We start from the raw sequence: 55,262 nt of genomic DNA, 5'->3' as shown, positions 1-55,262 counted from the left end.
ACCGGGCCGACGCGGGCGAAGCTGGCCGACGGCCGCGACCTGCTTTTCTTCTCGTTGCCCGGGCGCTTCCCGGCGCCGGTCGACGACCGCGTGCCGCTGCCGGCCCCGGGCGAGCCCAAGCGCGCCATTCTCGACAGTTTCACCAAGGAGCATTCGGCCGAGTACCAGAGCCAGGCGCCGATCGACCTGGCGCGGCGGCTGCGAACGCGCCTCGGCGACCTGAACGACGTCGTGTCGATCGTGCTGCACACCAGCCACCACACCCACGTCGTCATCGGAACCGGATCGGGGGACCCGCAGAAGTTCGACCCGGAAGCGTCGCGGGAAACCCTCGACCACTCGCTGCCCTACATCTTCGCCGTCGCTCTCCAGGACGGTAGCTGGCACCACGAACGCTCCTATGCCCCCGCGCGGGCACACCGCCCCGACACCGTCGTCCTGTGGCGCAAGATCTCGACCGTCGAGGACCCCGAGTGGACCCGCCGCTACCACTCCAACGATCCGCGCGAGAAGGCGTTCGGGGCGCGCGCCGAGGTCACGCTGAAGAGCGGTGAGGTCGTCGTCGACGAGCTGGCCGTCGCGGACGCCCACCCGCTGGGCGCCAGGCCGTTCCGACGTCGGGAATACGTGAAGAAGTTCACCGACCTCGCCGACGGCATCGTCAAAACCGCTGAGCAGCAACGGTTTTTAGCCGCCGTCGATGCGCTGGCGGCACTCGACGGCGACGCCGTGACTGCGCTCAACGTGGTGGTCGACCCGCTGGTGATGGAGCGGGCGCCCGACGTTCCGGCGGGCGTCTTCGGCTGAGGGCTCGACTGGGCCGGGCGCCCACTCGAGTGGCCGGCTTCTAGGCCGGTCCGCCCATCTGCCACACCAGCGTTGGCTGCCCGGTGGCCGGGTTCGTGGTCATCGTCGGGTTGCACGTCAACGTCTCGCCGTCAGGGCCCATCGTGGTCGCGTGCAACACCGAACAGGTATCACCGGCGTGAGCCCCTCGGGCCTGCGCGACGCCCGTTCCGGCGACGACGGCGACTGGTGCGATGGCAGTGACCGCGGCCAATGCGGCAAAGCGAAGTCTGGTCATTGTCGACATCCCCTCAGCGATGAGTAGGCAGCCCGAACCAAGAAACCCGAAGCCTCACGGTAACGCCACGCCGACCTTCCGGCAAAGGAATCGCAAAGGTACTTCCGCGCCGACCTAGAACACGTTCTAGTCTGTGAAACCATGGGATTCCTCAAGCCCGACCTTCCGCAGATCAACATGGAGGAGTGGAAGAAGGGCAGCCGCAGCGACAAGATCCGGCCCATGGCCCGGCACTGGGCCGAGGTCGGTTTCGGCACACCCGTCGCCCTGCACCTGTTCTACGTCGCCAAGATCCTGCTGTACATCCTCGGCGGATGGCTCTTCGCGTCCGCCACCAACGGCCTCGGCGGGTTCACCCACGTCGGGTCGTGGTGGTCGGAGCCGATCGTTTTCGAGAAGGTCGTGCTCTACACGATGCTGTTCGAGGTGATCGGCCTCGGCTGCGGCTTCGGACCGCTGAACAACCGGTTCTTCCCGCCGATGGGTTCGATCCTCTACTGGATGCGCTTCGGCACCATCCGGCTGCCACCCTGGCCCGACCGCGTCCCGTGGACCAAGGGAACCAAGCGCAAGCCGATCGACGTCGCGCTATACGCGCTGCTGTTGCTGGTGACGTTGCGGGTGCTGTTCTCGGACGGCACCGGCCCGGTGCCCGAACTCGGCACCACCGTCGGGCTGCTTCCGACGTGGCAGATCGTGCTGATCCTGCTGATCCTCGGCGTCCTCGGGCTGCGCGACAAAGTGATCTTCCTGGCCGCGCGCGGCGAGGTCTACGCCACCATGGCGGTGACGTTCCTGTTCGGCGGCCCCGACATGATCGTCGCCTCCAAGGTGGTGTTTCTCGTCATCTGGATGGGGGCGGCGACCTCGAAACTCAACAAGCACTTCCCGTTCGTCATCTCCACGATGATGTCCAACAATCCGCTGGTGCGGCCGCGGTGGCTGAAACGCCGGTTCTTCGAACGGTTTCCGGACGACCTGCGGCCCGGCCGGTTGTCGCGGTGGGTGGCGCACGTGAGCACGGCCATCGAGATGCTCGTGCCACTGGTCCTGTTCTTCTCCCACGGCGGCCGGCCGACCGTCATCGCGGCGATCGTCATGGTGTGCTTTCACCTCGGCATCCTGCTGTCGATCCCCATGGGTGTGCCGCTGGAGTGGAACGTGTTCATGATCTTCGGCGTGCTGTCGCTGTTCGTCGCGCACGCGCGGCTGGGCCTGGCCGACCTGAGGCACCCCGTCGCGGTCGCGATCCTCTTCGTCGTCATCGCGGGAATCGTCGCGCTGGGCAACATGTTTCCGCGCAAGATCTCGTTCCTGCCCGGCATGCGGTACTACGCCGGCAACTGGGACACCACGCTGTGGTGCATCAAGCCCTCGGCGAGCGAGAAGATCTCGCGCGGCATCGTCGCGATCGCCAGCATGCCGCAGGCGCAACTCGAGCGGTTCTACGGCAGCCCGGAGGCCGCGCAGATCCCGATCTACATGGGATATGCGTTCCGCGGCTTCAACACTCACGGCCGCGCGCTGTTCACGCTGGCCCACCGCGCCATGGCGGGCCAGAACGAGGACGACTACGTCATCACCGACGGCGAACGGATCTGCAGCACGGCAATCGGGTGGAACTTCGGTGACGGCCACATGCACAACGAGCAGTTGATCGCCGCGCTGCAGAAGCGCTGCAACTTCGAGCCGGGCGAGGTGCGGGTGGTGTTGCTCGACGCGCAGCCGATCCACAAGCAGACGCAGGCCTACCGCCTGGTGGACGCGGCGACCGGTGAGTTCGAGCGCGGCATCGTCAAGGTGGCCGACATGGTCACGCGGCAACCGTGGGCCGACGACGTCCCGGTCGAGGTGCTGTCGGGTTAGTCCGCTCGCGCAGCTACGCCCTCGTCATGCCTCCCTGCTCGTTCTCAGCGGTGGCAAATGAGGTGGCTCGACAGCGGAATCTACCGGTGAGCCAATGCCTCAGCGATGGGGGTGTCGCCGTTGTTGAAGTCGATGGTGCGGCCGACCGTGGAGTCGTCGGCCAGCGTGGCGGCGACCACGAGTGCGACGTCCTCCCGCGAAACCTCCCCCTTGCCCTCGCCCAGCGCGATGCGGCCCGTCGCCGGCTCCAGGGTCAGGCGGCCGGGGCCCAGCACCGTCCACCGCAAGTCGCTTGTGCGCAGGTGCGCGTCCGCGGCCGCCTTGGCCTCGGCGTAGGGGAAGAACGAATTATCCTCTGGCACGCCATGATCGGGCCCCGCGCCGAAATAGGACACCATCACGAACCGCGTGACCCCGGCGCGCCTGGCCGCGTCGATCACACGGATGGCCGCGTCGCGGTCGACGGCGTAGGTCCGCGCGGGGTCGCCGCCACCGGCCCCGGCGGAGAAGACGACCGCGTCGTGGCCGGCGACCAGGCCCGCCAGGGCATCGGTGTCGAGGTATTCGATGTCGGCGACCACGGGTGTTGCGCCGGTCGCGGCGACGTCGTCGGTGTGGGCGGGGTTGCGGAAGACCGAGCTGACCTCGTCGCCGCGGCCGGTCAGGATGCGGGCCAGGTGCAGCGCGACCTTGCCGTGCCCGCCGATGACGGTGACGCGTGCCATGTCCTCGACGGTAGCCGTCGCGCCGAGCGCCCGGCCGGCCGGGCAGGCGGGTGGGTGCTTCCCGCTAAAGCTTCACGCGCCCCATGATCAGGTCGATGATCGGCTTGCCCGGCGGGTAGGCGTTGGTGAGCGACGCCATGGTGTGCCCGTAGTCGACCAGCAGCGTGATCCCGTTGATGCCGAAGGCGGCGGCGCTGTTCAGGAACGCCATGACGTCGCCCATTTGCTCGGGGGTGTGCACTTTCGACCCGGTCTCGTCGCGGTAGTCCTGGGCGAAGGTCAGCCAGAGGTCGGCATTGGACTGCGCTAGCGGGGTGTCGGTGGGGCCGGGGCAGATCGCGTTGATCCGGATGCCCTTCTTCAGCAGCGGGTAGCCCTGCGTCGCCACGTAGGCGTTGACGACCTTCTTGGAGAAGCCGTAGTGGATGATGCCTTCGGCCTCGTGGGCTTTGACCCACTCCTGCGCCGACGCGAAGTCCGGCGCGGCGAGGAACTCCGTCAGCAGCTCCAGGTCGTTCTCCCAGCCCATGCCGGCGACCGAGGAGATGAAGCAGATCGCCGAGCCCGACGGAAGCTGGTTCTTCTCGATCAGGCGGTCGATCAGATGCCGGTGGCCGAGGAAATTGATCGCCATCAGGTCGGTCGTCCCGTCGGCGATGCCGGCGGCGGAGAAGACCGCGTGGACCGGTCCGCCCAGCTGATCCAGCGCGGCGTCGATCGACGCAGGGTCTCGCAGGTCCACCTGAATCGCCTGGGCGACGTCGTAGTTCACCGGCGCGTAGTCCATCACGATGACTTCGGCGCCGAGTTCGCCGGCCGACTTGGCCGCCGCGGCGCCCATGCCGGTCGCGCCGCCGACGACGAGTGCCCGTTTGCCGTCATAGCGCAGCCGATCGACAATGGTCATGGAAATCCCCTTCTCGCTAACTGCCAACCCGGTTCTAATCGACCAACTGTATGGGTAACAGTTATCGGGTTCAACACCTACCCGCTCCGGACCGCCGCGCCGCGCAGGACGGTGTCGCGGACGTGCACCAAGGCCGCGCGCTTACCGACGTCCCTCAAGATGTTCTCCGGTATCCACTGCAGTCCGATGACGCACCGCGCCAGCATCGCAGTGGACGGGGCGTCGACGGCGACGTCTCCCGACCGGATGCCCTCCGCCAGCAGTGATTTCATCTGCCGGAGCCGGGTGGTGTAGAGCCAGCCAGGGTTGGGTGTGTCGGGCGGCGACTGACGCATCCACGCCAGCTGGATGCGGAACTCGTCGGAGAACCGGTCGAGCGCGTTGACGTTGACCCAGCTCAGGGCGTCCAGCTTCTCGATGCAACCCGCGTCCGAGCGCAGCACGCTCACCCAGCCGGCCTCGACCTTGCGGCCGAAGGACTCCATGATCGAGGCGAGCAGTTCGTCCTTAGAGCCGATCACCCGGTAGACGGTTCCCGTGCCGAGACCCGCGGCGGACGCGATGTCCCGGATGGTGGTGACCTCATAGCCCCTGCGGCCGAATTCCGTCCGTGCCACCGCGCGCACGTGCGCGGCCTTGTCCGCGGGGTCGGCGTCGCCGTCGTCCGACCACGTCGCGATGGCGTCGTTGGCGGCGGCGAAGGCGGCGGACCGATCGAGTGACGAGTCGGTCGGTGACCGGGCCGCCAAGCCTTGCAGGATGATTCGGCACAGCAGCCCGGCGACCTGGGTGGCCGGGGATCGGTGGCGCATGACGTCGAGCCCTACCTGCAGCATGGTCTGGCAGATGCGGTCGGCCAGCGTGGGCAGGTCCAGGTCGGCTTTGATGTAGCCGCTCCACCTGCCGGCGCGCAGCGTTTGGAGCATCGCCTCCTGGATTGCGACGGGACGTCGTTGCGTGAGCTGCACCAACTCCGGGTCCGTGCTCGGCCCTTCGTAGAAGGACATCTGGAGGGCCGCCCGGTGCCGCACCGCGCAGTCGGCGATCGCCGACCCGAGTTCGACGATCTGATCCGATATGGGACGGGGGTCGGGCCCGTCCAATCGCGAAAGGGCGGTGCGCCCGATTCGGTCCAGGTCTTCCTGATAACGATGGATCAGCTCGATCAGGATCGCTTCTTTGGACTCGAAGTGGTGATACAGGCTGCCGGGAAGGATGCCCGCGGCGTCGGCGATCTCTTGCAACGACGTCCGCAGGCCGGACGTCGCGATCAACGAAGCTGCGGTGGTGAGGATTTCGTCGCGGCGGGTGCCGGTTTCGTCGGTGGGAGCGGGCCGGCTGTTCGCCGGAGACGGGCCTTTGGGCATTTCCTAGCGGTCCGTTGATCGTGGGGACTGCGGAATCGCGACTGACTGCACTGAGCCTCCGGCCGAACCAAATCTTTGTTGAAGGTTATCACCACGGGGAGAGGTCGACGGCCGGCGCTCCGGTCGTCATCGGGCTTGCTTGGCAGGGGTCGGCGTGCGCTCGCCGAACACAAACCGGGGCAGCGTCATCGGCAGGTCGAGCGAGCTCAGCAGTCCGGGTTCGGCGGCGACGACATAGGGGATCGCGTTGACGACACGCATGGCGGTGGCCGCCATGGCGGCGCGGCCCGCGCCGTGCCCCTCGACGGCTCCCACCGTCATCTCGCAGTGAATCTCGGGGACCCCGTCGACGTCGACGCGGTACGTGGCGTCGTTGTGCGCGGAGGGCCAGTCCGGCGCGACATCGCGCGACATCCGGATGATGTGCTCCAGGACGATCGCGTCGCGCCCGTCGACCACACCGGCTGCCCTGGTGCGCACCGCGCCGCAGGTGCCCGCCGCGATGGTTCCGAACGCCACCTCGATGTCGCGGTCGGTCGGCCGGCGGTCCAGAGTTCCCCGCACCCCCTCGATCTCCACCCCGAGCCCCGCGGCGATCAGGCGAATCGGTGCGGCCCAGGCCAATTCGATGAAGCCGGGCGTCGCGAGGAGGGGCTCGAAATCAAGCGGCCTGCCGAACCCCATCCCGTCCATCATGACGTCGGCGACGGGGTAGTGGTCGTTGAGTGCGACCTCGCTGACGGTGATCGAACGAATCCCGCTCGACTGGGTGGTCAGCAGCAGGGCGAGTTGGTCCGATGCGAAGCCCGGGAAGATTCCGGACACGTACAGCGATGCCTTCCCGGCGCGGGCCGCCGCCTCGAGTTCGTCGCGCCACTGGGCCGCGAAGTAGGCGGGCGGGTACACCAGGGCGGTCGACGACGTCGAGACGACGTTGAGGCCGGCCCGCAAGAGCCTGACGTATGCGGGCACGGCCCCCGCGTCGCGGTCGGGGCCGCTCGCGGCATAGACGACACAGTCGGGTCGCAGCGCGATCAACGCGTCGGCGTCGTCGGTGGCGCAGAGCCCCAACGGTTCCCCGCCGGCCAACAGGCCCGCGTCCGCCCCGACTTTGTCGCGGGAGTGCACCCACACCCCGACGAGGTCGAGGTCGGGCCGGCGGCTGATGGCGTCGATGGCGGCCGAGCCGACGCCCCCGGTGGACCACACGACGGTGCGAAGCGGCCCGGTGGGCGACGCGGACGACGGCATCGGTGTTGTCATCCCGCCGTTTTGGTGACTGGCCGTTGTGCGGAGTCGACGGCGTCGGCGGCGAGGGTCAGGTAGCGCCATGCCACCTCGGGGGCGACGCCGCCGCACAGCGGGTGCAGCGGCAGTGGCCGTCCGTCGCGGACGTATGCCTCGGCTTCGTCGAGGGTCATGATGCGGTACGGACCATCAAATTCCCGCAATTCGGAGACCGTCGTGGCGCGGGTGATGCTGGCGACCGAGTCGTCCCCGTGGCGGTAGCTTGCCGCCGTGACGGCGTCGTGCAGCAGATGCGGCCCGAGTTCCTGCCACGCGTGATCGACGTCGTCGGTGACGAACACCGTAGTCGGCGCGCCGGCGATCGGGAACTGGACGAAGCCGGGCTCTCGGCCCTGAGCGCGGCAGAGAGTCTCGTACGTCTCCGCGAGGCCGGGCACGTCCGCCTGTGCGATCAGTCCCATGCCGTGTTGGGCCGCTCGTCGGGCGGCCGCCGCACTGCCGCCGGCGATGACCATCGGTGGGCCCTTCCGGCTCCCGCACGACGGTGTCACGCATACCCGTCGCCCGCGATAGTCGAAGGGCTCGCCGACAACGAGGCTCCGTACGGCCGCGAGGTTTTCGTCGGCGAGCCGGCCGCGCGCCGCCCAGTCCACGCCGAAGTGGGCGTACTCCGCTTCGCGATGCCCGACGCCGAAGGCGTAGGACACGCGGCCGTTGCTGACGAGGTCGAGGACATTGATCTGCTCGGCCAACCGCACCGGGTCCCACAGCGGAAGCGGCACCGCCGCAAGGAGAATGGCGAGGTTGGTGGTTCGCGCGGCGATCGCGGACGCGAGGATGGTCGGCGCGGGCAGATGTCCGTCTTCGGTGGCGTGGTGCTCGGAGAGCACCACGAGGACCGCGCCCCGCGGCTCCGCCCAGGCGCACATGTCGATCGCCGCCGCGTACAGGTCTCGCGTCGGGGGACCCCAGCGGGGGCTGCGCATGTCGAACCTGAGCGTCAACATCCAACAACTCCCAGCACGTAGCGCGACGGACCGCCGCGGTCCGTCGGTAGCATAACCTAAGATTTGTTTCGCGGCGAAGGTCGATCGCTGCTGGGGGCTACCGGGCTTCGATGCGGCCGAGCCCGGGCACCGCACCGTTCGCGAGGGCGGACCCCAGCTCGATGAGGTAGCGGTCGGGCCCACCGAGGAACGTGCTCCAGCCGAGTAGGCGCTTGAGGTACAGGTGGGCGTCGTGTTCCCACGTGTAGCCGATGCCGCCGAAAATCTGGATCGCGGTGTCCCCAACGGTGGCAAGCCGGCCGGCGAATGCCTTGGCGCGCAGGGCGGACAGGTGCCGCTCGCCGGGATCCGCGTTGTCGGCCGCCCACAACGCGTGTATCACTCCGCTGCGGGCCAGCTCGACCGTCTCGAACATGTCCACACAGAGGTGCTGGATGGCCTGGAACGAGCCGATGGCATGGCCGAACTGCCTTCGCACCTTGGCGTATTCGACGGCCAGGTGCATGATCTCGCGCGCGGCGCCGAGCGCGTCGGCGGCCGTGGCGATCAGCACGTCGTCGACCACCGCCCCGAAGGCGTCGGGTGCGGCATTGCCCAGCCACTGCGCGGCCGCGTCGTCGAACCTGACCCGGAATCGCTTGCGCGTCGGGTCGACGCCGCGCTCGCGAGTCAGCGAGACGCCGTCCGAGCGCGTCCGCACCGCGAAAAGGCCCACCGACTGCCGGTATTCGGCGAACACCAGCAAGACGTCGGCCGCCGCCGCGTCCGACATCGGAACCGCGCCGTTCAGCGCGACGTCCGCCCCGCGCTGAACGGCCACCGGGCCGGGGCCCGGCTCCAGCGGTCCGACCGCCGCGATGGCGCTGCCGTCGGCGATGCCGGTCAAGATCTCGGTCGCCGCGCCGGCGGCACCGCATCGGGTCAGGGCGCGCGGCGCGGCGACCGCCGTCGACAACCACGGCCCCGGGTGCACGGCGGCGCCGAGTTCCTCCGCGACGACGCCCGCCTCGGTCATCGTCATGCCGGCGCCGCCGAATTCCGGCGGCACCAACAGGCCGGTGGTCCCCAGGTCGGCGAGGCTCCGCCAGGTGGCGTCGGTGGTCCCCGTCTCGTCGTCGAGCAACGGACGCACGTGGCTCGACAGCGGCGCCTTCTCGGCGAGGAAGCGGCGCACGGTGTCGCGCAGCGCCACCTGCTCGTCGCTGAGCTCGAGGTTCATTCGCGGGGCAATCCCAGCACGCGCTGCGCCGTGATGTTCTTCGTGATCTGGGTCGTGCCGCCCGCGATGGTCAGGGATCGTGACGTGAGGCGGTAGTCGACCCAGCGGCCCTGCGGCACCCGCCAGCCCAGGACGTCAAAGGCCAACGCCGCCATGTCCTGTCCGATCTCGCCCCACACGGTCTTGGCGAGACTCGCCGATCCCATGGCGGTCTTCTCTGAGCCCCCGTGCAGCGTCGCCGAGATCGATCGCTGGCACAGGACCTCGAGATACTTGATGCGAACCGCGATCTCGCCGAGGCGCCGCAGGGTGACCGGGTCGTCGAGGCAGCCGGCGGCGGCGAAGTCGGCCACCAGTTCCTCCAGTCGCACCTCCAACTCGGCGTACAGTCGCGCGGCCCCGGCGCGTTCGTGGCTCAGCGTGGTGGTAGCCACCCGCCAGCCGCCGTCGAGCGGGCCGAGGAGCGCGGTAGCGGGCACCCGCACATCGTGGAAGAAGACCTCGGCGAAATCGGTGTCGCCGTTCAGCGTGACGAGCGGGCGCACCTCGATGCCCGGCAGGGTCATGTCCACGATGAGGCAGGAGATGCCCTTGTGCTTCGGAGCTTCCGGATCGGTGCGGACGTAGAGCTGGCACCACTGGGCGCGATGGCCCAGGGAGGTCCAGATCTTCTGCCCGTTGATGACGAAGTCGTCGCCGTCGCGGATTGCGCGAGTGCGCAGCGCGGCGAGATCGGACCCCGCCTCCGGTTCGGACATGCCCTGGCACCAGATGTCGTCGCCGCGCATCATGCGGGGAAGCAGAGTCAGCTTCTGGGCTTCGGAGCCGTATTGCATGATGGCCGGCGCGATGTTGTTCATGCCGATGACGTTGAGCGGCATGGGCGCCCGCGCCCGTGTGGTCTCCTCACTGTGGACGAGTTGCTCGAGGAGTGTCGCGCCGCGGCCGCCGTACTCCCGCGGCCAGGAGACCGCCGCCCATCCGGCGTCGGCGATCGTGCGGTTCCAGGCGCGCAGGAGTTCGAACGTCGCGTCGTCACGGCCGGGGGAACGGCGCGCCGCCACAAGCTCTTCGGTGAGATTGTCCGAGAGCCAGGTGCGCAGGTCGGCGCGGAACTGCTCGACTTCCGCCGGGTATGAGAAATCCACGTTGCTCGACTTCGCGCGATTGACTGCGGCCAAGCCGGACTCTACGGCGGAGCGGAAATCTGGTCAACGCGCTCGCTCGAGCCGGTGAAGACGCCCCAGCCCCCGGCCGCCGCGGGTGACCACCGCGGCCCGGCCGGTGGAATCAATGGTGCAGTGCATGCGAGGGGCTGCGCCGTTCATTGACCGCGGTACGCCGGGACCTTACGGTGGAACAGATATTTGGTCAACGACGCCGTGTGCAAATGAGGTCGAGCGTGGCGAACGACGCCCAGACCCCGTGGTCACCCGGCTTGAGCATGTTCGCGTCGGCGCTCGCCGGCCGGCCGGTCGCGGTGGCGGGACATGCTTCGCCGGGACCTGCGTGGACGGACGGCCACACGATCTACGTCGACGCGTGTGCACCGTCGCGCGCCAGACTGGAAGCGGTAGCCGTTCAGGCCTCGATGATCGGGGCCGGCAGCCTGGATGCCGTCGTCGCGCGGGCAATCCTGCACCGCCCGCGGCTGGCCACCCGCTACCTGGCGGTCGAGGGGCACCGCGCTCTGGTCGGCAATTCCGACCTGCTCCCCGCGACGTTGGCCTCCCTAGGAGACCCCGAGATCGCCTGTCGCAGTGGGTCACCCGCGGATTCCCTCGACGTCGCCCGTAGCAGGGCGGCGGTCGGAGACCCACCGCCGGAATTCGGCGGGATTCGCCCGGCGAAGCTGATCGCGTCCGCGCGGGCCGCGGAACAGGAGCAAAGGGAGAACCAAGGTCACGCCCCGCGACGCCGCGGCGCCCCGGAACTCGACGAACTCGACGCGGCGGCGACCGACGAGTCCGACGATCCGGACCTGTTCACCAGCCCGGTCGGCGGGGGCGGCTTCATCGGCACGTGGTTGAAGAAGATGCTGTCGTCCGCGCGCAAGACGGGTAGCGGCGGTGGGCCGCCCGGCGCGGACACCCCGACACACCGGACCGACTCCGCGACACGCGGTGCGCACGCGGTGTCCTCGCTGGCGGCGGTGTCGAACGACGCCGCCGACGGCTACCGGCGTTCGCCGGGCGAGGACGGCCTGAGGTATCCGGAGTGGGACGCGGCGCGCCGTCGTTACCGGCCCGCGTGGTGCACCGTGCGTGAGGTGGAGCCGCAGATCAGCGCGTCGGCCACCCACGCTATCGAAGCCGCCGTCGGGGTGCGGCGCCCCTTGGCGCGCCTGGGGGTGGGCCCGCACCGGTGCCACCGCCAGTCGCAGGGTGACGACATCGACATCGACGCGGCGGTCGAGGCGCGTGTCGAGGTGCTGGCCCGGTCGGTCCCCGACGAGTCGGTGTACCTCGCCAGCCTGCGACGTCGCCGCGATTTGTCGGTCCTCCTCCTCCTCGATGTCTCCGGGTCGGCGGCGGAGCCCGGGACCGCGGGCCGCACCGTGCACGAACAACAGCGCGCGGCCGTCGCCAATCTCGCCGTCGCGTTGCACGACCTCGGTGACCGCGTCGCGCTGTACGCCTACTACTCACAGGGCCGAGGCGCGGTCACCATGGTGCCCGTCAAGCGATTCGACGACCATCTGGATTCGCGAGTGATGAAGCGGCTCAACAGCCTCGAGCCGGGCGCGTACTCCCGCCTGGGTGCGGCGATCCGCCACGGGTCGGCGGTCGTGGAGGCGCGCGGCGGCACGTCCCGGCGGCTGTTGGTGGTGTTGTCGGACGGGCTCGCGTACGACCACGGGTACGAACGGGCGTACGGCGCCGCCGACGCGCGACGGGCGCTGGCCGAGGCCCGGCGGCGCGGCACCGGCAGCGTGTGCCTCACGATCGGGGCCGGCACCGACGTGCCCTCCCTGCGCCGGGTGTTCGGCGATACCGCCCACGCGACGATCGCGCGGCCGGACCAACTCGCCGGTGTCATCGGACCGCTGTTCCGCTCCGCGCTGCGCTCGGCCGAAGTCCGGCGACGAACCGTGAGCGTGCGTGTCGGCGCGACGACACGCGGCGAGTCGCGTACATCCACGCACGTTCGCGGTCGTTGATTCACTCAGGGAAGGTGGCTATGGGCGACGAGGCCGGGCTGGCTCGGCGGGTCGGCGGGGGCGTCGAGGCGGAACCGGTGCGGCCCTACTATCAGGCGATCGGCAACGAGGAGGCGGTCTTCAAGGCGGCCTACCGGCAGGGGCTGGCGCTGCTTCTGAAGGGGCCGACCGGTTGCGGGAAGACCCGATTCGTCGAGGCGATGGCCCACGACCTCGGCCGCCCGCTGATCACCGTCGCCTGCCACGACGACCTCACCACCGCGGATCTCGTGGGCCGGTACCTGCTGCAGGGCGACGAGACGGTGTGGGTGGACGGTCCGCTGACCCGGGCGGTCCGCGAGGGCGCCATCTGCTACCTCGACGAGGTCGTGGAGGCCCGGCAGGACACCACCGTGGTGCTGCACCCACTGGCCGACTACCGCCGTCAGCTCCCGATCGAGCGCCTCGGCGTCACGTTGAACGCGGCGCCCGGATTCGGCTTGGTGGTGTCGTACAACCCCGGCTACCAGAGCGTGCTCAAGGACCTGAAGGACTCGACGCGTCAGCGGATGGTGGCCATCGAATTCGGTTTCCCGCCAGCCGATGTCGAGCAGGGGATCGTGCAGCGCGAGGCGGGGGTGGACGATGCCACCGCGGCCGAGCTGGTGCGCTTGGGTCATGCCATCCGCCGCTTGGAGACGGGTGGACTGCGCGAGGTGGCGTCGACCCGCGTGCTCGTCGCGGCGGGCAGGCTGGCCGCCGGCGGCCTGAGCCTGCGGGAGGCGGCCCGGGCCGCGATCGCCGGGCCGCTCACCGACGATGCGGCGATGGGAACGGCCCTGGGCGACATGATCGAGATCTACCTGGGGTCTGATTGACGGTGCGTGCGGGCCCGGGCTAGGGTGCTGAACAAATATTAGGTTTTGCGTTGGGGTCAGTGCACGTCGGTGGTCGCCCCGGGAGGTCGAATGTCCTACGAAAGCAGCGCGGAGCCGATCAAGGTCGGCTACCTGATGGACTTCACGCTTCCCCCCGGGTTCCCCGAGGAATTGATGGCGAGTTTCACGCGATGCTTCGACCTCGTCTTCTCCGAGGCCGTCGAGCAGGGCGTGATGGATCGCCCGGTGCAGATGATCTACCGCGAGGTCGAAGGCCTTCCCAAGGGATCGGTCAAGGCGGTGATCGACGCGTTCGGTGAGCTCGTCGAGGAGGGCTGCCTGGTGGTGTTCGGGCCGCACATCACCGACAACTGCGTGCCCACGCGCGAGGCGATCGAGGAGCGGTTCAAGGTGCCGGCGATCAGCGTCACCGGTACCGACGACTGGCTCGGCGAATGGACCTTCTCATTTCCGCAGGGTTCGATGACCGATGAACCCATCTTCATCGCGGACCTGCTCGCCAAGCGCGGTCTCTCCGAGATCGGGGTCCTCGTCGAACAGAACCTGATCGGCGAGAGCTATCTGAAGAACCTCCGAAGCGCCTGCCGCCGCAACGGGATCCGCATCGTGGCTGAGGCGGCGATCGCGCAGACCGCCCAGGACATCAACGAGGCCGTGCGTACCCTGCACGACGCGAAGGCCGAGGCGCTCGTGCACCTTGGCTTCGGCTTCGGGATCGTGTTCATCAACCCCGCTCTGCAGGCCGTCGACTGGGATCCACCGAGATTCACGACCACCGCGTTCCAGAACGCGTGGGTGAATCCGATCATGTGGGACGCGTTCACGGGCTGGATCGGGGTCGACCAGTACGACGAGGGCAATCCCATCGGCCAGGACTTCCTCGACCGGTACGCGACGAGATACGACGGCAGCCGTCCGGAATATTGCGTCTCGGTGGTCAACCGTGACGTGGCCGCCACCCTCGTGCGGGCGTTCGCTGACGCGCATCCGCTCAGCCCGCGTGGGGTCAAGGAGGCACTGGAGCGGGTGAAGATGATGCCCGCCGCCTCGGGGGCGCCGGGCACCCGAGTGTCCTTCGGTAAGTGGACCCGCCGCGGTTGGATGGGCGCCGGCTACCTGGTGGCCCGCTCCCTCGACGCCGACGGCGTCAACTCACATCTGGTCGACCGTTTCGGAGAGTAGGCGACGAGCGATGAGCACCGAGCAGTCCGCACCGGTTGCGGCGCAACAGGATCTGAAATCCGCACGGACCGATCGCAGGGGAAGTTGGGGCGGCTGGGTGGCGGGCGCCGCTCTGGCGGCGTTCACGCTTTTCTTCATCGCGAATTGCCGCGTAGCGCTCGACCCACGGGTCGCCAACCCGAACGTGCAGGGGCGGCCGCGACCGGTGAGATTCACGTTCGGGCTGGACTACATCGGTTTCCTCGACTGGGCGACGGTCGTGGCGCTGATCGTGCTGTTGATCGTGTTCGTCAGGGGCTGGCGCCGCAATCCCGGGAGCCCGGTGATGCTGATGTTCCTGTGCACGACGCTGATCGTGTGGCAGGACCCGATCATGAACTGGTCGCCGTTCGCGGTCTACAACCCCGATCTGGTGCATTGGCCGGAATCCTGGCCACTGGTGTCGATCTCGCCCACGGTCGAACCTTTTGTGGTCTTCGGATACGTGATGTTCTACTTCGGGCCGTACTTCCCCGGGGTATGGATGCTGCGCAGGCTGCAGGCCCGGCACGGGCCGGAGGCCTTCGTGTCGCGGCACCCGCTCCTCTGCCTGGGGGCGATAGTCCTGGTGCTCGGGTTCGTCATGGATGCCTTCCTGGAGAACACCTTGATCCACTGGGGCATGTACATCTACGCCCAGGTGATCCCGTGGGGGTCGGTGTTCACCGGCACGACCTTCCAATTCCCGCTCATCTGGGAATCGCTGTCGGTGACCTTCGTGATGATCCCGGCCGCGATCCTGTGCTACCGCGACGACACCGGCAAATCGGTTGCGGAGAAGCTGGCCGCGAAGGCGAAGATCTTCCCGACGCGTCCGGTGCTCGGCACGTTCCTGGTGATGTTCGCCATCATCAACGTGTCCTATTTCGCCTACGGTGGCTGGTTCTGGCTCATCAAGGTCAGCCACGCCGCGACATCGGTGGCCTGCCCGTGGCCGTACCCCGAGGCCAAAGTGTATGACCCGCAAGGATTTTACGAGAAGGCCGGCGCCCAAGGTCCCTACTCGGTAGGCATCTGGTCGACGTGGGCGAGCGGGGAGCCCAACGGGCGGCCGCACGTCGAGCCGCCGCCACCGGGCCAAGGTCCGTGCGCGACTGCGTCTTCGGGCAAGAATGGCTGAGCCGCGCACCGTCGTCATCACCGGGGCGTCGCGGGGGCTCGGGTTCGCCTCGGCCGTCCGCCTCTACCGTGACGGGTGGCGCGTCGTCGCGGCCATCCGCGACCCGGACCGGGGGATGCCGGCGCTGCGCGAGGCGACCGGCACCCGACCGGACGACGATCGGCTGATCGGCGTCCAGCTCGATCTGCTGGACGCCGCGTCGGTGGCCGCAGCCGCCAAGGCGATCGAGGACGCCGTCGGTGCGCCGTACGCCCTCGTCCACAATGCGGGCATCTCCGCGGCCGGCATGGTGGAGGAGACGGATATGGCGTTGTGGCACAACATGTTCGCCACCAGTGTCCTGGGTCCCGTCGCCCTCACGCAGGCGCTGCTGCCGTCGATGCGGGCGGCGGGGGAGGGCCGCATCGTCCTGGTGTCGAGCGCGGCGGGGGTGCGGGGTCAGCCGGCCACCGGACCGTACTCGGCGGCCAAGGGCGCGAGGGAGCGCTGGGGCGAGGCGATGGCGTCCGAGATCGCGCCGTTCGGTCTCGGCGTCACGATCCTGGTCGCCGGGATGTACGACACCGACATCATCACGGACGCGGGGACCACCGACAACCGCGACTTCACCGGCCCGTATGCCCGGCTGCACACCACCATGAACACCCGCGGGCGGGCGGCGATGAAGCTTGCACGGCCGCCCGAGCGGTTCGCCGACGGCCTGCTCGAGGCGCTGAACGACCGGGGGGCGTTTCGCCGCCGCGGCGTCGGTCTGGATGCGTCGATGTTGTTGGCCGCCAACAGATTCATGCCGGCCTCGGGTATGCATCACATGTCGCGGATCGTGCTGGGCATACCCCGGCAGGGGTCGATGCGCGGCGGTGCGTGGCCGTTGACCGCTGCCCAACGCGGGATGGTGCTCGTCGCGCGGATTCTGCCGAAGCCGCTGCTGGAGCGCCTGGCCGCGCGGCATCAACAATCAGGGGAGAAGTAATGGAACAGCTTTTCGACGACCTGGCGGACTTCGGCGCCTTCGACGACGCGATATCCGGTGACGTGCGCGACCCGTACACCGAACTGGCGCGGATTCGCCGCGAAGAACCGGTGCAGCGCCTGGAGACGTCGGGGGCGCTGCCGCACGAGGAATCGCTGCCGATGTTCATCGTGTATCGCCACGAGGACGTCCAGCAGATGCTGCGCGACAACGAGACGTTCTCGTCGTCGGCCGTGATCGCGGCGTTCGGACCGGTGCTGGGCGAAGGCGTGATGCTCGGCATGGACGAGCCGATCCACGGCCGGCTGCGGTCGTTGGTGTCAAAGGCGTTCTCGCAGAAGTCATTGGCGCGATGGCAGGACGAGCTCGTCGGCCGGGTAGCAAACGCCTTGATCGATGAATTCGCGCCCCGCGGCAAGGCGGATCTGGTGAAAGAGTTCACCTTCGATTACCCCAGCCAGATCATCGCCGGCCTGCTGGGCCTGCCGCAGGAGGACTACCCGCAGTTTCAGCGCTGGTCGATCTCGCTGCTGAGCTGGCTGATGAACCCGGAGCGCGGGCTGGCCGCCTCGGCCGCGCTGTGCGACTACTTCGCACCGATCCTCGCGGCCCGCCGCGCCGAACCGAAGGACGATCTCATCAGCGCGCTGGCGCGGGCCGAGATCGACGGGCAAAAGCTCGAGGACGAGGAAATCTACTCGTTCCTGCGCCTGCTGCTGCCCGCCGGCGTCGAGACGACCTACCGCGCGCTGGGCAGCCTGTTGTTCGGACTGCTGTGCGATCCGGCGCAGTTGGACGCCATCCGCGCGGACCGGTCGCTGCTCCCGCAGGCCATCGAGGAGGGCGTGCGATGGGAGCCGCCGCTGTTGACCATCACCCGGGTGGCGACCCGCGACACCGAACTGGGCGGGGTCGCGATCCCGGCCGGTGCGACGGTCATGCCGATGCTGGGCTCGGCGAACCGGCAAGAAGATCGCTACCCCGAGCCGGACCGGTTCGACATCAACCGGCAGTACAAGCCCAATCTTGCCTGGGGCCACGGCGTACACGTCTGCCTCGGCATGCACCTGGCCCGGCTGGAGATGCGAACCGCCGTCAATCTCTTGCTCGACCGGCTCCCGAATCTGCGGCTCGATCCCGAGGGCGACGATCCGCACATCCGGGGGCAGGTCTTCCGGTCGCCGACGTCGCTGCCGGTGCTCTTCGACCCCCAGTGAGCAGGGCGGCGGCGGTTGCACCTTGCCAATCGGCTAGTTTCCGGTAAGGCTCTCCATAGCCACCGAACGACCCACAAGAGAGTGACAAACATGACCGAGGCTGTAAAGGTCCGCTTCGAGCCGAAGATGATGATCGACGGCAAGCTCGTCGACGGCCAGGCCGGCACCTTCACCAACATCAACCCGGCCACCGAGGAGAGCCTCGGGGAGGTTGCCGACGCGTCCAAGGAGGACATGCACCGGGCGATCGACGCCGCCCGGCGGGCCTTCGACGAGACCGACTGGTCGACCAACCGGGAGCTGCGCAAGCGCTGCCTGCTCCAGCTGCACGAGGCGATCGAGTCGGAGAAGGAAGAGCTGCGCGAGGAGCTGATTCTCGAGGTCGGTGCACCGCGAGCCATCACGTACGGCCCCCAGCTGGACGCCCCGCTGCAGGACGGCCTGAAGTATCCGGCCCGGCTGATCGACGAGTACGCCTGGGAAACCGATCTGGGTGACCGGGTGATCAGCCTGACCGGCGCGAACACGTCCATCAAAGTGTGGCGGGAGCCGGTCGGCGTCGTCGGCGCGATCGTGCCGTGGAACTTCCCGTTCGAGGTCACCCTGAACAAGCTCGGGCAGGCCCTGGGCACCGGCAACACCGTGGTGCTCAAGCCGGCGCCGAACACGCCGTTCAACGCGACCCGGCTGGGCCGGCTGATCGCCGAGAAGACCGACATCCCGCCCGGCGTGGTGAACGTCGTCACCGCCTCGGATCACTTCGTGGGCGAGGAGCTCACCTTGTCACCGAAGGTCGACCTGATCTCGTTCACGGGTTCGACGGTGGTGGGCCAGCGGATCATGGAAAAGGGCGCCGCCACCATGAAGCGGCTGTTTTTGGAGCTCGGCGGGAAGTCGGCCACCATCGTCTTGGAGGACGCCGACTTCGGCTTGGCGTGCGCGATCGGGATCGCGCCGTGCATGCACGCCGGCCAGGGCTGCGCCAACCCGACCCGGATGCTGCTGCCGCGGTCCCGCTACGACGAGGGGGTGGCGATTCTCCAGAGCATCTACGAGAACGTCACCTGCGGCGACCCGCAGGACCCCGGAACCCTCTGCGGCCCGGTGATTTCGGAGCGGCAGCGCGATCGGGTGATGGGCTACATCCGCAAGGGTGTCGAGGAGGGGGCCACCGCCCTCGTCGGCGGACCGGACGCCCCCACCGGCTTCGACAAGGGATTCTTCGTGCGGCCAACGCTTTTCGTCAACGTCGACAACTCGATGACCATCGCGCAGGAAGAGATCTTCGGCCCGGTGCTGTCGGTCATCCCGTACGACGACGAGGAGGACGCGATCCGGATCGCCAACGACAGCAAGTACGGTCTGGCGGGCAACGTGATGTCCGGCTCGCTGGAGCGTTCGCTGGCGGTGGCCCGCCGCATCCGCGCGGGCTTCATCGGCGTCAACGGCGGCGCCCCCTACGGCGCCGACACCCCATTCGGCGGGTACAAGTACAGGGGGGTGGGACGCCAGAACGGGGTGGCCGGCTTCGACCAGTACACCGAGGTCAAGTCGGTGGGGTACCCCGTGGGCTGAGGCGCTTGTCGCCGAGATTGCGGCTGCGATCGTGGTGCGACGCACGACTTCTACGGCAAGCTCGGTGCGAGGCCGTCCCTAGCTGACGCCGTTGACGCTGGCGGAGAACGAGTCGACCGACGCGCCGACGCTGCCGGTCCACGGCTCGAAGCCGGCCTGGATGCTCGTCAGGTACCACGAGTTGGTAACGGGCTCAAGGGTTTCGGTGTTGTCGATGAAGCCCAGCACGTCCATGTTGTCCCAGGAGGTGATGGGGGCGGTCGCGACGTACGACACCACGTTGTTCTGGCCGTTGCCGCCCTTCCACACCTGGAAGTTCTGCCCGTCGATCGTGGCGTTGCCGACCACGGAGCCGACCGGCTGAATCGGGCCCACGTGGTTGAACCAGATCATGATCTCCTGCTGGTTGACCCCGGTGGTGATGGGCGTGGGATTGAGCCAGATGTCGTAGGAGGCGTCGTAGATTCCACTGCTCGGATAGGTGTAACTGATGCTGCTGGTGGCCGTTTGGATGCCGCTCAGTTGCAGGGGCAGGTTCGTCCCGGGCGATCCGGTGCCGTAGTGCCAGCCGTCGTAGATCGACGGGTACCCAAGCGGGGCGCCGTTGGTGGGCGCCGAGCCGATTTCGGTGGCGATGGTGAACCCGGTGGGGCTGACGCTGATGGATTGCCCGCCCGGGTTGTTCCAGGCATTGTTCTGCACCACGTAGGCATTCGCGATCGTCGTCGTGCCGTACTGGGTGGTGATGACGGTCCCACCGGCTGTGCCCGTGCCCGTGCCGCCCGTGCCGCCCGTGCCCGTGCCCGTGCCGCCCACGGTCACCGGTTGGCCGTTGACAAGCAGGTTTGTCGGCGCAGAGTACGTGCCGGTCTGGCTGGCCTGGAAGCCCACGGTGACCGAACCGCCCGGCGCAATGGTCGCGTCAAAACTTTGCGGGGTGAGGGTGTATTGCGTCCCCGATTGCGCAAACTGCGCATTCCACACACTCGTAATGGATTCGTTTGCCGGCAGGGTGAATTGGGCCTGCCAGTTGGTCAGTGGAGTCGTGCCGGAATTGGTGATCGTGTAATCGGCGGTGAAGCCATTGCTCCACTGCGACGTGAGCGTGTACGTCGCCGCCAGCCCACCGCCGCCGCTCCCGCCCCCACCGGTCGTGGTTCCGCCCCCATTCGTGGTTCCGCCGGTCGTGGTTCCGCCTCCGCCTCCGGTGGTGCCGCCCCCGGTGGCGGCTCCGCCCTCCTCCAGAGGCGCACCCGCGGCGTTCAGTAATGCCCGGGCGACGTCCCGCAGGGGCGACGCGTTGGCCGACTCGGCGAACGCATACAGACCTGTTGCCTGGGCCAGGCCCCGGACGAACGAATCGTGGAACGCCGCCGCTTGCGCGCTGAGGGCCTGAAAGTCCTGGGCGAATGTCCCGAAGAGCGCGGCGACCGCCGTGGACACCTCGTCGGCCGCCGCCACCGCGATGCCCGTCGTCGGACCCACCGCCGCCGCGTTGGCGGCCGTGAGGTTCGAGCCGATCTCCGCTATGTTGCCCGCCGCGGCCGCCGCTGCCTCTGGTGCGAAATCCACGTATGACATGCGCGATCCTTCGGCCGGCCTACATCAGTCCGTCGTCACGGTCTTATCGCGATGCTAAAGACTCCGGCGGGAAATTTGCGGGCTTTTGCGCAACACCGCATGGAATTCGGTGCCGACTTTGATTGCGCGACGACGAATTTCACGGCGAAATGTCAATGCGCGCGACCGATCGGCATTCGCTGTCCAGCTTGTTGACACCACCCCGCCCCCCGCCCTCCCAACGCGTTGGTTGACAATCGACGCAAGCGTCTGAAGTCCGACCGTCAAAGGAGACATCACCATGGCTGAAGCCGTCATCGTCGAGGCAGTGCGATCGCCGATCGGGAAGCGCAACGGCGGACTGTCCGGGGTCCACCCGGCCGACCTGTCCGCGCAGGTGCTCAACGGGCTGGCCGATAAGGCCGGCATCGACCCGGGCATCGTGGACGACGTCATCTGGGGCTGCGTCATGCAGGCGGGGGAGCAGGCCCTCGACATCGGCCGCACCGCCCTGCTGGCCGCCGGCTGGCCGGAGACTGTGCCGGGCGTGACCGTCGACCGGCAGTGCGGGTCGAGCCAGCAGTCCATTCACTTCGCGGCGGCCGGCGTCGTGGCCGGGCACTACGACGTCGTCGTCGCCGGTGGCGTGGAGTCGATGTCGCGGACCCCGATGGGATCGTCGCTGGCCAACGGCGGGCGGCCGTACCCGCAGACCTTCCTGGATCGCTACGAGGGCCGGATCCCCAACCAGGGCATCGGCGCCGAGATGATCGCCGAGCAGTGGGGCCTGGACCGCACCGCGCTCGACGAGTTCTCCCTCGCCTCTCACGAAAAGGCTGCCGCCGCACAGGATTCCGGCGCGTTTGACGACCAGATCGTGGGCATCAAGGACCAGGACGAGAACGTGGTGCTCAAGGACGAGGGCATCCGCCGCGGCACGCCGATGGAGAAGATGGCGTCGCTGAAGCCGGCGTTCAAGGAGGACGGCGTGATCCACGCCGGCAACTCGTCGCAGATCTCCGACGGTTCGGCCGCGATCCTGTTCATGTCCGCCGAGAAGGCGAAGTCGTTGGGGCTCAAGCCGATCGCGAAGGTGCACACCGCGACGCTGGCCGGGGCCGACCCGGTGATCATGCTGACCGCGCCCATCCCGGCGACCCAGAAGGTGCTCAAGCGCTCCGGGCTGTCGATCGACGACATCGGGGCCTACGAGGTGAACGAGGCGTTCGCGCCGGTCCCGCTGGCGTGGCTGAAGGACATCGGCGCCGACGAGAAGAAGCTCAACCCGAATGGCGGCGCCATCGCGTTGGGCCACCCGCTCGGCGGATCGGGCGCGCGGCTGATGACCACGCTGCTGTACCACATGCGCGACAAGGGAATTCGCTACGGCCTGCAGACCATGTGCGAGGGCGGCGGCCAGGCCAACGCGACCATCGTCGAACTCCTGTGACGGAGGCTGGTGATGGCCAGCCGGCGGTGCTGGCCGAAGGTCGCGGCAACGTCATGGTCATCACGATCAACCGGCCGGAGGCGCGCAACGCGATCAACGCGGCGGTGAGCATCGGCGTCGGGGGAGCGCTGGACGAGGCGCAGCGTGACCCGCAAGTGCGGGCCGTGGTCATCACCGGCGCGGGTGGCAAGTCGTTCTGCGCGGGGGCCGACCTGAAGGCCATCGCGCGCCGGGAGAACATCTACCACCCTGACCACGCCGAGTGGGGCTTCGCCGGCTACGTGCGGCACTTCATCGACAAGCCGACCATCGCCGCCGTCAACGGCACCGCGCTCGGCGGTGGAACGGAGATCGCGCTGGCGAGCGACCTCGTCGTCGCCGCACAGAGCGCCACGTTCGGCCTGCCGGAGGTCAAGCGCGGCCTCATCGCGGCCGCCGGCGGCGTGTTCCGGATCGTCGACCACTTGCCCCGCAAGGTGGCGCTCGAACTGCTGATGACCGGCGAGCCGATCTCCGCGTCCGACGCATGCAAGTGGGGCCTGATCAACCAGGTAGTCGACGACGGGGCGGTGCTGGACGCCGCGCTGGCGCTGGCCGCCCGCGTGACCGTCAACGCGCCGCTGTCGGTGCAGGCGAGCAAGCGCATCGCCTACGGGGTCGACGACGGTGTGATCACCGGTGACGAGCCGGGCTGGGAGCGCACCATGCGCGAGATGCGGTCGCTGATGAGGTCGGAGGACGCCAAGGAAGGGCCGCGGGCCTTCGCCGAGAAGCGGGAACCGGTCTGGCAGGCCCGCTAAGAAGCCAGGACGTTCACGGCCCGCTCGAACACCGTCGGCAGCAGGGCGCCCGCGGGCACGACGACACGCCGGACCGGGCGAGGCGTCGTGGCCAGCACCAGTCCGCGGGTCAGCCACCGGTAATTGCGTGTAACCCGGTGCCACGCAGATTCATACGCCGACGGTGCGTCGTCCACGATGGCCTCGACCGCCGCGGCGGCCTGCTTGACCGCCAGGCTGACGCCCTCGCCGGTCAGCGCGTCCTCGTACCCCGCCGCGTCGCCCACCAACAACACCCGCCCGGCGACCCGGCGCGAAACTACTTGGCGCAGTGGCCCGCAGCCGCGGGGCCGTCCGTGGGCGGCGCCGTCCAACCGCGCCGCCAGCTCCGGAAACCACGCCAGGTCGGGGCGTCCCCGCGACAGGATGGCCACGCCGACGAGGTCGGGTTCCACCGGGGTCACGTACGCCTCGCCCCACCGCGACCAGTGCACCTCGACGAATTCCGACCACGCCGGGACCTGAAAGTGCCACCGCATGCCGTGCCGTCGTGGGGTACCGGCCGTCGCCGGGATGCCGACCGCGCGCCGCACCGCCGAGTGCAGCCCGTCGGCGCCCACCAGCCACCGCGCCCGCACGCCGGCGGCCGTCACTCCCTGCCGGTCCTGCCGGACGCCGGTGACCTTGGCCCGGATCCATTCGGTGTCCTGCTCTTTGGCCCGCGCCTGCAGCGCCGCGTGCAGGGTGGTCCGGCGCACGCCCCGGCCCGGTCCGCCGCGGAACCGCGCCTGGGCGCGGCGGGTTCCGCTCACGTAGGCGATGCCGCGGAAAGGCATGCCGGCCGGGTCCACGCCGAGAGACGTCAGCTCCGCGAGTCCCCCGGGCATCAGCCCCTCGCCGCAGGCCTTGTCGATGGGGCCCTCCCGCGGTTCGGCCACGATCACCGAGAGGCCGTGCCGGCGGGCGTGCAGCGCGGTGGCCAGGCCGCCCGGGCCGCCGCCCACGACCAAGAGGTCCGCGTCGTAGTCGGTCATGCGTAGCCCAGCGCGGAGTTCTCGACGTTCAGCCGCACCCGCAGCACCACCGCGTTGGCGGCGGTGAACGCCAGCGCGGTCAGCCACGCGGTGTGCACCAGCGGCAGCGCCAGCCCCTCGGCGACCACGGCAACGTAATTGGGGTGGTGCAGCCACCGGTAGGGGCCCCCGGATACCAGCGGGGCGTCCGGCAGCACGATCACCCGCGTGTTCCACCGGTGGCCCAGCGTCGCGATGCACCACCAGCGCAGCCCCTGGCTCGCCGCCACCACCGCCAGCATCGGCCAGCCCAGCCAGGGCAGGAACGGCCGGTGCAGCGCCCACGGTTCCACGAGGCAGCCGACCAGCAGGGCGGTGTGGATGGCGACCATCGCCGCGTAGTGCGGCCGGCCAAACTCCTTGGCGCCCCGGGCAAACGACCACTGCGCGTTGCGCTTGGACAACACCAGCTCAACCAGGCGTTCGATGCCCACCGCCAGGATCAGCAGGTAATACATGTCTCCACTTCTTCCATTCGTGCCGGCTGCATCACGGCGCCGAGCCCGCATGGGTTCATCTGCTGCATTGTCGCGCAGCGGCTAGTGTCGAGATTATGCGCATCCTCGTCACGGGGGCGACGGGTTATGTGGGATCGCGGCTGGTCACGGAGTTGCTTCAGCAAAAGCACCAGGTCGTTGCCGCGACCCGGAAACCCGAAAGCCTCCGGCGCTTCGGCTGGTTCGCCGACGTCACGCCCGTCGCGCTCGACGCGTCCGACCCGGCGTCCGTGCGTGCGGCGTTCGCCGACGCGGGCGCCGTGGACGTCGTGTATTACCTGGTGCACGCCATCGGCCAGCCGGGCTTTCGCGACGTCGACAGGGCCTCGGCCGCCAACGTCGCGGCCGCGGCGCGCGACGCCGGCGTGCGGCGCATCGTCTACCTCGGCGGCTTCGTGCCGGCCGACGAGGCCCTCTCCGAGCATCTGGCCAGCCGCGCCGAGGTGGCCGAGGCCCTGACCGTCGCGGACGGCCCCGACCTGGTGTGGCTGGGCGCCGCGATCATCATCGGCGCCGGCTCGACGTCCTTCGAGATGATGCGCTACGTCGGCGACCGATTCCCGCTGATCCCCACGCCGAGCTGGATGGACAACCCGATCGACCCGATCTCAATCCGGGACGTGCTGCACTACCTGGTTGCCTCCGCCGACGCGGAGCGGGTGCCCGCGGGCTCCTACGACATCTCCGGACCGGACACCACCTCGTACCGGGAGCTGCTCCGGACCTACGCGCGCGTCTCCGGCCGGTGGCACGCCGCCGTGCCGGTCGGCAGGGTCGACACCGGCCTGGCATCGCTGATCACCGGCGTCGCCCTCCCGGTGCCGCCCGGGCTAGCCGGCGACCTGGTCGGGTCGCTGGACCACCCGATGGTGGCATCCGCCAGCGGTCTGCGGGGCCGCGTTCCCGACCCACCTGGCGGCCTGCTCGGCGTCGACGAGGCCATCGCGCTGGCGCTGACCGACGGGCGCCCCAAGCCCGTCAACGCCCTGGCCGATCCGCACCACCTGGCCGACAGCGATCCCGCCTGGGCCGGCGGCGACGCGCTGCGCATTCGAAGGCTGGCCCGGGCCGTCACGCCGCCCCTCGCCCGGCCGACGCTCGGGCTCGTCGACCGGGTACCCGGCCCACTGGCCGGCGCGCTGCGCACGGGCCTCGACATCCTGATCTCCCTGACCCCGAAGGTGCGCCTCGCATGAGCCAGTCACAGACCTCCGAGACCCCCGTCAACGCCGTCTCGGAGTTTCGTCGCGCGCTCACCAAGGTCGCGGTGTCACCCAACGAGGCGCCCGGCGTGGTGCGGCGCCGGCGCATCATCGTTGCGATCACGCTGGTCGTCGGCGCCGCGGTGCTGGGCTATTCGCTGCGCCTGCACCCGGGCGAGCCGAGCTTCTACTGGCTGACCTTCGCGCTGGCGGCGGTGTGGATCGCCGGCGCCCTGGTCTCCGGCCCGCTGCACCTGGGCGGGATCTGCTGGCGCGGCCGCAACCAGCGGCCGGTGATCACGGGGACGTCCGTCGGCCTGCTGCTCGGGCTCGTGTTCATCGTCGGCGGGCTGATCGCCCGCGAGATCCATCCCGTCGCCGCCCTGATCACGCGGGTGCTCGAGTACGCGCACCAGGGGTGGTATCCGGTGATCGTCGCGATCACGGTCGTGAACGCCGTCGCCGAGGAAGTGTTCTTCCGCGGGGCGCTCTACAGCGCGCTGGGGCGCCACCGCCCCGTGTTGATCTCCACCATCCTGTACACCTGCGCCACGCTGGCCAGCGGCAACCCGATGCTCGGGTTCGCCGCGGTGATCCTCGGGACCGTGTGCGCGTTCGAGCGCCGCGCGACCGGGGGCGTGCTGGCGCCGGTGCTGACCCACTTCGTGTGGGGCCTCATCATGGTGCTGGTCCTGCCCCCGATGTTCGGGGTCTGACGGCTAGGCTCCGACGACCTCGTCGGCCAGAGCCTGCGCGGCGGCGGCGTGCCGGCGCCGCGCCGCCCCCCAATACACCCGGCCCGGGATGCCGGTCGGCATGAAGATCGACCGCTGCGTGTAGCGGGTGCCGCCGTCCTGCGGGGCGATGGTGATCTCCAGCCACTCGCGCCCGGGGGCGCGGGTTTTCACCTGCAGCCGCATCATCGAGCCGGGATCGCTCTCCTCCACCCGCCAGCCTTGTGAACGCTCGACGACGCGCTCGAGGGCCTTCCACACGTCGGGGGGCGGGGCGGGGGCGGCCAATGTCCGCTCGTCGATGTAGACGATTTCGCCGGCCCAGTCGGGGTCGCTGGGCAGCGGCTCGGCCGGCTCGGTGCGCAGCGAGGCCCAGGTTGCCTCGGGCAGGCCGCGCATCGCCCGGCTGAGCGCCAGCTCGACGGCGTGGCGGTAGCCGATCAGGCCGCCCGGCGGCGGTTCGATGACGCCGTCGATGTCGTGGTTGCGCATCACCGCGTCGCACTCCAGCGATTCGATCAGCGGCCGGGCCAGTCCCGGCGGGATCGGCGTGACGGTGCCGACCCAGAGGCTGGCGATCGTCGGCGTGAGGAACGGCAACACGATCAGGTAGCGCTTGCCCAGCCCCGCCACGTCGGCGTAGACGCGCATCATGTCGCCGTACTCGAGCACGTCCGGGCCGCCGATGTCCCAGGTCCGCGATGACGGGACGGGCGCGGTCGCCGCGGCGACGAGGTAGTACAGCACGTCGCGCACCGCGATCGGCTGAATCTTGTTGTGCACCCACTTCGGCGTGGTCATCACGGGCAGGCGGTCGGTGAGGTGGCGGATCATCTCGAACGACGCCGAGCCCGAGCCGACGACCACGCCGGCCTGCAGGACCACCGTTTCGATGCCGGACTCGATGAGGGCGTCGCCCACCGCCGCCCGCGACTCGAGGTGGGGGGAGAGCTTGCGGCCCTCCGGGTGCAGGCCGCTGAGGTACACGATCCGGCGCACCCCGGCGCGCCGGGCGGCCGTCACGACGTTGCGGGCCGAGCGGGCCTCCTCGTCGGCGAAGTCGTCCGACGTGCCCATCGAGTGGACGAGGTAGTAGACCACGTCGATCCCCTCGAACGCCGCGATCAGCGAGTCGACGTCACCCAGGTCGCCGCGCGCCACCTCCGCCCGGTCGCGCCACGGCACGCCGGACAGCTTGTCCGGGTTGCGGGCCAGCGCGCGAACACCGTGGCCCGCGTCCAGCAATCGCGGCGCTAGCCGGGCGCCGATGTAGCCCGTCGCGCCGGTCACCAGGCACCGCACCTGATCCACCATGGAATCTCCGTTTCTGGTCGGTCAGGGATTCGGACCCGACGCTGGAGAGGATTGCCTGCCGCGGCCGCGCGAAACCGTGCGCGGCGAGGGTTTTCAGTGATCGACGAATGTGGGCGCGCGGTGCTCCTGGAAAGCCGTTGTCCCCTCTTTGAAGTCGTGCGACACCAGCAGGTGCGCCTGCCCTTCCAGTTCGCGCTGCAACGCCGGATCGAGCTCGGTGAGCGTAGCCGCATTGATCGCCTGCTTGGTCTTGGCGAACGCGACCGCCGGGCCCGCCAGCAGCCGTGCGATCACCTTGTCCACTTCGGCATCGAATTCGTCGGGCGGGTAAACCGCGGTCACCAGTCCCCACTCCAGGGCCTCGGCGGCCGGCAGGCGCTCGGGCAGCAGCGCCATCCGCATCGCCCGGATGCGGCCGACCGCGGCGGCCACCAGCGCGGACGCGCCGCCGTCGGGCATCAACCCGATCTTGGTGAAGGCGAGCAGAAAGAACGCCTTCTCCGACGCCAGCACGACGTCACAGGTCAGCGCGATCGACACGCCCACGCCGGCGGCCGGTCCCTGGACAACGGCGACCACCGGGTGCGGCACGGCGGCGATCGCGCGGATCAACCGGTTGATCTCCCGGACGATCTCGTCCGGGGGGACCCCGCCGGCGGTGTCGTCGGCGCTGATGCCGGCCCCGGAACAGAAGCCGCGACCCGCGCCGCCCAGGCGCACCACGCGCACGCCGGGGTCGGTGGCCGCGCGTTCCATCACGTCGGCCAGGCCCGTGATGACCGGCACGGTCAGCGAATTCAGGCTGTCGGGGCGGTCGATGGTCACCGACAGCACGCCGTCGGTCAGCGTGACCGCGAGGCCCGCGACGGGTGCGAGGGAGTCGATCCCAGAGTGTGGCATGCGCTCACCCTAGTGGCCCGGAGAGCCACCCGGTGCGCGCCCGCGCGCGTCGGCTGCGAAGATGCGAACGGCCGGTTGTCACCGGGTGCGTCAGAGTGGACGAAAGGTCTTTCAGGGATATGGCTGGACCGTTGAGAGGGCTGCGCGTCATCGAACTTGCCGGCATCGGACCCGGCCCACACGCCGCGATGATTCTCGGTGACCTCGGCGCCGACGTCGTCCGCATCGACCGGCCGACCGGCGGCCCCCGGGGTGCCGCCCGCGACGCGATGATGCGCAACCGCCGCGTCGTGACGGCCGATCTCAAGTCCGACGAGGGCCGCGAGGCGGTGCTCCGCCTCGTGGCCAAGGCCGACGTGCTGATCGAGGGCTACCGTCCCGGCGTCACCGAGCGCCTCGGGCTGGGACCCGAGGACTGCGCAAAGGTCAACGACCGACTGGTCTACGGCCGGATGACGGGCTGGGGACAGACGGGCCCGCGCAGCCAGCAGGCGGGTCACGACATCAACTACATCTCGCTCAACGGGATCCTGCACGCGATCGGCCGGGCGGGCGAGCGTCCAGTGCCGCCCCTGAACCTGGTCGGCGATTTCGGCGGTGGCTCGATGTTCCTGCTCCTGGGAATCCTGTCGGCGCTGTGGGAGCGGCAGCACTCGGGCAAGGGACAGGTCGTCGACGCCGCAATGGTCGACGGCTCCAGCATGCTCATCCAGATGATGTGGTCGATGCGCTCGATGGGCATGTGGTCGGACGCGCGCGGCACCAACATGCTCGACGGCGGCGCCCCCTACTACGACACCTACGAGTGCGCCGACGGGCGCTACGTCGCCGTCGGCGCCATCGAGCCGCAGTTCTACGCCGCCATGCTGGCCGGCCTCGGCCTGGATCCCGCCAACCTGCCCGGGCAGAACGACGTCGGCCGTTGGCCCGAGCTGCGGGCGGCCCTGACCGAGAGGTTCGCAAGCCAGGACCGCGACCACTGGGCCAAGGTGTTCGCCGACTCCGATGCCTGCGTGACGCCCGTCCTGGCGTTCGGGGAGGTGCAGAGCGAGCCGCACATCACCGAACGCAACACCTTCTACGAGGTCGACGGCGGACTGCAGCCGTTGCCCGCGCCGCGGTTCTCCCGCACCGCGACCGACAGGCCGCGGCCTCCGTCCGCGCCGGTGACCGACGTCGAGACGATCCTCGGCGACTGGGTATAGTCGCCAACCAACTGGTTGGCTGGATAGGGAAGGACTCGGATGGAGATCTCAGACGCCGTAGCCGTCGTCACCGGGGGCGCGTCAGGCCTGGGCCTGGCCACGACCAAGCGGCTCCTGGACGCCGGCGCGCAGGTCGTCGTGCTGGACCTGCGGGGCGAGGAGGCGGTGCGCGAGCTGGGCGATCGCGCGCACTTCGCGCAGACCGACGTGACCGACGAGGCGGGCGTCGCCAAGGCGCTGGACACCGCCGAGTCGCTCGGCCCGCTCCGGATCAACGTCAACTGCGCGGGCATCGGCAACGCCATCAAGACCCTGGGCAAGGACGGCCCGTTCCCGCTGAACCAGTTCAAGAAGGTGATTGAGGTCAACCTGATCGGCACGTTCAACGTGCTGCGGCTGGCCGCCGAACGCATCGCCAAAACCGAGCCCATCGGGGAGGAACGCGGCGTCATCGTCAACACCGCCTCGGTCGCGGCCTTCGACGGTCAGATCGGGCAGGCCGCCTACTCCGCCTCCAAGGGAGGGGTCGTCGGCATGACCCTGCCGATCGCGCGGGACCTGTCGCGCGAGCTGATCCGCGTCGTGACCATCGCGCCGGGCCTGTTCAAGACCCCGCTCCTGGGTTCGCTGCCCGAGGAGGCGCAGAAATCGCTTGGCAAGCAGGTGCCGCACCCGGCTCGCCTGGGGGATCCCGACGAATACGGCGCGCTGGCGGTGCACATCATCGAAAACCCGATGCTCAACGGCGAGGTGATCCGGCTGGACGGCGCCATCCGCATGGCGCCCCGCTGAGATTTCAGCGCCCCGACATAACGAAAGCCCCCCGCGATGCGCGGGGGGCTGACGTTTTCACTGAGGTTCACCTAGCGGCGGAACCACCGGCTCACGGCGGGTTCGGCCATCAGTAACCGTGCAAGCATGCTCATGATCTACCTCAACTCGCCGTCGGGAGGGGCTGGTAGTCCTCGAACTGCTCCGAGGTCTCCCCCTCGACCAACATGTCGCCGTGGTAGAGGGCCTCGAAGTCGGCCTTGATGACGTCGGCACTTGTGTCGTCGATCCACATGACACTGAGCGTATGGGCCGGCTCTAAGGAATCTTTGAGTCGCGATTCGGAAAATGGTGGCAATTTACCGGCGGGTAGGTTTTTCGGGGTCGCGGCCGGGATTGCGGCCTTGAGCGGGCCTTTCTCGCCCCGTTTTCTTGCCGGATTCTTAGTGTCGCCGTGGTTTTCGCGCCGCGTTGAACTTGGCCTCCGGCCCACCCGTTTACAAGCCATGGCGTTGTTTGACACCTGTAAGTTAGCGCCGGTAAGTTTGCGCGGATAGAGCGGCCGGGCGTGGGGCACCGGCTGACGGGGAGGGCTCGAACATGTTGCAACGGATCGCTCGACTGGCCATTGCGGCGCCTCGGCGGATCGTTGCGATCTGGTTCCTCATCTTCGTCGCCGCGGCGGTGTTCGGCATTCCCGTCGCCGACAGCTTGTCGCCCGGCGGCTTTCAGGACCCCCACTCGGAGTCGGCCCGCGCCATCGCCGTGTTGAGCGACAAGTTCGGGCAGAGCGGCCAGCAGATGCTGATCCTGGTGACGGCGCCGGGGGGCGTCGACAGCGACCAGGCGCGCAAGGTCGCCACCGGCCTCGCCGACGATCTGCGGCAGTCGCCGCTGGTCTACAACGTGACGGCGCCGTGGACGGCGCCGCCGCAGGCCGCGAAGAACCTGACCAGCAGCGACGGGAAGTCGGGGCTGATCGTCGTCAACCTCAAGGGCGGCGAGAACAACGCCCAGAAGAACGCCCAGACGCTGTCCGACCAGTTCGTTCACGACCGTGACGGGGTTTCCGTCCGTGCCGGTGGCTCGGCCATGGAGTACGCCCAGATCAATAAGCAGAATCAGGAAGACCTCCTGGTCATGGAGGTCATCGCGATCCCGCTGAGCTTCCTGGTGCTGGTTTGGGTGTTCGGCGGCCTGCTGGCGGCGGCCCTGCCCATGACGCTCGGCGCCCTGGCGGTCGTCGGCTCGATGACGGTGCTGCGGCTTATCACCTTCACCACCGAAGTCTCGATTTTCGCGCTCAACCTCAGCACGGCGCTGGGTCTGGCCCTCGCGATCGACTACACACTGCTGATCGTCAGCCGTTATCGGGACGAGTTGGCCGACGGATGTGACCGCGAACAGGCGCTGATCCGGACCATGGCCACGTCCGGCCGCACTGTGCTGTTCTCCGCCGTCACCGTGGCGCTGTCGATGTCGGCCACCGCGCTGTTCCCGATGTACTTCCTCAAGTCGTTCGCCTACGCCGGGGTGGCCACGGTGGCCTTCGTGGCCACCGCCTCGATCGTGCTGACCCCCGCCGCGATCGTCCTGCTCGGCCCGAAGCTCGACGCGCTCGACGTCCGCCGGCTGGTGCGCCGGGCCCTGCGCCGTCCGGAACCGGTGCACAAGCCCGTCGAGCAGCTCTTCTGGTACCGGTCGAGCAAGTTCGTCATGCGGCGCTGGCTGCCGATCGGCGCGGCCGTGGTCGCGCTGATGGCGCTGCTGGGGCTGCCGTTCTTCTCGGTCAAATGGGGTTTCCCCGACGACCGCGTGCTGCCCCGCTCGGCATCGTCGCACCAGGTCGGCGATCAGCTGCGCACCAACTTCGCCACCGACTCGGCGACGGCGGTGCCGATCGTCGTGCCCGACGTCCGCGGGCTCGGCCCCGCCGACCTCGACAACTACGCCGCCGACCTGTCCCGGGTCCCCGACGTTTCCGCCGTGAGCGCGCCCAGCGGGACGTTCGTCGCCGGCAACCGGGTCGGACCGCCGGCCGCGGCCACCGGGACGGCGGACGGCAGCGCGTTTTTGACCGTCAACAGCGCCGCACCGCTGTTCTCCAAGGCCTCCGACGCCCAGCTCAGGCGGTTGCACGAGGTTCGCGGGCCCGCCGGCCGGGCGGTCGAGATGGCCGGCTTCGCCCAGATCAACCGCGACAGCGTGGACGCGGTGACCGAGCGGCTGCCGCTCGTCCTGGGACTGATGGCCGCGATCACCTTCGCGCTGCTGTTCCTGCTGACCGGCAGCCTGGTGCTGCCGCTCAAAGCGCTGGCCTGCAATGTGCTGTCGCTGAGCGCGGCCTTCGGAGCGCTGGTGTGGATCTTCCAGGACGGGCATCTCGGCGCGTTGGGAACCACCCCCAGCGGCACGCTGGTGGCCAACATGCCGGTGTTGCTGTTCTGCATCGCGTTCGGCCTGTCGATGGACTACGAGGTGTTCCTGATCTCGCGGATCCGCGAGTACTGGCTCGAATACCGACCGGCGAAGGCCGGTGCGGCCGAGGCGAATGCCGCCAACGACGAGGCCGTCGCGCACGGCGTGGCCCGCACCGGGCGGGTGATCACCGCCGCCGCGCTGGTGATGTCGATGTCGTTCGCGGCCCTGATCGCCGCTCACGTGTCATTCATGCGAATGTTCGGTCTGGGGCTTACGCTCGCGGTGTTTGCTGACGCCACCCTGGTGCGTATGGTGTTGGTTCCGGCGTTCATGCACGTCATGGGCCGCTGGAACTGGTGGGCGCCAAAGCCCCTGGCCTGGTTGCACGAGCGGTTCGGCATCAGCGAGGGGCCCGCCCCCGCACCGGCCCCCGTCGAGCCGACCGGGGCGCCGGTCGAGCACAACGGCAGGGAGATCAGGGAGTCGGTGACCAACATTGGTTGACGTGGCGATTGAGGGCCTCCGGCGCGCGCGTGCGCCCCGCGGTTCCGGTGAACGGCTCCGCGACGAGATCCTCGATGCCGCCACCGGTCTGCTGCTGGAAACCGGGCACGCGAGGTCGGTGTCGATCCGTTCGGTGGCCCAGCGGGTGGGCGTCACACCGCCGTCGATCTATCTGCACTTCGCCGACAAAGAGGCGCTGATGGACGCGGTGTGCGCCCGCTACTTCGAAAAGCTCGACGTGGAAATGCAGCGGGTGAGCGCCGAACGCACCTCCGCGGTCGAGGTATTACGCGCCCAAGGCCTGGCCTACGTCCGCTTCGCCATCCAGAACCCGGAGCTGTACCGGATCGCCACCATGGGCGAGTGGCGGTCGGGGAGCAGCGTCGACGTGACACTCGACAGCTCGGCCTTCACGCACATGCGTGACACCGTGCAGAAATTGATGGACGACGGCGTCTACCTCTCGGAGGACGACCCGACCAAGGTCGCCCTGCAGGTGTGGAGCGCGGCACACGGGGTGGCGGCCATGCTGATTTCCAAGCCGCACTTGCCATTCGGAGACGCCGAGGCGTTCGCCGACCGGGTGCTGTGCTCGGTCTTCTGCGGGCAGGTGGTGATCGGCTACTGCGACACCGACTCCACCCCCCGGCTGCTGGCCGAGTGGGTGACCGCGCACCGGTCGCCGCGGGGAGCGCGGCGATGACGCGGGCGGGGGCGGTCAAGGTCGACAACCCATTCTTCGCGCGGGTCTGGCCCGTCGTCGCCTCGCATGAGACCGAGGCGGTGCGGGCGCTGCGCCGGGAGAACCTGGCCGGCCTGTCGGGCCGCGTGCTCGAGGTGGGCGCCGGCATCGGGACGAACTTCCCGAACTACCCGGCGTCCGTGAAGCATGTACTGGCCGTCGAGCCCGAGCCGCGCCTCGCCGAGCAGGCCCGCGCCGCGGCCGCCGTCGTGCCCACCCACGTCGATGTGGTGAGCGAGACCGCGGAGGGGATCAGCGGTGACGAGCCGTTCGACGCGATCGTGTGCTCGCTGGTTCTGTGCTCCGTGCACGACCCGGTGGGCGTCTTGCGGCGGCTCTACTCGTTGCTGCGTCCGGGCGGTGAGCTGCGCTATCTCGAACACGTGGCGAGCGCCGGCGCGCGGGGCCGCTTTCAGCGGCTCGCCGACGCGACGCTGTGGCCCAGGCTGTTCGGCAACTGCCACACCCATCGCGACACTGAGCGCTCGATCATCGAGGCGGGCTTCGAAGTCGACACGTCGCGGCGGGAGTGGACGCTGCCGGCCTGGGCGCCGATGCCCGTTTCGGAACTGTTGCTGGGCCGCGCGCGCCGGCCTTAAGCGGCTGTTTCTTGGGCCGCGTTTCTTGCCGCGCCGAGTCTGCGCTGGCCGCGCCGAGTCTGCGCTGGCCGCGCTGAGTCTGCGCTGGCCGCGCTGAGTCTGCGCCCAGCGCGTCATTTCGCGCAATTCCTCGACCTGGGCTCAGGCTCGGCGCGCTCACCGCAGGCTCGACGCGCGAAAGTCGAGCGCGTCGCGGACGCGACGGACCTCAGGCGAGAGCGCTGAGCGCGGCGGCGAACGATGCCGAGACTGCGCCCAGCGCGTGATTTCGCGCAATTTCACGATCTGGGCTCAGGGTCGGCGCGCTCACCGCAGGCTCGACGCGCGAAAGTCGAGCGCGTCGCGGACGCGACGGACGATCTCCGACGGCTGATCCGCCGCGAGCACCCGGATGACGATCCAGCCCACTCGGTCCAGCGCCTCCCATCGACGGATGTCCTTGCGGTATTGCCACGGGTCCAGCCGGTGTTGCTCGCCGTCGTACTCGGCAGCGACCATGAGGTCCGGCCACCCCATGTCGAGGTAATACTTCGCGGTGCCGTCCGGGATCAGAACGGGAATCTGGGTTATGGGCCGCGGCAGGCCGGCGCGAATCAGCAGCAGTCGCAACCAGGTTTCCTTGGGCGACTGGGAACCGGCGTCCACCAAGTCGAGCGCCGTCTCCAGTTGTCGAAGCCCCCGCGCGCCACGGTGCCGGTCGGCGACGAGGGCGATGTCGTGCACCGCGACGCCGGTGGCTCGCATGAGGGCGTCGAGGTGGGCGACGGCGACACCCGTCGTCGCGCGCCTGCCGATGTCGAACGCCGTACGCGCAGGCGTTGTCACCGGAATGCCTCGCCTCTCCTGGAACTCGTCCGGGGACAGCCGCATGTCGTAGGTGCGTATCCCCGCAGGCGGTCGCGCGTTCGAGAACACCAACTCCACCGGCGTGTCCTCGTCCACCCATCTCGACCCGTGCCAGGCGGCCGCGGTCAACCCCGCGAGCACTCCCCGCCGGTGCGACCAGAGCCACGCCGCCACGGCGCGATCACAAAAACTCACCTGACGATCGCGCGGCACGTAGACGTTGGGGAACACGGCACGGAACCGCGACCGGAGCTGATGCGGCCTCAGCGATCCCTCCGCCAGAGCTTCGCTGCCGATGAACGGCTCGTCCACCGCGGCAGCATCGCCGAATCGGGGGACAACGCCTCATCGAAACTGCGCCCAGCGTGCGTTTCTGTGGACGAACCCCGATCTGTGCGCAGACTCGGTTAGCTCAGCATCGCCGGCAGGCGCTGCAGCAACTCGGGCAGCGCCTGGCTGGCGGTCTCCCGCACGCTGATGGTGGCGCTCCGGGAAAGCGGCGTCACCTCCGGGTTGACCTCGACGACGGGTATGCCGCGTGAAAGCGCCAGTTCGGGCAGTCCGGCCGCGGGATACACGATCGCCGAGGTCCCGACCACCACCATGACGTCGGCGGATTCGGTCGCTTCGACCGCCCGCTGCCACGGCTCGTCGGGCAGTGGTTCACCGAACCACACGATGTCGGGGCGGATCAGCCCGCCGCAGTGGCATACTGGGGGCTCCACCTCCAGCGCCGGCTCGGGCATTTCCGGGAGCATGCCCGAATAGGGCAAACCGCAACGGTCACAACGGAATTCGAAAAGGCTCCCGTGCAGGTGATGCACCGGCACGCTGCCCGCGCGCTCGTGCAGGTCGTCGACGTTTTGGGTGATCACGCTGACATCGACGTGCCGCTGCCAGCTGGCGATTGCGCGGTGCCCCTCGTTGGGCTCGACCTTGGAGACGAGGTAATGACGCCACAGGTACCAGCCCCATACCCGCTCCGGGTTGTCGCGCCACCCTTGGGTGCTGGACAGCTCGTAGGGGTCGAACCGGGCCCACAGTCCGTTCTTGTCGTCCCGAAAGGTCGGCACGCCGCTCTCGGCGGAGATTCCCGCGCCGCTCAGCACCGTTACTCGCATCCCACAAAGATAGTCGTGACTGGGTGATACTGGTTGGGTGGAGCTTCGCGACTGGCTGCGGGTCGACATGAAGGCGGGCAAACCGCTGTTCGACCAGCTCAGGACTCAGGTGATCGACGGTGTCCGGGAGGGCACGCTGCCGCCCGGCGCCCGTCTGCCGACGGTGCGCGAGCTCGCCGGCCAGCTGGGGGTGGCCGCTAACACCGTGGCCCGGGCGTACCGCGAGCTGGAGTCGGCGGCCATCATCGAAACCCGCGGCCGGTTGGGCACTTTCGTTGCCCGCTACGACCCGACCGACGCCGCGATGGCGGCCGCGGCCCGCGAGTACCTCCGGGTTGCCCACGGGCTGGGAGTCGAGAAGGCCGACGCCCTGCGCTACGTCGCCGAGGTGCCGGACGAGGACCCCGGCGCCTAGCGGCGATCGCGAGCGCGGCGCGGCGATCGCGCCTAGCCGAACTCCAGCAGCGTCAGGCACGGCCGCAGCGAATCGAGGGCGGGTATCCGGTAGACCGCCGACACCGCGGTGTTGAACACGGGCCCGCGTCCCGGGGGCAACCGCAGATCGCGGACCGCGCGCACGCCGGGCACGGTGTGCGCCAGGTCCGCGGCCTGGCGCGGCGACAGGCTGAACGGCATCGGGGGCACCTTGTAGCGCAACGAAGTTCGCAGCGCCCCAAACCGGCTGACGCGGGCGAACCACGCCGGCGGCAGGTCTAACAGCATCCGGCCGCCGGGAAACGCCTTGGCGCACGCGGCGATCAGCCCCAGCGCCTGCTCGGGCTGCAGGTACATCAGCAGGCCCTCGGCGGTGACGATGACTCCCTGTGAGGCGTCCACCGATGTCATCCAGTCGAAGTCCAGGGCTGACTGGGCGCACACCGAAATGCGCGGTGAAGCGGGCAGCAGCCGGGTTCGGACATCGACGATGGGCGGCAAATCGACCGTCAGCCAACGGAATCGGCCGTCGGGCAGCGCGGCGTCGAGCCGCCAGAAGGTGGTCTGCAGGCCCTCGGCCAGCGCCACCACCGTCGCCGCCGGGTGATCCTCGAGATACGCCAGGATTTGCGTGTCGAAAAGCCGGGCGCGCAACGCGATGTCCTGCCGGGTGGGGCCGAACTTCGCGAAGTCGAAGTCGATCGAGTCGTGCAGCGCGACCGCCATCGGATCGTCGAGGACGGGATTGTCCCGACGGGCCTCGCAGGCGCGGGCGTGCAGGGTCAGCAGCGCGGTTTCGGACACCCCGCTCAGCACGACGCTGTGCCGGTTCACCGCAACACTTTCGCCAGTGTCCGCAGGTTGCGGGTAGTGGTCGACGACTTGTAGCGCGGTTTGCCCATCGTCTTGCCGATCGTGCTGTCCAGCGTGCCGCCCTTGGGCACCTGCCAATACACCACGCCCGCGCCTTTTTGGACCTTCTCGTCCGGGCCGGCGTCGGCGGCCAGGGCGGCCAGTTCGTCGAGCACCGCGGCGTTGGCGACGAACGTGACGTAGGACTGGTACCCGTCGACCTCGCGTTCGAACGGGTAGGCCTCGTCGATGTCGCGCACCGATTCGACGTCGTACACGAGTACCCAGGCGTCGTATCCGAACGCGTCGCGCAACGCCGTTTCGGCCTTCTTGCGTACGGTGGCGGCCTTGGCGGACGACTCGAGCAGCACATTGCCGGTCGCGAGGACGGTGCGGACCTCGCCGAACCCGGCATCGGTGAGTGCCCGCGCCACCTCGGCCATCTTCAGGTTGACGCCGCCGACGTTGACGCCGCGCAGGAAGGCCACGTATCGGGTCATGCCCCCGATTCCATCAGGTCGGCCTCCGGGGAGGGGACGCGGGACGCGGGACGTAGGCTCTGCCCATGGGACGCCAAGTGTTCGACGACAAACTGTTGGCCGTGATCAGCGGGAATTCGCTCGGCGTGCTGGCCACGATCAAACGGGACGGGCGCCCGCAGCTGTCGAACGTGCAGTACTACTTCGACCCCCGCAATCTGCTGATCCAGGTCTCGGTCACCGAGCCGCGGGCCAAGACGCGCAACCTGCGCCGGGACCCGCGGGCCTCGATCCTGGTGGACGCCGACGACGGCTGGTCCTACGCCGTGGCCGAAGGCACCGCCGAGCTCACCCCGCCCGCGGCGGCGCCGGACGACGACACGGTCGAAGCCCTGATCGCGCTGTACCGCAACATCGCCGGAGAGCATCCGGATTGGGACGACTACCGGCAGGCGATGGTCACCGACCGGCGGGTGGTCCTGACGCTGCCGATCGCCCACATTTATGGCATGCCCCCCGGCATGCGGTAGGGGCTAGGCTGCCGCTATGGCTGAATCGAAGTCTTCCGAGTCGGCGCCCGAGGACGACACCAAGCGCAAGTTCAAAGAGGCGCTCGACCGCAAGAAGGCGCATTCGTCGGGCGGATCCGACCACAAGGACGCCGGCGGCAAGCAGTCCCGGGCGCACGGGCCGGTGGAAGGCCGTCGGGAGTTCCGCCGCAAGAGCGGATAAGGCTGCGGCAGTTCATCTTTCGGCGCCGCTCTCCATCAGGTAGTGGGTCAACCCCAGTCGCTCCACGAGCGTCAGCCAGTCGGCGGCCGACACCGTGTAGGCCGGGGGATCGCTGGTAACGGGCACGTCGCCGCGCCACCAGAATCGGCGCCGAACCCCGGCGAAGTCCCTGCACCCGATGCTCAGCGGCTGCATGCCCGCGACGCCCAGGGTCATTGTCGGCATCGCGGAGAAGTACTCGCCGACGGCGTCGCCCACCACGGTTTCCGCCGACGCGAACGCATGGCCCGCCGACAATTGGTAGGTCGACACCCTGGCGGTGACGTGCGACAAAGCGGCCGAGCCGTTGAGCGCATTGGTATTCGGGTCGAGCACCCGGATCGAGTCATTGTCGACGTCGACGAACAATTGGATGTCGGAAAGTGATCGCATGAGTCGTTGCTTTTTCAGGAATGCGAACGGTCCCATCTGTTGAATCAAGCCCGAATTGGGAAACAGCTGACAACGGGTCGGGTCCCCCGGAGCGGGTGCCCGCGCGGTCGGCCCGCTCCAGCGGGCGCTCATCGAGAGAAGTCGATCGAAGTCGTGCTCCGGGAGCCACGCGTCGACGAGTCGCACGGGCGGCGCATTCAGTGGTGTCGACGGCCCGACCCGACGGTCTCGGCCCCCGAGAAGAAAGCGGCGACGGCCGCGGTGCAGATGTAGGGCCACTCCCGAATCGACCCAGATGCCAAGTTCGGCGTCGTCGAGGGAGTAGACGCCTCGTCGGCCGCCGATGGCGAGCCCCTCGGTGGTGACGGTGATCGGGTAGTTGAGGCGCCATCGCCAGAGCAAATAGGCGCACACAACGACGCTGAGAACCGCCAGCCCCGCCAGCATGCCCACTGCGATCGCGCGCCCGCTGATCGCCGGGAAAGGATGACGGCCTTCCGCGCGCATAAACATCCGCGACACGAAAAAGATGACGACCGCCCAGAACACGACCTGGATCACGATGGTCGCCCGCTTGCCGGTCATTTTCTCCCAGATCGGCGAATAGACCGTCGCCGATGCCACGAATTGGCGTTCCGCACCCGGTTCGCCGTCAATGCTCATGGGGAAAGGATGGCACTTACTGCGCCTCAAGCGAACCAGTCGACCGAAGGATCGGCCTGGCCCGCTTCGCCGCGCAGGCTTCCCCGGGTGCTGGGGTGCCCGAAGTCCACCCGTGACGGGTCGTTCCGGTAGGCCCAGTCCGCCACGATGGTGCGCCGGCCGAACTTCCAGTGGCCTTCGTGTTGGACGTATTCATCGAGGTACCGGCCGCCGATGATGACGTCGACGTCGTGGTCCGGGCCGGCGAAGGTGTGAAACACCAGGCAGTAGATTTCGCCGCGGGCCTTCTCGTCCTCGATCACGAAGTTCGTCGTGGTGATGTTGTGTTGGGAGACACGCACATACGGTTCCGCGGCCCGTAGCTGCGTGATGAACTCCTCGACGCCGCCCGACGAGAACGAGCCGTGCGAATCGGTCGCGCCGGGGTGGTAGAGGTCGCGCAGGGCCTCGTAGTCGGCGCGGTCGACGGCCCGGCAGTAGGCATTGACGAGGCGATCAAGTTCGTCTCGGGTCAGCATCTTCCGCAGTCTGGCGTCATCGACCACCGCGCCACGATAACGCTGTGGTGGTGCGCCGGTCTCCGGTCGTAGGGTGTTGAGCGAAAGGAGGGCCGTTTGACGGTGAAACTGTGGCTCGCGCAAGATCCCGAAGCCGATGCGCTGCTCGACGACGACCCGTTCGCGTTGCTGGTCGGCATGCTCCTGGATCAACAGGTGCCGCTGGAGACCGCGTTCGCGGGTCCGAAGAAGATCGCGGACCGGATGGGCGGCCTGGACGCCGCCGAGATCGCCGACTACGACCCGGACAAATTCGCCGCGCTGTGCTCGGAAAGGCCTGCGGTGCATCGCTTTCCGGGATCAATGGCCAAGCGCATCCAGGCGCTCGCGCGGATCATCGTCGACCAGTACGACGGCGACGCGTCGCGTCTGTGGACCGCGGGCGAGCCCGACGGGAAGGAACTGCTGCGGCGGCTGAAGGGTCTTCCGGGGTTCGGCGAGCAGAAGGCGCGGATCTTCCTGGCGCTGCTGGGCAAGCAATACGGGGTGACGCCCGAAGGCTGGCGGGAGGCCGCGGGGGACTTCGGCCGCCCGGGCTCCCACCTTTCGGTCGCGGACATCGTCGACGACGAGTCGCTGGGGCAGGTGCGGTCGTATAAGACGCAGATGAAAGCGAAGGGAAAGGCGGCAACGTGAAGACACACATAACGTGTCCGTGCGGGGAGGCCATCGTCGGCAAGGACGAGGACGAACTGGTCGAACTGACCCAGGCGCATCTCGCGAGCGTTCACCCCGGCCTCGAGTACGACCGCGACGCAATCCTCTTCATGGCGTACTGACGACGGCGCGCGTGCCGATGGACACGCGCGCCGACGTGATGTGGTCTCGGACCTTTAGGGCACCACCGTCGAACCGATGGTGGGCATGAACTGGCACTGCCGTTCCTTGGTGGTCACCTGACCGAAGATCGTCGACATGATGCTGCCCGAGCCGGTGTCGGCGATCGCGGTCAGCGTCGTCGGGCCGTCGCCGTTGATGTCGGTGCGCGGCTTGAGCGCAACCGTGCCCGACTTGCCGGTGGTCAGGTTGACCCAGGTGACATTCAGCGGCAGCTTCTGCACCTCGGCGGGGCCGGGGGTGCCGACGGCCGTGAACACGTAGGCGGTCTGGCCGGGGCCGGGTCCCGGAGTCGGGATCTTGGCCGGGCCGGCCACCGACAGGGCCGTCGCGATCGAACTCGTGCCATCCGCAAGGCAGTTGGTGCCGATCGAGGGATACATGAAGTCCTGAGTCGGCGGCGCGTCAGGGCCGAACCCCGGAGCGGCGGCCGGTGCGGCACCGTCCGGGGCCGGTGCCGGAGCCGGAGCGGGTGCCGCGACCGGCTGTGGGACCTCGGGTGCCGGTGCGGCGACGGGCGCCGCGACCCGCTGCGGAACTTCCGGCGCCGGTGCGGGCGCGGCGGCGGGGGCGGCGGTTGCCGTCGGGGCGGCAACGGGCGGGGGACCCGCCGCGTGGGCCGGGTCCACACCGGTCGGCAGGTGCGCCTGCCCGCCGGCCGCCAGCTCGGCGGGCGGCACGTGCGGCACCGGTCCCGCGTCCGGCGACGTCACGCCCGCCGGCGATCCGGGTGCCTGCACGAACTGATTGACGTTCGCCGCAACGCTTTTTGATTCCGACGGCGCCGTCGGGCTGTGGGCGAAGGCTTGCGCGGCGGCCATGAGCAGCTGGGTCGCCTGCCCTGGGTTGCTGGCGGCCTGCTGAATGATCGGGCTCAGTTCGGAGAGCGCCGGCAGTCCAGGCATTTGTTGGGCGGTGTTAGGCTGCGGCGCCGCCGGGTCGGCCGCCGCGCTCGGGCACATCCCGAGCGCGGCAGCCGACGCCGTGACGACAGCGGCCAAACCTTTGGACAGATTCCAAGTGATTGCCACGAATTCCTCCGGTCCTGGGTAGTGGCTTAGCTGTCTTGGCGGTCGATCAGGGGATGGCGGAAAGGAGCGGCGCCATCGGCCCCGCCGGGCTGGCCGCCGCCGCTGCCGGCGCCGCCGGTGCGGCCGGAGCCTGGCCGGTGGCCAGCGCCGTGAGGTCCTGCGGCAGCGTCAGCTGCGCGGGAACGTTGGCCCCCAGGTTGCCAGGAAGCGCCGGCATGTCGACCTTCGCCTGCGGCATCTGAGGGGCGGGCGGTGTCGCCGGCGCGGGCGGGGTCGACAACCCCGGGATCGCCGGAAGGCCCGGAATCGACGGAGCGGCCGGAGCGGCCGGCGTGGCGGGCGCCGCCGGCGCCTGCCCCAACAGCCCGGGCAACATGTTCTGCAGACCGGACGTCGCCGTCGGCGCGGCGGGTGCCGCGGGAGGCGTCAGGCCCGGGATCGAGGGGATGCCAGCCGTGGGTGCCGCGGGTGCGGCGGCGGACGGCACGCCCGGGAAGCTGATGCCCGGGGTCGCCGGCGCGGCGGGCGGCGTCGCCCCCAGCGCGGTGGCGAGATTCTGCAGGATTTGAGGTGCGTTGGCCGCGGAGCTGATCAGCTGCTGCGGAATGTTCGGCACCGGCGGAGCCGGCACTGGGTCGGCGTGGGCGATTCCGCCCGTCAATAGTGCGGCGGACGAACCGACTACGACGGCGGCTGCTCGCACGTAAGTCCAAATGGTTGGCATGACTCTCCCTGGTTGTCGACGACTGGTCCCTGGCCGAAGCTACTTTGATGCTGGTGTGACTCAAGTGACACGTGTGGCATTTATTCGATCGTTACCGCTTCGAATGACGGCGGTGACCGGACGCCACGGCCGCCGCGCTCGACCGTCCCGCCCGGCCGAATCGCTAAAGTCGGGCGGATAGACACCACCCAGGCCGGCGCGGCGCCACCCCGATCCCGGCGGCTCGCGGCCGCCGCGCCGCTGTTGCTGGCCGCCAGCATCGCCGCGCGACTCGCCTGGACCTACCTGACCCCCCACGGCGCGAACTTCGTCGACCTGCACGTCTACCTCGGCGGCGCGGCGGCACTCGACCATCCCGGCACCCTTTACAGCTACGTCTACGCCGAGCAGACCCCGGACTTTCCGCTCCCCTTCACCTATCCGCCCTTCGCGGCCGTGGTCTTCTACCCCCTGCATGTGCTGCCGTTCGGGCTCGTGGCCTTCCTGTGGCAGATCGCCACCTTCGGCGCGCTGTACGGCGCGGTCCGCCTCAGCCAGCGGCTCATGGGCGCTGACGATCGGCGCGCCGCGATGCTGTGGACGGCGGTCACCATCTGGATCGAGCCGCTGCGCAGCACATTCGACTACGGGCAGATCAACGTGTTGCTGATGCTCGCCGTCCTGTGGGCGGCCTACAGCGCGCGGTGGTGGCTGTCGGGGTCGCTGGTCGGCCTGGCCGCCGGCATCAAGCTCACCCCGGCCATCGCCGGCCTGTACCTGGTCGGCATGCGGCGCTGGGGCGCGGCGGTCTGCTCGGCCGCCGTCTTTGCCGCCACCATCGCGCTCTCGGTCGTGGTCGTCGGCGACCAGACCCGCTACTACTTCACGAAGCTGTTGGGCGACGCCCACCGCGTCGGGCCGATCGCCACCTCGTTCAATCAGTCGTGGCGGGGCGGGATTTCGCGCATCCTCGGCCACGACGCCGGTTACGGTCCGCCGGTTCTGGCGGCCCTCGCCGTCACCGCCGTGCTGGCGGTCCTGGCGTGGCGGGCGCTGGACGACTCCGACCGGCTGGGCAGGTTGCTGGTGGTCGAATTGTTCGGGCTGCTGCTGTCGCCCATCTCGTGGACGCACCACTGGGTGTGGCTGGTGCCGCTGATGATGTGGGCCATTCACGGGCCGGTGCGCGGTCTGCCCGGCGCGCGGACGGTGGGTTGGGGGTGGCTGGCGCTGACCCTCGTGGGCGTGCCGTGGTTGCTCAGCTTCGCCCAACCGACGATCTGGCAGATCAGCCGGCCGTGGTATCTGGCATGGGCCGGCCTGGTCTACATCGTCGCGGCGATGGCGACATTGCTGTGGATCGCAGTCGCCGGCCGGCGAGCCGAGCACGATGCCGGCGTTACGGCCGCTTAGCCGCCCGAGTCGCTACGTCCCGACGATGTCGTTGATGTCGCGTGCCATCGCCACATCCTTATCGGTGATGCCGCCCTCGGAGTGCGTGACGAGCGCGAAAGTCACTGTGCGCCAACGAATATCGATGTCGGGATGGTGATCCTTGCTCTCGGCGTGCTCGGCCACGCGACGCACGGCGTCGATGCCGGCGAGGAACGCCGGGAACTTGATGGACCGGCGAAGGGCGCCCTCGGCGCGCTCCCATCCGTTGAGCTCCGGCAGGGCGGCGTCGACCTCGTCATCCGATAACACAGCCATATGCACCAGCATACGGCCGGAGCGCAGGTTCACCATTCGATAAGCGTGTCGCTTTGAACGGATTGGCGGCGGCTTTCGTAGACCTAGTAGGGAACCTTAACGAGCCGGGCGCCAGCTGGTCCTGCGACATCGCTATGGCAAATCGACATGGCTACTGCACATCCGCAATTTCGCTGGCGCAGATCGGTCACCCAAGGAGGGATGCCGTGAGTACGCCATCACGTCACACGGACGCTCGAATCCGCACTAAAGGAAATCGCATAGTCCAAACATTGGGACGCCAAGTTTGGCTCGATCGGCCAAGTTATCGTCTCGAACACGTCCTCACACTGGTGTTCGCCTCCTGCGGGCGGTATCGCGATCGAGTGAGCAACGCGCTGCACGGCACCTGGCTCGGTCATCCGCTACATCCGGCGTTGACGGCGGTACCCACCGGAGCGATCGGGACAGCGGTGGCACTGGACGCGGTCAGTCTTTTGCCCGGCGACAAAGCCGCACTGCGCGAAGCGTCGCGTCTTGCGCTTGGTCTGGGCATCGCCGGGAGCGTGGGCGCGGCCTGCACTGGTGTGACTGATTGGCAGCACACCCACGAGCATTCACGTCGCATCGGTTTGATCCATGGGGCGTTGAACGTGGCGGCGACGGGACTGTACGTGGCGTCGTGGTGGGATCGCGGCCGCGGCCGCCATTTGCGTGGCATCGCTGCCACTGCGCTTGGTTATGGGATCTCCCTGGCCAGTGGGTATTTGGGCGGCGCGCTGGTCTTTGGGGCGGGGATCGGGGTGGATCGCTCCGGTGCCCGACTGAAGTCGGACGCGTGGACACCGGCACTGCCACTCGCGGCATTGGATGGGCGTCCGCAGCGCGTGGACTTGGCCGGAGTGGGCGTGGTTGTGTACCGCAACGGTGGGCAGGTCTTCGCCGTCGGTGAGCACTGCCCCCATTTGGGAGCGCCGATGTCGGATGGCTGGATTGATCGCGGCCGCATCGTATGCCCTTGGCACGGGTCGTATTTCGAGTGCTATACGGGCGACGTGGTGCGTGGTCCGGCGACGGCTGCGCTGCCGCGCTATCCGACTCGTGTGCGTGCCGGCATCGTCGAGGTCCGCGGGACGGTCACTGCGGCCGATGGAGGTGCCCGATGAACGCCTTCGAAGTGCTCTTCGAGCACCACAACCAGCTGCGTGGCCTGTGCAAGGAGATATCGGCGGGACCCCCGGGTTCCAGCCGGGGCCAAGAGGTGCTCGACGAGCTGCTGGTCGAGCTGGATATCCACATGCGCATCGAAGATGACCTTTTCTATCCAGCCGTTTCCGCGGCGAGCGAACTGGTGGCCATCGCCCACGCCGAGCATCGGCAGGTGTGGGACCAGTTAACGGCGCTGCTGCGCACCTCGCCGACGCACAGTCGGTACGAAGGTCAATGGCAGGCCTTCGTCGCCGTGTTGGATGCTCATGCCGACGAGGAGGAACGGGATTTATGCCCTCCGCCAGTGGAATTGAGTGATCAGATGCTTGAAGAACTCGGCGAGCAGATGCGTGAACGCATTCACCAACTGCGGGACTCCCGTATGGAAAAGCTTCGTGTGAAGGGCCGCGCGGCGGTGCTGCGCGCGATCTGACGGTCGGATTCTGACTGATGGCGTCCGACGGGCCCAAGACCACCGAGCGGCTCGAGTCCGAGCTCCCGAGCGACTCGGGAGGCTACGGCTTTCCCGCCCGGGTGTGGCGGCGCCTGGACCGCCTTGGTACGGCCGCTAGGAGCCTGCGACGGCATTGGCGAAGCCCGCTGCGCGGCCCGTGGCTCACCTCGGTTTTCGGCGCAGTGTTGCTGATCGGGTTGCCGATCGTGGTCGTCACCGGACTCTTGTCGTATGTCGCATATGCGCCCAAGTTGGGGCAGGCTCTTCCCGCCGATGTGGGTTGGCTGAAGCTGCCGACCTTCGACTGGCCGTCTCGTCCGGTGTGGCTCTACCGGTTGACACAGGGTCTACATGTGGGCCTCGGCTTGGTGTTGATACCCGTGGTGATCGCCAAATTGTGGTCGGTGATGCCGCGACTTTTCGCGTGGCCGCCGGCCCGCTCGATCGCCCAATTGGTGGAACGCGTTTCGGTGGTGATGTTGGTTGGCGGAATCCTCTTCGAGATCGTCACCGGGCTGCTGTTCATTCAATACGATTTTCTCTTCTGGTTCCCGTGGCACACCGCGCATTACTTCGGAGCGTGGGTGTTCATCGCCGGTTTCTTGATGCACGTCACGCTCAAGCTACCGAAGATGGTGCGTGGCCTTCGGTCAATGTCGATGCGAAAGGTGTTGCGCACCAGTCGCAGCGATACCCGCCCCGAGCCGCGTGGCCCCGACGGGTTGGTGGCGGAGGACCCTGCGCCGGCTGCGGTTAGTCGCCGCGGTGCTCTGGCGCTGGTCGGCGCAGGCGCGTTGGGTGTGGCCATACTGACCGCCGGGCAAGCCATCGGCGGCGCCGGCCGCGAGACGGTTCTGTTCCTGCCGCACGGTCGTACCCGTGCCGGCGGCCCCAACGACTTCCCGATCAACAAGACCGCCGCTTCCGCCGGGATCGACGCTGCGGCGGTCGACGCCACGTGGCGACTTACGCTGACCGGGGGACCCAAGCCTGTGGTGCTTGACCGTGCCGCGCTGGCCGCCATGCCGCAGCACACCGTGCGCCTGCCGATCAGTTGCGTCCAGGGCTGGTCGACGGTCCAGACCTGGAGCGGAGTGCGACTAGCCGACCTGGCCACGGTCGCCGGTGTGCCAGCGCCGCTCTCGGCTCGTGTGCAATCGCTGCAGCAACGCACCGAGGACAGAATCGGGGATTACAGCCGCGCAGCGTTGCAGGCAAACGAGGTGCGTAGCCCGGACGCACTCTTGGCGCTGCGCGTGAACGGAGTCGACCTTTCGCTGGACCATGGTTACCCTGCGCGGACCATCGTGCCCGCACTGCCGGGGGTACACAACACCAAATGGGTGAGTTCCATTGACTTCCAGGCGGTCTGAGATGTCTGCGCTACTGCTGCGGCTGCGCAAGTTCTACGGCTCGCACCCGCTACACCTGTTGACCATGGTCGCCGGTTTTGCGCTGGCCGGCTACACCGTTGTCACCTTCAAACTGGCGGCGCTGTGGAATCCTGGAGCGTGGTGGCAATCCATCGCCGTCTGGCTCGCCGCGGCCGTTCTCCTCCATGATCTCGTGTTGTTCCCGCTATATGCCCTCGCCGACCGGCTCTTGGGCTCGGCGGCTCGTCGATCTCGACGGCAGGGCCGACTCCCAGTTTCGGCCCGCAATCACGTGCGGATACCGGCACTGGCGTCGGGACTGACGTTCCTGATCTTCTGGCCCGGCATAGTGAGGCAGGGCGCTGGGACCTACTCGGCCGCCACCGGACAATCCCAGCAGCCCTTTCTCGGTCGCTGGTTGTTGCTCATTGCGTTCATGTTCGGCGCCAGCGCGCTTGCCTACCTCGTTCGCCTTGTGTTGTCGCACGGCGGCTTCAGTCACCCGCACGATGCGGCTGCCCCTGTCGATCGGGACCAGGATAAATATGTCGCCCGAGGCCGGAGCGTTTGACATTCAGCCACCACGGCCGGGGCGGCATAGCCAGAAGGCCTGAAAGATCTGTGCGCAACGGTGTCTAACCGGCTGTCGATCGCGCGATGACATCCACGGGACGTCCGCCACGGAGCTGCTCACCGTATGTCCCGGCGGCCGGCACGTATAGCGTCACTGGCCATGCCGACGCAGATCGTCGTCGCCGGAGCGGTGATCCGAGACTCGACCCTGCTGGTGGCGCAGCGCGACAGGCCGCCCGAGCTGGCCGGCCGCTGGGAGCTTCCGGGCGGCAAGGTCGCGGCCGGCGAGACCGAGCCCCGGGCGCTGGCCCGTGAGCTCGCCGAGGAACTGGGGCTCGCCGATGACGGCGTCGAGGTCGGCGGACGGCTCGGCGACGATGTCCCCTTGAACGACGTGACGACCCTGCGGGCCTATCGCGTGCGGTTGGTGCGCGGGGAGCCGCAGGCCCATGACCACCGGGCTTTGCGGTGGGTGACGGCCGCGGAACTGGACGATGTCGACTGGGTGCCCGCCGATCGGGGTTGGCTCGCGGACCTCCGCCGGGCGCTTCGGGAAGGGCCGTAGGGCGCGCCCGCCTGGGCGTCGAGTGTGAACGCTGGGCGGCGACACGCCGAGGCGCGCCGCCACCAGTACACGAGCGACGCCGTCACCGCACACTCGAGCAGCCCGGCCGCCCGGCACCTGCCGGTTCGCTATCTGAGGCCCCCGCTGAAACAATCACCGACGTGTCTTTCCGCAACGTCGCCATCGTCGCCCACGTCGACCACGGCAAAACCACCCTGGTCGACGCGATGCTGCGGCAGTCCGGCGCGTTGACGCACCGCGGTGACGACACCCAGGAACGCATCATGGACAGCGGTGACCTCGAGAAAGAAAAGGGCATCACCATCCTGGCCAAGAACACGGCCGTGCACCGGCATCACCCGGACGGGTCCGTGACGGTCATCAACGTCATCGACACCCCCGGCCACGCCGACTTCGGGGGGGAGGTCGAACGTGGGCTGTCCATGGTGGACGGCGTCCTGCTGCTGGTAGACGCGTCCGAGGGGCCGCTGCCGCAGACGCGTTTTGTGCTGCGCAAGGCGCTGACCGCCCACCTGCCCGTCATCCTCGTCGTCAACAAGACCGACCGGCCCGACGCCCGCATCGCCGACGTGGTGGAGGCCAGCCACGACCTGCTGCTCGACGTCGCCTCCGACCTCGACGACGAGGCCGCCAAGGCCGCCGAGCACGCGTTGGGCCTGCCGACGCTGTACGCATCGGGGCGCGCGGGGATCGCGAGCACCACACAGCCAGCGGACGGGCAGGTGCCCGACGGCAGCAACCTGGATCCGTTGTTCGACGTGCTCATGGAGCACATCCCGCCGCCGTCCGGTGATCCCGAGGCGCCGCTGCAGGCCCTGGTCACCAACCTCGACGCGTCGGCGTTCCTGGGCCGGCTCGCGCTGATCCGCATCTACAACGGGAAGATCCGCAAGGGCCAGCAGGTCGCGTGGATGCGTGAGGTCGACGGCCTGCCCGTCATCACCAGCGCCAAGATCACCGAATTGCTCGCGACCGAGGGCGTCGAACGCAGCGCCACCGACGAGGCGGTCGCCGGTGACATCGTGGCCGTGGCCGGCCTCCCGGAGATCATGATCGGCGACACCCTGGCCGACCCCGACCACGCCCACGCGCTGCCACGGATCACGGTCGACGAGCCCGCCATCTCGGTGACGATCGGTACCAACACGTCGCCGCTGGCCGGCAAGGTGTCGGGGCACAAGCTGACCGCCCGCATGGTACGCAACCGCCTTGACCAGGAGCTCGTCGGCAATGTGAGCATCCGGGTCGTCGACATCGGCGCGCCCGACGCCTGGGAGGTGCAGGGCCGCGGTGAGCTGGCGCTGGCGGTACTCGTCGAGCAGATGCGCCGCGAGGGTTTCGAGCTCACGGTGGGCAAGCCGCAGGTGGTCACCCGCACGATCGACGGCAAGCTGCACGAGCCCTTCGAGGCGATGACGATCGACTGCCCCGAGGAATTCGTCGGCGCGATCACCCAGCTGATGGCCGCCCGCAAGGGCCGCATGGAGGAGATGACCAACCACGCGGCCGGCTGGGTCCGCATGGACTTCATCGTCCCGAGCCGCGGCCTGATCGGCTTCCGCACCGACTTTCTGACCATCACGCGGGGCACCGGCATCGCCAACGCCGTGTTCGACGGCTACCGGCCCTGGGCGGGGGAGATCCGGGCGCGCCACACCGGGTCGCTGGTCTCCGACCGCGCGGGCACCATCACGCCGTTCGCGCTGATTCAGCTCGCCGACCGCGGCCAGTTCTTCGTCGAGCCCGGCCAGGACACTTACGAGGGCATGGTCGTCGGAATCAACCCGCGCGCAGAGGATCTCGACATCAACGTCACGCGGGAGAAGAAGCTCACGAACATGCGGTCGTCGACCGCCGACGTCATCGAGACCCTGGCCAAGCCGCTCGAGCTCGACCTGGAACAGGCGATGGAATTCTGCGCGCAGGACGAGTGCGTCGAGGTGACCCCGGAGATCGTCCGGGTCCGCAAGGTCGAGCTGGACGCCACCATGCGGGCCCGCAGCCGCGCGCGGGCCAAGGCCCGGGGTTAATCGCGCGTGCTTGGGCGGGCTGCCGGGCAGCTGCTCGATACGCTGATCGGCGTGCCGAGACCAGCCCGTCGCCTGCTCACGACGGTCGGCGTGCTGCTCTCGCTCGCCGGGCTGATGCTGGCGGCGTGCACGGTGAACCCACCGCCCGCGCCGCAGAGCACCGACACCCCGCACAATTCGGCGCCCCCGCCGCCGCGGGTCAGCCAGATCATCGTGGGCATCGACTCGATCGGAGCCGGATTCAACCCACACCTGCTGTCCGACCTGTCGCCCGTCAACGCGGCGATCAGCGCGCTGGTGCTGCCCAGCGCGTTCCGCCCGGTGCCCGATGCGAACTCGCCGACGGGGTCGCGCTGGGAGATGGATCCGACGCTGTTGGTGTCGGCCGAGGTGACCAACCAGAACCCGTTCACGATCACCTACAAGATCCGGCCGGAGGCGCAGTGGACCGACAACGCCCCAATCGCCGCCGACGACTTCTGGTACCTGTGGCGCCAAATGGTCAGCCAGCCCGGCGTGGTCGACCCCGCCGGCTACGACCTCATCACCGGGGTGCAGTCGCTCGAGGGTGGCAAGCAGGCGGTGGTGACGTTCAGTCAGCCGTACCCGGCCTGGAAGGAGCTGTTCAACAACATCCTTCCGGCGCATATCGTCAAGGACGTGCCGGGCGGCTTCGCGGCCGGACTGGCCCGGGCGCTGCCGGTCACGGCCGGCCAGTTCCGGGTGGAGAGCATCGACCCCCAGCGCGACGAAATCCTGATCGCACGCAACGACCGCTACTGGGGGCCGCCCGCCAAGCCAGCGCTCATCCTGTTCCGCCGCGCCGGCGCGCCGGCGGCCCTGGCCGACTCGGTCCGTAACGGCGACACGCAGGTCGCCCAGGTCCACGGCGGTTCGGCCGCGTTCGCCCAACTGTCCGCGATTCCCGACGTGCGCACCGCCCGCATCGTGACTCCCCGCGTCATGCAGCTCACGTTGCGCGCGAACGAACCCAAGCTGTCGGACACCCAGGTGCGCAAGGCGATCCTCGGGTTGCTCGACGTCGACCTGCTGGCGGCGGTGGGAGCGGGCAGCGACAACACCGTCACGCTCGACCAGGCGCAGATCCGCTCGCCGAGCGACCCGGGCTACGAGCCCACCGCCCCGCCCTCGATGACGACGCCGGCGGCGCTGGCGCTGCTGTCCGGCGCGGGCTATACGATCGAGGGCAACTCGGCGTCACCGACGCCGACGCCGGCGAGCACCGCCCCGCCGGAGGTCGTCCGCGGCCGCATAAGCAAAGACGGACAACAGCTTTCGCTGGTCATCGGCGTCGCGGCTAACGACCCGACCTCGGTGGCGGTCGCCAACACGGCGGCCGACCAACTGCGCAACGTCGGGATCGCCGCGACGGTGCTGGCGCTCGATCCCGTCTCCCTCTATCGCGACGCGCTGAACAACAATCAAGTCGACGCGATCGTCGGCTGGCATAAGGCCGGCGGAAACCTGGCGACGCTGCTCGCCTCCCGTTACGGCTGCCCGGCGTTGCAGACCACCCAGGTGTCGACCTCCAATGCGGCGGCGACCACGGCCGTCGGGCCGCCGCCGTCCGCCGGGCCGCCCACCCCGGCCACGACACCGACCCAGACGTCGCCCACCCGGCCGCCCGAGCCCGGCGCCTTGGTGCAGGCGCCGTCGAACCTCACCGGAATCTGCGACCGCAGCATCCAGTCGAACATCGACGCCGCCCTCAACGGCACCAAGAGCATCAACGACGTCATCACCGCCGTCGAGCCACGCATATGGAATATGTCGACGGTTCTGCCCATCCTGCAGGACACCACCATCGTGGCCGCCGGCCCGAGCGTGCAGAACGTCAGTCTCACCGGTGCGGTTCCGGTGGGCACCGTCGGCGACGCGGGCCAGTGGATCAAGACGGGGCCCTGAAATTCGTACGCGTGATTAAGCGAAAACATCTGTTTTCAGTTCGCGAAATTCATAGCGATTTAACCGATTCGGATGATTACGACGCGTCTTTTATGGACAGCGACCTTTTGCGTGCCTCGTAAATGCAAATGAATATTTTCGCTTAGGGATAGCGTTACGCTCCGAATTGAAACGGTCCTGCACGTCGGGCGTGGGGATATCGGGTGGGATTTCGTGAGTCGGGGAGGCGCACATGTCGTTTCTGATTGCAGGGCCGGAATTTATCGCCGACGCGGCGTCGAATCTCGCAAATATCGGTTCGACAATAGGTTCGGCGAACGTGGCGGCCGCGGCGGCCACAACCGGCGTGCTGCCGGCCGCCGCCGATGAGGTTTCGACTGCCATCGCGGAGCTGTTCTCCCAACACGCCGTGGGTTACCAGCAATTGAGTGCGGCCGCCGCTAGCTTTCACAACACGTTCGTCGAGGCCCTGACGGCGGGCGCGGGTACCTACGCGGCGGCGGAAGCCAGTGTTGTCCAGACCATGGCGGCCGCCGCCCCGGCGCTGGGCATCGACTTCAGTACGGGACTGGCCGGCCTGGCGGCCAGCCTGAGCGCCGACGTCTCCGCGCTCAGCGACAGTTTCAACCTCGCGCTGTCGGTCAACCTCGGCGGCAGCCTCTCGGGCCTTGGCACGCTGGGCACCGCGTTGGCAGCGGACGTGAACGGTGGCCTGTTGACCCTGGCTCAGACCGGTGGTGCCCTGGCGACCAGTATCGGAACTAACCTTGGAACCGGGCTTTCCAGCCTGACCGGCTTGAGCGCCGGACTGGCCGGTCTCCAGGCCAACTTGGGCGCGGATATCACCGCGATGCTCAACACCACATTGAACCTGGGGTTGCCGGGGTTGCCGGCCCTGCCGGGTCTGCCGGGTCTGCCGGGTCTGCCGGCGTTCCCGCCGCCGGGGCTGCCCGGTTTCGCGTTGCCGCCGCTGCCGGCGCTGCCGAACTTGGGGGCGGATATCACCGCGGCGATCAATGCGGTGGTTAATGCCGGTCTGCCGCCGTTCCCGGCGTTGCCGCCGTTCACGCTGCCGCCGTTCACGTTGCCGGGGTTGCCGACGTTCACGCTGCCGCCGTTCCCGGCGTTGCCGCCGTTCACCCTGCCGCCGTTGCCGGCGCTGCCCAACTTGGGTGCGGATATCACCGCGGCGATCAACGCGGTGGTTAATGCCGGCCTGCCGCCGTTCACGCTGCCGCCGTTCACGTTGCCGGGGTTGCCGACGTTCACGCTGCCGCCGTTCCCCGCGTTGCCGCCGTTCCCGGCGTTGCCGCCGTTCACCTTGCCGGCGTTGCCCAATTTGGGTGCGGATATCACCGCGGCGATTAACGCGGTGGTGAATGCGGGGCTGCCGCCGTTCCCGGCGTTGCCGCCGTT

The 55,262-nt window shown here is 68.8% G+C and carries 54 protein-coding genes and 1 pseudogene; 32 read left to right on the top strand and 23 right to left on the bottom strand.

The window, feature by feature from the left end; translation table 11 throughout:
- Positions 1–807, top strand: a pseudogene (locus GPY60_RS18205) (MmgE/PrpD family protein); the annotation flags it as partial.
- 40 nt (positions 808–847) lie between these two features.
- Here GPY60_RS18205 and GPY60_RS18200 read toward each other — a convergent pair.
- On the bottom strand, positions 848–1,084 hold the full coding sequence (locus tag GPY60_RS18200) for a hypothetical protein (protein WP_156689084.1): 237 nt from the start codon (positions 1,082–1,084) through the stop codon (positions 848–850).
- 141 nt (positions 1,085–1,225) lie between these two features.
- On the opposite strand from GPY60_RS18200, the gene GPY60_RS18195 reads away from it, so the two are divergent.
- Positions 1,226–2,950, top strand: a complete 1,725-nt coding sequence (locus tag GPY60_RS18195) for a DUF3556 domain-containing protein (protein ID WP_156689083.1) — start codon at positions 1,226–1,228, stop codon at positions 2,948–2,950.
- An 80-nt stretch (positions 2,951–3,030) separates the two neighbouring features.
- Here the strand turns inward: GPY60_RS18195 and GPY60_RS18190 are convergent, their stop codons facing one another.
- The 7 genes from GPY60_RS18190 to GPY60_RS18160 form a co-directional block, all read right to left on the bottom strand.
- Complete coding sequence (locus GPY60_RS18190; RefSeq protein WP_156689082.1) at positions 3,031–3,675, bottom strand: SDR family oxidoreductase; 645 nt, start codon at positions 3,673–3,675, stop codon at positions 3,031–3,033.
- Positions 3,676–3,739: 64 nt separating this feature from the next.
- A complete protein-coding gene (locus GPY60_RS18185; protein WP_156689081.1) occupies positions 3,740–4,582 on the bottom strand; it encodes an SDR family oxidoreductase in 843 nt (280 codons plus the stop codon).
- 77 nt (positions 4,583–4,659) lie between these two features.
- Positions 4,660–5,949 carry a TetR/AcrR family transcriptional regulator gene (locus tag GPY60_RS18180; protein WP_156689080.1) on the bottom strand — a complete coding sequence of 430 codons (1,290 nt, stop codon included), beginning with the start codon at positions 5,947–5,949 and terminating at the stop codon, positions 4,660–4,662.
- Positions 5,950–6,075: 126 nt separating this feature from the next.
- Positions 6,076–7,212 (bottom strand): NAD(P)H-dependent amine dehydrogenase family protein, encoded by a 1,137-nt coding sequence (locus GPY60_RS18175; protein WP_231639709.1) that lies wholly within the window; start codon positions 7,210–7,212, stop codon positions 6,076–6,078.
- Positions 7,209–8,204 carry an LLM class flavin-dependent oxidoreductase gene (locus GPY60_RS18170; protein ID WP_156689079.1) on the bottom strand — a complete coding sequence of 332 codons (996 nt, stop codon included), beginning with the start codon at positions 8,202–8,204 and terminating at the stop codon, positions 7,209–7,211. The genes GPY60_RS18175 and GPY60_RS18170 overlap by 4 nt, the downstream gene beginning before the upstream one ends.
- A 97-nt stretch (positions 8,205–8,301) precedes the next feature.
- A complete protein-coding gene (locus tag GPY60_RS18165) occupies positions 8,302–9,423 on the bottom strand; it encodes an acyl-CoA dehydrogenase family protein (RefSeq protein WP_156689078.1) in 1,122 nt (373 codons plus the stop codon).
- Entirely contained in the window at positions 9,420–10,571 is a 1,152-nt protein-coding gene (locus GPY60_RS18160; RefSeq protein WP_156689077.1) for an acyl-CoA dehydrogenase family protein, read from the bottom strand. Before GPY60_RS18160 ends, GPY60_RS18165 begins: the two co-directional genes overlap by 4 nt.
- Before the next feature lie 254 nt (positions 10,572–10,825).
- Here GPY60_RS18160 and GPY60_RS18155 point away from each other — a divergent pair, with 254 nt between their 5' ends.
- From GPY60_RS18155 to GPY60_RS18125, 7 genes are all read left to right on the top strand, one after another.
- Positions 10,826–12,583, top strand: coding sequence for a nitric oxide reductase activation protein NorD (locus GPY60_RS18155; RefSeq protein WP_370462753.1), 1,758 nt, complete (start codon positions 10,826–10,828; stop codon positions 12,581–12,583).
- A 20-nt stretch (positions 12,584–12,603) separates the two neighbouring features.
- The gene (locus GPY60_RS18150; RefSeq protein ID WP_156689076.1) at positions 12,604–13,440 is read left to right on the top strand and encodes a CbbQ/NirQ/NorQ/GpvN family protein; all 837 of its coding nucleotides are present in this window, start codon (positions 12,604–12,606) and stop codon (positions 13,438–13,440) included.
- A gap of 90 nt (positions 13,441–13,530) precedes the next feature.
- Entirely contained in the window at positions 13,531–14,643 is a 1,113-nt protein-coding gene (locus tag GPY60_RS18145) for an ABC transporter substrate-binding protein (RefSeq protein ID WP_156689075.1), read from the top strand.
- Between the two features lie 10 nt (positions 14,644–14,653).
- Positions 14,654–15,802, top strand: a complete 1,149-nt coding sequence (locus tag GPY60_RS18140) for a spirocyclase AveC family protein (RefSeq protein WP_156689074.1) — start codon at positions 14,654–14,656, stop codon at positions 15,800–15,802.
- Positions 15,795–16,775 (top strand): SDR family NAD(P)-dependent oxidoreductase, encoded by a 981-nt coding sequence (locus tag GPY60_RS18135; protein WP_156689073.1) that lies wholly within the window; start codon positions 15,795–15,797, stop codon positions 16,773–16,775. The genes GPY60_RS18140 and GPY60_RS18135 overlap by 8 nt, the downstream gene beginning before the upstream one ends.
- Complete coding sequence (locus tag GPY60_RS18130; RefSeq protein ID WP_156689072.1) at positions 16,775–17,992, top strand: cytochrome P450; 1,218 nt, start codon at positions 16,775–16,777, stop codon at positions 17,990–17,992. The genes GPY60_RS18135 and GPY60_RS18130 overlap by 1 nt, the downstream gene beginning before the upstream one ends.
- 90 nt (positions 17,993–18,082) lie before the next feature.
- Entirely contained in the window at positions 18,083–19,567 is a 1,485-nt protein-coding gene (locus tag GPY60_RS18125; protein WP_156689071.1) for an aldehyde dehydrogenase family protein, read from the top strand.
- A gap of 78 nt (positions 19,568–19,645) precedes the next feature.
- Here GPY60_RS18125 and GPY60_RS27840 read toward each other — a convergent pair whose 3' ends face one another.
- The gene (locus GPY60_RS27840) at positions 19,646–21,148 is read right to left on the bottom strand and encodes a GH12 family glycosyl hydrolase domain-containing protein (RefSeq protein ID WP_197283724.1); all 1,503 of its coding nucleotides are present in this window, start codon (positions 21,146–21,148) and stop codon (positions 19,646–19,648) included.
- A gap of 280 nt (positions 21,149–21,428) precedes the next feature.
- Here GPY60_RS27840 and GPY60_RS18110 point away from each other — a divergent pair, with 280 nt between their 5' ends.
- Entirely contained in the window at positions 21,429–22,577 is a 1,149-nt protein-coding gene (locus GPY60_RS18110; RefSeq protein WP_156689070.1) for a thiolase family protein, read from the top strand.
- Entirely contained in the window at positions 22,574–23,377 is an 804-nt protein-coding gene (locus tag GPY60_RS18105) for a crotonase/enoyl-CoA hydratase family protein (RefSeq protein WP_156689069.1), read from the top strand. Before GPY60_RS18110 ends, GPY60_RS18105 begins: the two co-directional genes overlap by 4 nt.
- Here the strand turns inward: GPY60_RS18105 and GPY60_RS18100 are convergent.
- Both GPY60_RS18100 and GPY60_RS18095 read right to left on the bottom strand, forming a co-directional pair.
- Positions 23,374–24,390: an NAD(P)/FAD-dependent oxidoreductase gene (locus GPY60_RS18100; RefSeq protein ID WP_156689068.1), complete on the bottom strand. Its 1,017-nt coding sequence runs from the start codon at positions 24,388–24,390 to the stop codon at positions 23,374–23,376. The two genes, GPY60_RS18105 and GPY60_RS18100, sit on opposite strands and share 4 nt — an antisense overlap.
- Positions 24,387–24,887, bottom strand: a complete 501-nt coding sequence (locus tag GPY60_RS18095; protein WP_156689067.1) for an isoprenylcysteine carboxyl methyltransferase family protein — start codon at positions 24,885–24,887, stop codon at positions 24,387–24,389. The genes GPY60_RS18100 and GPY60_RS18095 overlap by 4 nt, the downstream gene beginning before the upstream one ends.
- 95 nt (positions 24,888–24,982) lie before the next feature.
- On the opposite strand from GPY60_RS18095, the gene GPY60_RS18090 reads away from it, so the two are divergent.
- Both GPY60_RS18090 and GPY60_RS18085 read left to right on the top strand, forming a co-directional pair.
- A complete protein-coding gene (locus GPY60_RS18090) occupies positions 24,983–26,122 on the top strand; it encodes an NAD(P)H-binding protein (protein WP_156689066.1) in 1,140 nt (379 codons plus the stop codon).
- A complete protein-coding gene (locus GPY60_RS18085) occupies positions 26,119–26,844 on the top strand; it encodes a CPBP family intramembrane glutamic endopeptidase (protein ID WP_156689065.1) in 726 nt (241 codons plus the stop codon). The genes GPY60_RS18090 and GPY60_RS18085 overlap by 4 nt, the downstream gene beginning before the upstream one ends.
- A gap of 3 nt (positions 26,845–26,847) precedes the next feature.
- Here GPY60_RS18085 and GPY60_RS18080 read toward each other — a convergent pair whose 3' ends face one another.
- Together GPY60_RS18080 and GPY60_RS18075 are read right to left on the bottom strand one after the other, a co-directional pair.
- Positions 26,848–28,176: a DUF2867 domain-containing protein gene (locus GPY60_RS18080; RefSeq protein WP_156689064.1), complete on the bottom strand. Its 1,329-nt coding sequence runs from the start codon at positions 28,174–28,176 to the stop codon at positions 26,848–26,850.
- Positions 28,177–28,269: 93 nt separating this feature from the next.
- Positions 28,270–29,076: an enoyl-CoA hydratase gene (locus tag GPY60_RS18075; protein ID WP_156689063.1), complete on the bottom strand. Its 807-nt coding sequence runs from the start codon at positions 29,074–29,076 to the stop codon at positions 28,270–28,272.
- 119 nt (positions 29,077–29,195) lie between these two features.
- On the opposite strand from GPY60_RS18075, the gene GPY60_RS18070 reads away from it, so the two are divergent.
- Complete coding sequence (locus tag GPY60_RS18070; RefSeq protein WP_156689062.1) at positions 29,196–30,281, top strand: CaiB/BaiF CoA transferase family protein; 1,086 nt, start codon at positions 29,196–29,198, stop codon at positions 30,279–30,281.
- Between the two features lie 39 nt (positions 30,282–30,320).
- Complete coding sequence (locus GPY60_RS18065) at positions 30,321–31,073, top strand: 3-hydroxyacyl-CoA dehydrogenase (RefSeq protein ID WP_156689061.1); 753 nt, start codon at positions 30,321–30,323, stop codon at positions 31,071–31,073.
- 142 nt (positions 31,074–31,215) lie between these two features.
- Here GPY60_RS18065 and GPY60_RS27435 read toward each other — a convergent pair whose 3' ends face one another.
- Positions 31,216–31,347, bottom strand: a complete 132-nt coding sequence (locus GPY60_RS27435) for a hypothetical protein (protein WP_156689060.1) — start codon at positions 31,345–31,347, stop codon at positions 31,216–31,218.
- Positions 31,348–31,652: 305 nt separating this feature from the next.
- On the opposite strand from GPY60_RS27435, the gene GPY60_RS18055 reads away from it, so the two are divergent.
- Genes GPY60_RS18055 through GPY60_RS18045 form a run of 3 tightly spaced genes read left to right on the top strand, consistent with a single transcriptional unit; the run spans position 31,653 to position 35,318 of the window.
- Complete coding sequence (locus GPY60_RS18055; protein ID WP_156689059.1) at positions 31,653–33,977, top strand: MMPL family transporter; 2,325 nt, start codon at positions 31,653–31,655, stop codon at positions 33,975–33,977.
- 1 nt (position 33,978) lies between these two features.
- A complete protein-coding gene (locus tag GPY60_RS18050) occupies positions 33,979–34,680 on the top strand; it encodes a TetR/AcrR family transcriptional regulator (RefSeq protein WP_197283723.1) in 702 nt (233 codons plus the stop codon).
- Positions 34,677–35,318: a class I SAM-dependent methyltransferase gene (locus GPY60_RS18045; RefSeq protein ID WP_156689058.1), complete on the top strand. Its 642-nt coding sequence runs from the start codon at positions 34,677–34,679 to the stop codon at positions 35,316–35,318. The genes GPY60_RS18050 and GPY60_RS18045 overlap by 4 nt, the downstream gene beginning before the upstream one ends.
- A gap of 306 nt (positions 35,319–35,624) precedes the next feature.
- On the opposite strand, the gene GPY60_RS18040 is transcribed toward GPY60_RS18045, so the two are convergent.
- Together GPY60_RS18040 and GPY60_RS18035 are read right to left on the bottom strand one after the other, a co-directional pair.
- Positions 35,625–36,476, bottom strand: coding sequence for a hypothetical protein (locus GPY60_RS18040; protein WP_156689057.1), 852 nt, complete (start codon positions 36,474–36,476; stop codon positions 35,625–35,627).
- A 95-nt stretch (positions 36,477–36,571) separates the two neighbouring features.
- Positions 36,572–37,285: an SIR2 family NAD-dependent protein deacylase gene (locus GPY60_RS18035; RefSeq protein WP_156689056.1), complete on the bottom strand. Its 714-nt coding sequence runs from the start codon at positions 37,283–37,285 to the stop codon at positions 36,572–36,574.
- Positions 37,286–37,322: 37 nt separating this feature from the next.
- On the opposite strand from GPY60_RS18035, the gene GPY60_RS18030 reads away from it, so the two are divergent.
- The gene (locus GPY60_RS18030) at positions 37,323–37,700 is read left to right on the top strand and encodes a GntR family transcriptional regulator (RefSeq protein ID WP_156689055.1); all 378 of its coding nucleotides are present in this window, start codon (positions 37,323–37,325) and stop codon (positions 37,698–37,700) included.
- Between the two features lie 32 nt (positions 37,701–37,732).
- Here GPY60_RS18030 and GPY60_RS18025 read toward each other — a convergent pair whose 3' ends face one another.
- Entirely contained in the window at positions 37,733–38,554 is an 822-nt protein-coding gene (locus tag GPY60_RS18025) for a class I SAM-dependent methyltransferase (RefSeq protein WP_156689054.1), read from the bottom strand.
- Positions 38,551–39,072, bottom strand: a complete 522-nt coding sequence (locus GPY60_RS18020) for a DUF1697 domain-containing protein (protein ID WP_156689053.1) — start codon at positions 39,070–39,072, stop codon at positions 38,551–38,553. The genes GPY60_RS18025 and GPY60_RS18020 overlap by 4 nt, the downstream gene beginning before the upstream one ends.
- Positions 39,073–39,137: 65 nt before the next feature.
- Here GPY60_RS18020 and GPY60_RS18015 point away from each other — a divergent pair, with 65 nt between their 5' ends.
- Both GPY60_RS18015 and GPY60_RS18010 read left to right on the top strand, forming a co-directional pair.
- A complete protein-coding gene (locus GPY60_RS18015) occupies positions 39,138–39,581 on the top strand; it encodes a PPOX class F420-dependent oxidoreductase (RefSeq protein ID WP_156689052.1) in 444 nt (147 codons plus the stop codon).
- A gap of 16 nt (positions 39,582–39,597) precedes the next feature.
- Positions 39,598–39,783 carry a DUF5302 domain-containing protein gene (locus GPY60_RS18010; protein WP_156689051.1) on the top strand — a complete coding sequence of 62 codons (186 nt, stop codon included), beginning with the start codon at positions 39,598–39,600 and terminating at the stop codon, positions 39,781–39,783.
- A 12-nt stretch (positions 39,784–39,795) separates the two neighbouring features.
- On the opposite strand, the gene GPY60_RS18005 is transcribed toward GPY60_RS18010, so the two are convergent.
- Positions 39,796–40,878 (bottom strand): hypothetical protein, encoded by a 1,083-nt coding sequence (locus GPY60_RS18005; protein WP_156689050.1) that lies wholly within the window; start codon positions 40,876–40,878, stop codon positions 39,796–39,798.
- Between the two features lie 26 nt (positions 40,879–40,904).
- Positions 40,905–41,396 (bottom strand): nuclear transport factor 2 family protein, encoded by a 492-nt coding sequence (locus GPY60_RS18000; protein WP_156689049.1) that lies wholly within the window; start codon positions 41,394–41,396, stop codon positions 40,905–40,907.
- Positions 41,397–41,498: 102 nt separating this feature from the next.
- On the opposite strand from GPY60_RS18000, the gene GPY60_RS17995 reads away from it, so the two are divergent.
- Both GPY60_RS17995 and GPY60_RS17990 read left to right on the top strand, forming a co-directional pair.
- Positions 41,499–42,071, top strand: a complete 573-nt coding sequence (locus GPY60_RS17995; RefSeq protein ID WP_156689088.1) for an HhH-GPD-type base excision DNA repair protein — start codon at positions 41,499–41,501, stop codon at positions 42,069–42,071.
- Positions 42,068–42,214 carry a hypothetical protein gene (locus GPY60_RS17990; protein ID WP_003875447.1) on the top strand — a complete coding sequence of 49 codons (147 nt, stop codon included), beginning with the start codon at positions 42,068–42,070 and terminating at the stop codon, positions 42,212–42,214. The genes GPY60_RS17995 and GPY60_RS17990 overlap by 4 nt, the downstream gene beginning before the upstream one ends.
- Positions 42,215–42,268: 54 nt before the next feature.
- Here GPY60_RS17990 and GPY60_RS17985 read toward each other — a convergent pair whose 3' ends face one another.
- Together GPY60_RS17985 and GPY60_RS17980 are read right to left on the bottom strand one after the other, a co-directional pair.
- A complete protein-coding gene (locus tag GPY60_RS17985; RefSeq protein WP_156689048.1) occupies positions 42,269–43,303 on the bottom strand; it encodes an Rv1157c family protein in 1,035 nt (344 codons plus the stop codon).
- A 46-nt stretch (positions 43,304–43,349) separates the two neighbouring features.
- Positions 43,350–44,027 (bottom strand): hypothetical protein, encoded by a 678-nt coding sequence (locus tag GPY60_RS17980; RefSeq protein ID WP_197283722.1) that lies wholly within the window; start codon positions 44,025–44,027, stop codon positions 43,350–43,352.
- Between the two features lie 159 nt (positions 44,028–44,186).
- Between GPY60_RS17980 and GPY60_RS17975 the strand changes: the two genes are divergently transcribed.
- Positions 44,187–45,419 carry a mannosyltransferase gene (locus GPY60_RS17975; RefSeq protein ID WP_156689047.1) on the top strand — a complete coding sequence of 411 codons (1,233 nt, stop codon included), beginning with the start codon at positions 44,187–44,189 and terminating at the stop codon, positions 45,417–45,419.
- 12 nt (positions 45,420–45,431) lie between these two features.
- Here the strand turns inward: GPY60_RS17975 and GPY60_RS17970 are convergent, their stop codons facing one another.
- Positions 45,432–45,716 (bottom strand): 4a-hydroxytetrahydrobiopterin dehydratase, encoded by a 285-nt coding sequence (locus GPY60_RS17970; protein WP_156689086.1) that lies wholly within the window; start codon positions 45,714–45,716, stop codon positions 45,432–45,434.
- A gap of 239 nt (positions 45,717–45,955) precedes the next feature.
- Between GPY60_RS17970 and GPY60_RS17965 the strand changes: the two genes are divergently transcribed.
- The 8 genes from GPY60_RS17965 to GPY60_RS27560 all read left to right on the top strand — a co-directional run.
- On the top strand, positions 45,956–46,861 hold the full coding sequence (locus GPY60_RS17965; RefSeq protein WP_231639710.1) for a Rieske 2Fe-2S domain-containing protein: 906 nt from the start codon (positions 45,956–45,958) through the stop codon (positions 46,859–46,861).
- Positions 46,858–47,337, top strand: a complete 480-nt coding sequence (locus GPY60_RS17960) for a hemerythrin domain-containing protein (RefSeq protein WP_156689046.1) — start codon at positions 46,858–46,860, stop codon at positions 47,335–47,337. The genes GPY60_RS17965 and GPY60_RS17960 overlap by 4 nt, the downstream gene beginning before the upstream one ends.
- A gap of 17 nt (positions 47,338–47,354) precedes the next feature.
- On the top strand, positions 47,355–48,731 hold the full coding sequence (locus GPY60_RS17955; protein ID WP_156689045.1) for a molybdopterin-dependent oxidoreductase: 1,377 nt from the start codon (positions 47,355–47,357) through the stop codon (positions 48,729–48,731).
- A 1-nt stretch (position 48,732) separates the two neighbouring features.
- A complete protein-coding gene (locus tag GPY60_RS17950) occupies positions 48,733–49,302 on the top strand; it encodes a hypothetical protein (RefSeq protein WP_231639707.1) in 570 nt (189 codons plus the stop codon).
- A gap of 162 nt (positions 49,303–49,464) precedes the next feature.
- Positions 49,465–49,869 (top strand): (deoxy)nucleoside triphosphate pyrophosphohydrolase, encoded by a 405-nt coding sequence (locus GPY60_RS17945; protein ID WP_156689044.1) that lies wholly within the window; start codon positions 49,465–49,467, stop codon positions 49,867–49,869.
- Between the two features lie 161 nt (positions 49,870–50,030).
- Positions 50,031–51,920, top strand: a complete 1,890-nt coding sequence (gene typA, locus GPY60_RS17940) for a translational GTPase TypA (protein WP_156689043.1) — start codon at positions 50,031–50,033, stop codon at positions 51,918–51,920.
- A 45-nt stretch (positions 51,921–51,965) separates the two neighbouring features.
- The gene (locus tag GPY60_RS17935; protein ID WP_197283726.1) at positions 51,966–53,846 is read left to right on the top strand and encodes an ABC transporter family substrate-binding protein; all 1,881 of its coding nucleotides are present in this window, start codon (positions 51,966–51,968) and stop codon (positions 53,844–53,846) included.
- A 232-nt stretch (positions 53,847–54,078) separates the two neighbouring features.
- Positions 54,079–55,262, top strand: a 1,184-nt coding sequence (locus GPY60_RS27560; protein WP_304610717.1) for a PE family protein, incomplete at its 3' end; no start/stop codon positions are given.

Origin of the sequence: Mycobacterium sp. Marseille-P9652, from assembly GCF_902652685.1 — a bacterium.
Lineage (GTDB): Bacteria > Actinomycetota > Actinomycetes > Mycobacteriales > Mycobacteriaceae > Mycobacterium.
Note: the sequence above shows the minus strand (reverse complement) of the source record. Positions and strands in the feature narration are given on the sequence as shown.

Coding starts and splice junctions, on each gene's coding strand:
- GPY60_RS18095 (WP_156689067.1), bottom strand. CDS start 24,887: ATGTATTACCTGCTGATCCTGGCGGTGGGCATCGAACGCCTGGTTGAG.
- GPY60_RS18190 (WP_156689082.1), bottom strand. CDS start 3,675: ATGGCACGCGTCACCGTCATCGGCGGGCACGGCAAGGTCGCGCTGCAC.
- GPY60_RS18020 (WP_156689053.1), bottom strand. CDS start 39,072: ATGACCCGATACGTGGCCTTCCTGCGCGGCGTCAACGTCGGCGGCGTC.
- GPY60_RS17980 (WP_197283722.1), bottom strand. CDS start 44,027: ATGCCAACCATTTGGACTTACGTGCGAGCAGCCGCCGTCGTAGTCGGT.
- GPY60_RS18145 (WP_156689075.1), top strand. CDS start 13,531: ATGTCCTACGAAAGCAGCGCGGAGCCGATCAAGGTCGGCTACCTGATG.
- GPY60_RS27435 (WP_156689060.1), bottom strand. CDS start 31,347: ATGTGGATCGACGACACAAGTGCCGACGTCATCAAGGCCGACTTCGAG.
- GPY60_RS17960 (WP_156689046.1), top strand. CDS start 46,858: ATGAACGCCTTCGAAGTGCTCTTCGAGCACCACAACCAGCTGCGTGGC.
- GPY60_RS18180 (WP_156689080.1), bottom strand. CDS start 5,949: ATGCCCAAAGGCCCGTCTCCGGCGAACAGCCGGCCCGCTCCCACCGAC.
- GPY60_RS18110 (WP_156689070.1), top strand. CDS start 21,429: ATGGCTGAAGCCGTCATCGTCGAGGCAGTGCGATCGCCGATCGGGAAG.
- GPY60_RS18065 (WP_156689061.1), top strand. CDS start 30,321: ATGGAGATCTCAGACGCCGTAGCCGTCGTCACCGGGGGCGCGTCAGGC.
- GPY60_RS18175 (WP_231639709.1), bottom strand. CDS start 7,212: ATGACAACACCGATGCCGTCGTCCGCGTCGCCCACCGGGCCGCTTCGC.
- GPY60_RS18085 (WP_156689065.1), top strand. CDS start 26,119: ATGAGCCAGTCACAGACCTCCGAGACCCCCGTCAACGCCGTCTCGGAG.
- GPY60_RS18075 (WP_156689063.1), bottom strand. CDS start 29,076: ATGCCACACTCTGGGATCGACTCCCTCGCACCCGTCGCGGGCCTCGCG.
- GPY60_RS18200 (WP_156689084.1), bottom strand. CDS start 1,084: ATGACCAGACTTCGCTTTGCCGCATTGGCCGCGGTCACTGCCATCGCA.
- GPY60_RS18005 (WP_156689050.1), bottom strand. CDS start 40,878: ATGAGCATTGACGGCGAACCGGGTGCGGAACGCCAATTCGTGGCATCG.
- GPY60_RS18195 (WP_156689083.1), top strand. CDS start 1,226: ATGGGATTCCTCAAGCCCGACCTTCCGCAGATCAACATGGAGGAGTGG.
- GPY60_RS18140 (WP_156689074.1), top strand. CDS start 14,654: ATGAGCACCGAGCAGTCCGCACCGGTTGCGGCGCAACAGGATCTGAAA.
- GPY60_RS18000 (WP_156689049.1), bottom strand. CDS start 41,396: ATGCTGACCCGAGACGAACTTGATCGCCTCGTCAATGCCTACTGCCGG.
- GPY60_RS18135 (WP_156689073.1), top strand. CDS start 15,795: ATGGCTGAGCCGCGCACCGTCGTCATCACCGGGGCGTCGCGGGGGCTC.
- GPY60_RS18130 (WP_156689072.1), top strand. CDS start 16,775: ATGGAACAGCTTTTCGACGACCTGGCGGACTTCGGCGCCTTCGACGAC.
- GPY60_RS18185 (WP_156689081.1), bottom strand. CDS start 4,582: ATGACCATTGTCGATCGGCTGCGCTATGACGGCAAACGGGCACTCGTC.
- GPY60_RS18100 (WP_156689068.1), bottom strand. CDS start 24,390: ATGACCGACTACGACGCGGACCTCTTGGTCGTGGGCGGCGGCCCGGGC.
- GPY60_RS18010 (WP_156689051.1), top strand. CDS start 39,598: ATGGCTGAATCGAAGTCTTCCGAGTCGGCGCCCGAGGACGACACCAAG.
- GPY60_RS17950 (WP_231639707.1), top strand. CDS start 48,733: ATGTCTGCGCTACTGCTGCGGCTGCGCAAGTTCTACGGCTCGCACCCG.
- GPY60_RS18080 (WP_156689064.1), bottom strand. CDS start 28,176: ATGGTGGATCAGGTGCGGTGCCTGGTGACCGGCGCGACGGGCTACATC.
- GPY60_RS17945 (WP_156689044.1), top strand. CDS start 49,465: ATGCCGACGCAGATCGTCGTCGCCGGAGCGGTGATCCGAGACTCGACC.
- GPY60_RS18170 (WP_156689079.1), bottom strand. CDS start 8,204: ATGTTGACGCTCAGGTTCGACATGCGCAGCCCCCGCTGGGGTCCCCCG.
- GPY60_RS18055 (WP_156689059.1), top strand. CDS start 31,653: ATGTTGCAACGGATCGCTCGACTGGCCATTGCGGCGCCTCGGCGGATC.
- GPY60_RS18035 (WP_156689056.1), bottom strand. CDS start 37,285: ATGCGAGTAACGGTGCTGAGCGGCGCGGGAATCTCCGCCGAGAGCGGC.
- GPY60_RS27840 (WP_197283724.1), bottom strand. CDS start 21,148: ATGTCATACGTGGATTTCGCACCAGAGGCAGCGGCGGCCGCGGCGGGC.
- GPY60_RS17955 (WP_156689045.1), top strand. CDS start 47,355: ATGGCGTCCGACGGGCCCAAGACCACCGAGCGGCTCGAGTCCGAGCTC.
- GPY60_RS18125 (WP_156689071.1), top strand. CDS start 18,083: ATGACCGAGGCTGTAAAGGTCCGCTTCGAGCCGAAGATGATGATCGAC.
- GPY60_RS18090 (WP_156689066.1), top strand. CDS start 24,983: ATGCGCATCCTCGTCACGGGGGCGACGGGTTATGTGGGATCGCGGCTG.
- GPY60_RS18070 (WP_156689062.1), top strand. CDS start 29,196: ATGGCTGGACCGTTGAGAGGGCTGCGCGTCATCGAACTTGCCGGCATC.
- GPY60_RS18045 (WP_156689058.1), top strand. CDS start 34,677: ATGACGCGGGCGGGGGCGGTCAAGGTCGACAACCCATTCTTCGCGCGG.
- GPY60_RS18015 (WP_156689052.1), top strand. CDS start 39,138: ATGGGACGCCAAGTGTTCGACGACAAACTGTTGGCCGTGATCAGCGGG.
- GPY60_RS17970 (WP_156689086.1), bottom strand. CDS start 45,716: ATGGCTGTGTTATCGGATGACGAGGTCGACGCCGCCCTGCCGGAGCTC.
- GPY60_RS18150 (WP_156689076.1), top strand. CDS start 12,604: ATGGGCGACGAGGCCGGGCTGGCTCGGCGGGTCGGCGGGGGCGTCGAG.
- GPY60_RS18165 (WP_156689078.1), bottom strand. CDS start 9,423: ATGAACCTCGAGCTCAGCGACGAGCAGGTGGCGCTGCGCGACACCGTG.